Origin of the sequence: Amycolatopsis thailandensis (assembly GCF_042723255.1) — a bacterium.
GTDB lineage: Bacteria > Actinomycetota > Actinomycetes > Mycobacteriales > Pseudonocardiaceae > Amycolatopsis > Amycolatopsis thailandensis.
This window is the reverse complement of the sequence record NZ_JBHXJK010000048.1, coordinates 1-55,379: the sequence shown is the minus strand read 5'-3', so window position 1 is coordinate 55,379 and position 55,379 is coordinate 1. Positions and strand designations below refer to the sequence as shown.

At 68.9% G+C, this 55,379-nt stretch carries 54 protein-coding genes and 2 tRNA genes (1 of these 56 running past the window's edge); 31 read left to right on the top strand and 25 right to left on the bottom strand.

All coding sequences use genetic code 11. The annotated features are described in order from the left end of the window. Positions 1 to 485 carry the start of a sensor histidine kinase gene (locus ACFWMR_RS20670; RefSeq protein ID WP_378379510.1) on the bottom strand. It extends 988 nt beyond the left edge of the window, so the window shows 485 of its 1,473 coding nt (coding positions 1–485); it begins with the start codon at positions 483 to 485; the stop codon falls past the left edge of the window. Continuing rightward, positions 463 to 1,212 (bottom strand): response regulator transcription factor, encoded by a 750-nt coding sequence (locus ACFWMR_RS20665; protein ID WP_093938114.1) that lies wholly within the window; start codon positions 1,210 to 1,212, stop codon positions 463 to 465. Before ACFWMR_RS20665 ends, ACFWMR_RS20670 begins: the two co-directional genes overlap by 23 nt. 169 nt (positions 1,213 to 1,381) lie before the next feature. On the opposite strand from ACFWMR_RS20665, the gene ACFWMR_RS20660 reads away from it, so the two are divergent. Beyond that, positions 1,382 to 2,032, top strand: a complete 651-nt coding sequence (locus ACFWMR_RS20660; RefSeq protein ID WP_378379509.1) for a hypothetical protein — start codon at positions 1,382 to 1,384, stop codon at positions 2,030 to 2,032. A gap of 7 nt (positions 2,033 to 2,039) precedes the next feature. Here ACFWMR_RS20660 and ACFWMR_RS20655 read toward each other — a convergent pair whose 3' ends face one another. Next, the gene (locus tag ACFWMR_RS20655; RefSeq protein ID WP_378379508.1) at positions 2,040 to 3,113 is read right to left on the bottom strand and encodes an AAA family ATPase; all 1,074 of its coding nucleotides are present in this window, start codon (positions 3,111 to 3,113) and stop codon (positions 2,040 to 2,042) included. Between the two features lie 52 nt (positions 3,114 to 3,165). Here ACFWMR_RS20655 and ACFWMR_RS20650 point away from each other — a divergent pair, with 52 nt between their 5' ends. The 3 genes from ACFWMR_RS20650 to ACFWMR_RS20640 all read left to right on the top strand — a co-directional run bounded on the left by ACFWMR_RS20650 (position 3,166) and on the right by ACFWMR_RS20640 (position 5,268). Beyond that, entirely contained in the window at positions 3,166 to 4,341 is a 1,176-nt protein-coding gene (locus tag ACFWMR_RS20650) for a sensor histidine kinase (protein WP_378379507.1), read from the top strand. Further along, complete coding sequence (locus ACFWMR_RS20645; protein WP_378379506.1) at positions 4,338 to 4,994, top strand: response regulator; 657 nt, start codon at positions 4,338 to 4,340, stop codon at positions 4,992 to 4,994. The genes ACFWMR_RS20650 and ACFWMR_RS20645 overlap by 4 nt, the downstream gene beginning before the upstream one ends. A gap of 67 nt (positions 4,995 to 5,061) precedes the next feature. Further along, positions 5,062 to 5,268 carry a hypothetical protein gene (locus ACFWMR_RS20640; RefSeq protein ID WP_093938119.1) on the top strand — a complete coding sequence of 69 codons (207 nt, stop codon included), beginning with the start codon at positions 5,062 to 5,064 and terminating at the stop codon, positions 5,266 to 5,268. A gap of 236 nt (positions 5,269 to 5,504) precedes the next feature. Here the strand turns inward: ACFWMR_RS20640 and ACFWMR_RS20635 are convergent, their stop codons facing one another. Continuing rightward, positions 5,505 to 5,975: a nitroreductase family deazaflavin-dependent oxidoreductase gene (locus ACFWMR_RS20635; RefSeq protein ID WP_378379505.1), complete on the bottom strand. Its 471-nt coding sequence runs from the start codon at positions 5,973 to 5,975 to the stop codon at positions 5,505 to 5,507. Positions 5,976 to 6,092: 117 nt separating this feature from the next. Between ACFWMR_RS20635 and ACFWMR_RS20630 the strand changes: the two genes are divergently transcribed. Then, entirely contained in the window at positions 6,093 to 6,782 is a 690-nt protein-coding gene (locus ACFWMR_RS20630; RefSeq protein ID WP_378379504.1) for a TetR/AcrR family transcriptional regulator, read from the top strand. Here ACFWMR_RS20630 and ACFWMR_RS20625 read toward each other — a convergent pair. Beyond that, positions 6,766 to 7,389 (bottom strand): TetR/AcrR family transcriptional regulator, encoded by a 624-nt coding sequence (locus tag ACFWMR_RS20625; RefSeq protein WP_378379503.1) that lies wholly within the window; start codon positions 7,387 to 7,389, stop codon positions 6,766 to 6,768. The genes ACFWMR_RS20630 and ACFWMR_RS20625 overlap by 17 nt on opposite strands. A 9-nt stretch (positions 7,390 to 7,398) precedes the next feature. Next, positions 7,399 to 7,593: a hypothetical protein gene (locus ACFWMR_RS20620; protein ID WP_093938123.1), complete on the bottom strand. Its 195-nt coding sequence runs from the start codon at positions 7,591 to 7,593 to the stop codon at positions 7,399 to 7,401. 172 nt (positions 7,594 to 7,765) lie between these two features. On the opposite strand from ACFWMR_RS20620, the gene ACFWMR_RS20615 reads away from it, so the two are divergent. Beyond that, a complete protein-coding gene (locus tag ACFWMR_RS20615) occupies positions 7,766 to 9,289 on the top strand; it encodes a 3-hydroxyacyl-CoA dehydrogenase (protein ID WP_378379502.1) in 1,524 nt (507 codons plus the stop codon). Between the two features lie 390 nt (positions 9,290 to 9,679). Here the strand turns inward: ACFWMR_RS20615 and ACFWMR_RS20610 are convergent, their stop codons facing one another. The 5 genes from ACFWMR_RS20610 to ACFWMR_RS20590 form a co-directional block, all read right to left on the bottom strand. Continuing rightward, positions 9,680 to 12,499: a PQQ-dependent sugar dehydrogenase gene (locus ACFWMR_RS20610; protein WP_378379501.1), complete on the bottom strand. Its 2,820-nt coding sequence runs from the start codon at positions 12,497 to 12,499 to the stop codon at positions 9,680 to 9,682. Between the two features lie 86 nt (positions 12,500 to 12,585). Continuing rightward, positions 12,586 to 15,408, bottom strand: coding sequence for a PQQ-dependent sugar dehydrogenase (locus ACFWMR_RS20605; RefSeq protein ID WP_378379500.1), 2,823 nt, complete (start codon positions 15,406 to 15,408; stop codon positions 12,586 to 12,588). A 139-nt stretch (positions 15,409 to 15,547) separates the two neighbouring features. Then, positions 15,548 to 16,198: a L,D-transpeptidase gene (locus ACFWMR_RS20600; protein WP_378379499.1), complete on the bottom strand. Its 651-nt coding sequence runs from the start codon at positions 16,196 to 16,198 to the stop codon at positions 15,548 to 15,550. Positions 16,199 to 16,293: 95 nt separating this feature from the next. Continuing rightward, positions 16,294 to 17,178, bottom strand: coding sequence for a serine/threonine-protein kinase (locus tag ACFWMR_RS20595; protein ID WP_378276715.1), 885 nt, complete (start codon positions 17,176 to 17,178; stop codon positions 16,294 to 16,296). Further along, a complete protein-coding gene (locus tag ACFWMR_RS20590) occupies positions 17,178 to 18,836 on the bottom strand; it encodes an N-6 DNA methylase (RefSeq protein WP_378379498.1) in 1,659 nt (552 codons plus the stop codon). The genes ACFWMR_RS20595 and ACFWMR_RS20590 overlap by 1 nt, the downstream gene beginning before the upstream one ends. 77 nt (positions 18,837 to 18,913) lie before the next feature. Between ACFWMR_RS20590 and ACFWMR_RS20585 the strand changes: the two genes are divergently transcribed. From ACFWMR_RS20585 to ACFWMR_RS20560, 6 genes are all read left to right on the top strand, one after another. Continuing rightward, on the top strand, positions 18,914 to 19,660 hold the full coding sequence (locus ACFWMR_RS20585) for a PP2C family protein-serine/threonine phosphatase (protein ID WP_093938129.1): 747 nt from the start codon (positions 18,914 to 18,916) through the stop codon (positions 19,658 to 19,660). A 72-nt stretch (positions 19,661 to 19,732) separates the two neighbouring features. Next, positions 19,733 to 19,817: transfer RNA gene (locus ACFWMR_RS20580), tRNA-Ser, on the top strand. A gap of 140 nt (positions 19,818 to 19,957) precedes the next feature. Continuing rightward, positions 19,958 to 20,218 (top strand): hypothetical protein, encoded by a 261-nt coding sequence (locus ACFWMR_RS20575; protein WP_005167132.1) that lies wholly within the window; start codon positions 19,958 to 19,960, stop codon positions 20,216 to 20,218. 3 nt (positions 20,219 to 20,221) lie between these two features. After that, entirely contained in the window at positions 20,222 to 20,467 is a 246-nt protein-coding gene (locus ACFWMR_RS20570; RefSeq protein WP_016337967.1) for a hypothetical protein, read from the top strand. A gap of 15 nt (positions 20,468 to 20,482) precedes the next feature. Continuing rightward, positions 20,483 to 23,224, top strand: coding sequence for an FtsK/SpoIIIE domain-containing protein (locus ACFWMR_RS20565; protein WP_378379497.1), 2,742 nt, complete (start codon positions 20,483 to 20,485; stop codon positions 23,222 to 23,224). Next, positions 23,217 to 23,588: a hypothetical protein gene (locus ACFWMR_RS20560; RefSeq protein ID WP_378276719.1), complete on the top strand. Its 372-nt coding sequence runs from the start codon at positions 23,217 to 23,219 to the stop codon at positions 23,586 to 23,588. Before ACFWMR_RS20565 ends, ACFWMR_RS20560 begins: the two co-directional genes overlap by 8 nt. 74 nt (positions 23,589 to 23,662) lie before the next feature. Here the strand turns inward: ACFWMR_RS20560 and ACFWMR_RS20555 are convergent, their stop codons facing one another. After that, the gene (locus ACFWMR_RS20555; protein WP_378379496.1) at positions 23,663 to 26,098 is read right to left on the bottom strand and encodes an endonuclease/exonuclease/phosphatase family protein; all 2,436 of its coding nucleotides are present in this window, start codon (positions 26,096 to 26,098) and stop codon (positions 23,663 to 23,665) included. Between the two features lie 215 nt (positions 26,099 to 26,313). Between ACFWMR_RS20555 and ACFWMR_RS20550 the strand changes: the two genes are divergently transcribed. After that, entirely contained in the window at positions 26,314 to 27,642 is a 1,329-nt protein-coding gene (locus tag ACFWMR_RS20550; RefSeq protein ID WP_378379495.1) for a BNR-4 repeat-containing protein, read from the top strand. Between the two features lie 124 nt (positions 27,643 to 27,766). Next, the gene (locus ACFWMR_RS20545) at positions 27,767 to 27,937 is read left to right on the top strand and encodes a hypothetical protein (RefSeq protein ID WP_167406375.1); all 171 of its coding nucleotides are present in this window, start codon (positions 27,767 to 27,769) and stop codon (positions 27,935 to 27,937) included. A gap of 308 nt (positions 27,938 to 28,245) precedes the next feature. On the opposite strand, the gene ACFWMR_RS20540 is transcribed toward ACFWMR_RS20545, so the two are convergent. After that, on the bottom strand, positions 28,246 to 28,692 hold the full coding sequence (locus tag ACFWMR_RS20540) for a limonene-1,2-epoxide hydrolase family protein (protein ID WP_208636096.1): 447 nt from the start codon (positions 28,690 to 28,692) through the stop codon (positions 28,246 to 28,248). Positions 28,693 to 28,785: 93 nt separating this feature from the next. Here ACFWMR_RS20540 and ACFWMR_RS20535 point away from each other — a divergent pair, with 93 nt between their 5' ends. Then, positions 28,786 to 29,337, top strand: coding sequence for a DUF305 domain-containing protein (locus ACFWMR_RS20535; protein WP_378379494.1), 552 nt, complete (start codon positions 28,786 to 28,788; stop codon positions 29,335 to 29,337). 42 nt (positions 29,338 to 29,379) lie between these two features. Then, positions 29,380 to 29,467: transfer RNA gene (locus ACFWMR_RS20530), tRNA-Ser, on the top strand. A 49-nt stretch (positions 29,468 to 29,516) separates the two neighbouring features. Here the strand turns inward: ACFWMR_RS20530 and ACFWMR_RS20525 are convergent. The 3 genes from ACFWMR_RS20525 to ACFWMR_RS20515 form a co-directional block, all read right to left on the bottom strand. After that, entirely contained in the window at positions 29,517 to 29,723 is a 207-nt protein-coding gene (locus ACFWMR_RS20525) for a CsbD family protein (protein WP_093938135.1), read from the bottom strand. A gap of 85 nt (positions 29,724 to 29,808) precedes the next feature. Next, positions 29,809 to 30,261, bottom strand: a complete 453-nt coding sequence (locus tag ACFWMR_RS20520; protein ID WP_378379515.1) for a nucleoside deaminase — start codon at positions 30,259 to 30,261, stop codon at positions 29,809 to 29,811. Positions 30,262 to 30,284: 23 nt separating this feature from the next. After that, entirely contained in the window at positions 30,285 to 30,767 is a 483-nt protein-coding gene (locus ACFWMR_RS20515) for a tRNA adenosine deaminase-associated protein (RefSeq protein ID WP_005167143.1), read from the bottom strand. A 76-nt stretch (positions 30,768 to 30,843) separates the two neighbouring features. Here ACFWMR_RS20515 and ACFWMR_RS20510 point away from each other — a divergent pair, with 76 nt between their 5' ends. The 7 genes from ACFWMR_RS20510 (at position 30,844) to ACFWMR_RS20480 (ending at position 36,680) form a co-directional block, all read left to right on the top strand. Then, a complete protein-coding gene (locus tag ACFWMR_RS20510) occupies positions 30,844 to 32,073 on the top strand; it encodes a M20 metallopeptidase family protein (RefSeq protein WP_378379493.1) in 1,230 nt (409 codons plus the stop codon). 33 nt (positions 32,074 to 32,106) lie between these two features. Beyond that, a complete protein-coding gene (locus ACFWMR_RS20505; protein ID WP_378379492.1) occupies positions 32,107 to 32,577 on the top strand; it encodes a heme-degrading domain-containing protein in 471 nt (156 codons plus the stop codon). A gap of 585 nt (positions 32,578 to 33,162) precedes the next feature. Further along, positions 33,163 to 34,188, top strand: coding sequence for a fatty acid desaturase family protein (locus ACFWMR_RS20500; RefSeq protein WP_378379491.1), 1,026 nt, complete (start codon positions 33,163 to 33,165; stop codon positions 34,186 to 34,188). Next, complete coding sequence (locus ACFWMR_RS20495) at positions 34,185 to 34,364, top strand: RGCVC family protein (RefSeq protein WP_378379490.1); 180 nt, start codon at positions 34,185 to 34,187, stop codon at positions 34,362 to 34,364. The genes ACFWMR_RS20500 and ACFWMR_RS20495 overlap by 4 nt, the downstream gene beginning before the upstream one ends. Before the next feature lie 9 nt (positions 34,365 to 34,373). After that, positions 34,374 to 34,532: a DUF6307 family protein gene (locus ACFWMR_RS20490; RefSeq protein WP_378379489.1), complete on the top strand. Its 159-nt coding sequence runs from the start codon at positions 34,374 to 34,376 to the stop codon at positions 34,530 to 34,532. 141 nt (positions 34,533 to 34,673) lie between these two features. Beyond that, the gene (gene lysA, locus ACFWMR_RS20485; RefSeq protein WP_378379488.1) at positions 34,674 to 36,017 is read left to right on the top strand and encodes a diaminopimelate decarboxylase; all 1,344 of its coding nucleotides are present in this window, start codon (positions 34,674 to 34,676) and stop codon (positions 36,015 to 36,017) included. A 168-nt stretch (positions 36,018 to 36,185) separates the two neighbouring features. Next, a complete protein-coding gene (locus ACFWMR_RS20480; protein ID WP_005167158.1) occupies positions 36,186 to 36,680 on the top strand; it encodes an Lrp/AsnC family transcriptional regulator in 495 nt (164 codons plus the stop codon). Between the two features lie 79 nt (positions 36,681 to 36,759). Here the strand turns inward: ACFWMR_RS20480 and helR are convergent, their stop codons facing one another. Continuing rightward, positions 36,760 to 38,964 carry an RNA polymerase recycling motor ATPase HelR gene (gene helR, locus ACFWMR_RS20475; RefSeq protein ID WP_378379487.1) on the bottom strand — a complete coding sequence of 735 codons (2,205 nt, stop codon included), beginning with the start codon at positions 38,962 to 38,964 and terminating at the stop codon, positions 36,760 to 36,762. A 180-nt stretch (positions 38,965 to 39,144) separates the two neighbouring features. Beyond that, complete coding sequence (locus ACFWMR_RS20470) at positions 39,145 to 40,968, bottom strand: LamG-like jellyroll fold domain-containing protein (protein ID WP_378379486.1); 1,824 nt, start codon at positions 40,966 to 40,968, stop codon at positions 39,145 to 39,147. Positions 40,969 to 41,045: 77 nt separating this feature from the next. Between ACFWMR_RS20470 and ACFWMR_RS20465 the strand changes: the two genes are divergently transcribed. After that, complete coding sequence (locus ACFWMR_RS20465; RefSeq protein WP_378277444.1) at positions 41,046 to 41,582, top strand: hypothetical protein; 537 nt, start codon at positions 41,046 to 41,048, stop codon at positions 41,580 to 41,582. On the opposite strand, the gene ACFWMR_RS20460 is transcribed toward ACFWMR_RS20465, so the two are convergent. After that, a complete protein-coding gene (locus tag ACFWMR_RS20460) occupies positions 41,583 to 42,047 on the bottom strand; it encodes a DUF6328 family protein (RefSeq protein WP_378379485.1) in 465 nt (154 codons plus the stop codon). After that, on the bottom strand, positions 41,992 to 42,954 hold the full coding sequence (locus ACFWMR_RS20455) for a DMT family transporter (RefSeq protein ID WP_378379484.1): 963 nt from the start codon (positions 42,952 to 42,954) through the stop codon (positions 41,992 to 41,994). Before ACFWMR_RS20455 ends, ACFWMR_RS20460 begins: the two co-directional genes overlap by 56 nt. A gap of 84 nt (positions 42,955 to 43,038) precedes the next feature. Between ACFWMR_RS20455 and ACFWMR_RS20450 the strand changes: the two genes are divergently transcribed. Further along, positions 43,039 to 43,590 carry a superoxide dismutase gene (locus ACFWMR_RS20450; RefSeq protein WP_378379483.1) on the top strand — a complete coding sequence of 184 codons (552 nt, stop codon included), beginning with the start codon at positions 43,039 to 43,041 and terminating at the stop codon, positions 43,588 to 43,590. On the opposite strand, the gene ACFWMR_RS20445 is transcribed toward ACFWMR_RS20450, so the two are convergent. From ACFWMR_RS20445 to ACFWMR_RS20430, 4 genes are all read right to left on the bottom strand, one after another. Continuing rightward, on the bottom strand, positions 43,587 to 43,988 hold the full coding sequence (locus tag ACFWMR_RS20445) for a TIGR03667 family PPOX class F420-dependent oxidoreductase (RefSeq protein ID WP_378379482.1): 402 nt from the start codon (positions 43,986 to 43,988) through the stop codon (positions 43,587 to 43,589). The two genes, ACFWMR_RS20450 and ACFWMR_RS20445, sit on opposite strands and share 4 nt — an antisense overlap. A gap of 43 nt (positions 43,989 to 44,031) precedes the next feature. Next, positions 44,032 to 46,032 carry a DUF2339 domain-containing protein gene (locus ACFWMR_RS20440; RefSeq protein ID WP_378379481.1) on the bottom strand — a complete coding sequence of 667 codons (2,001 nt, stop codon included), beginning with the start codon at positions 46,030 to 46,032 and terminating at the stop codon, positions 44,032 to 44,034. 135 nt (positions 46,033 to 46,167) lie between these two features. Further along, positions 46,168 to 47,025 (bottom strand): hypothetical protein, encoded by an 858-nt coding sequence (locus tag ACFWMR_RS20435; protein ID WP_378379480.1) that lies wholly within the window; start codon positions 47,023 to 47,025, stop codon positions 46,168 to 46,170. 59 nt (positions 47,026 to 47,084) lie between these two features. Next, positions 47,085 to 48,221 (bottom strand): hypothetical protein, encoded by a 1,137-nt coding sequence (locus ACFWMR_RS20430; protein WP_378379479.1) that lies wholly within the window; start codon positions 48,219 to 48,221, stop codon positions 47,085 to 47,087. Between the two features lie 243 nt (positions 48,222 to 48,464). Between ACFWMR_RS20430 and dusB the strand changes: the two genes are divergently transcribed. Continuing rightward, positions 48,465 to 49,610 (top strand): tRNA dihydrouridine synthase DusB, encoded by a 1,146-nt coding sequence (dusB, locus tag ACFWMR_RS20425; RefSeq protein ID WP_378379478.1) that lies wholly within the window; start codon positions 48,465 to 48,467, stop codon positions 49,608 to 49,610. A 52-nt stretch (positions 49,611 to 49,662) separates the two neighbouring features. On the opposite strand, the gene ACFWMR_RS20420 is transcribed toward dusB, so the two are convergent. Then, positions 49,663 to 49,923: a hypothetical protein gene (locus ACFWMR_RS20420; protein WP_093938152.1), complete on the bottom strand. Its 261-nt coding sequence runs from the start codon at positions 49,921 to 49,923 to the stop codon at positions 49,663 to 49,665. A 123-nt stretch (positions 49,924 to 50,046) separates the two neighbouring features. Here ACFWMR_RS20420 and ACFWMR_RS20415 point away from each other — a divergent pair, with 123 nt between their 5' ends. From ACFWMR_RS20415 to phoU, 5 genes are all read left to right on the top strand, one after another. Beyond that, entirely contained in the window at positions 50,047 to 50,880 is an 834-nt protein-coding gene (locus ACFWMR_RS20415) for an alpha/beta fold hydrolase (protein ID WP_093938153.1), read from the top strand. 58 nt (positions 50,881 to 50,938) lie between these two features. Continuing rightward, positions 50,939 to 51,550, top strand: a complete 612-nt coding sequence (gene idi / locus ACFWMR_RS20410) for an isopentenyl-diphosphate Delta-isomerase (RefSeq protein WP_093938154.1) — start codon at positions 50,939 to 50,941, stop codon at positions 51,548 to 51,550. 65 nt (positions 51,551 to 51,615) lie between these two features. Then, positions 51,616 to 52,344, top strand: coding sequence for a GGDEF domain-containing protein (locus ACFWMR_RS20405; protein WP_378279075.1), 729 nt, complete (start codon positions 51,616 to 51,618; stop codon positions 52,342 to 52,344). 814 nt (positions 52,345 to 53,158) lie between these two features. After that, positions 53,159 to 54,562: an LCP family protein gene (locus tag ACFWMR_RS20400; RefSeq protein ID WP_378379514.1), complete on the top strand. Its 1,404-nt coding sequence runs from the start codon at positions 53,159 to 53,161 to the stop codon at positions 54,560 to 54,562. A gap of 80 nt (positions 54,563 to 54,642) precedes the next feature. Continuing rightward, entirely contained in the window at positions 54,643 to 55,305 is a 663-nt protein-coding gene (phoU, locus tag ACFWMR_RS20395) for a phosphate signaling complex protein PhoU (protein ID WP_378279077.1), read from the top strand. Positions 55,306 to 55,379: the final 74 nt, after the last annotated feature.

Sequence of the window (55,379 nt, the reverse complement as noted above, 5' to 3'; positions counted from 1 at the left end):
GAGATCGAGACAGCACCGTTGGAAGTCTGTTTCGCGACCACGCGATACTCCCCGAGCGAGCCGAGGTCGACGTCGGCGGGCTCGGCACCCGTCGTCGATCGCAGCAGGGTGGCGATCTGGGGGCGGCTGATCTCGTCGTGGGGGAACGGGTCGGTGACCTTCGCGTCGTAGCTGGATCGCAGCACCGCGGCGAGCACACGTCCGTCCGGGAACACGGTCACGAACAGCGAACCGGTGCTCTGGCCGTACGCGCGCAGGCCCTCGGGAACCCTTTCCCCGCCGGGACGGCCCGGTGGCGGCGGACGGCTGGCGCGTTCGCTGGTCTCGTGGAGCCGGGCGTCGAGCTGGTCGATCAGGAAGTTCCGCAACGCCAGTTCCGTCACCACGCCCACCACCAGGCAGACGAGCGCGAGCAGCCCCGCGACCTGCGCGATCAGCCGCCGCCGCAGGGACCAAGGCCGCTTAACCCGCGGGCTTGAGGACATACCCGGCGCCGCGCATCGTGTGGATCATCGGCTCCCTGTCGGCGTCGATCTTCTTGCGGAGGTAGGAGATGTACAGCTCGACGATGTTGGCCTGGCCGCCGAAGTCGTAGCTCCACACCCGGTCCAGGATCTGCGCCTTCGACAGCACGCGCTTCGGATTGCGCATGAGGTACCGCAGCAGTTCGAACTCGGTCGCGGTCAACGGCACCGGATCGCCGCCGCGGTGCACCTCGCGGCTGTCCTCGTCCAGGGTCAGGTCGCCGACGACCAGCGTCGAACCGCTCGGCCCGGCGACCCCGCCCGCGCGGCGCAGCAGCGCGCGCAACCGCAGCGCGACTTCCTCCAGGCTGAACGGTTTGGTGACGTAGTCGTCGCCGCCCGCGGTGAGCCCGGCGATCCGGTCCTCCACCGCGTCCTTCGCGGTCAGGAACAGCACCGGCAGGTTGGGTACCTCGGAACGCAGGCGGCGCAGGACGTCCAGGCCGCTCATGTCCGGCAGCATGACGTCGAGGACCACCGCGTCCGGCCGGAATTCCCTGGCCACGCGGACCGCCTCGGTGCCGTCGCCCGCGGTGCGGATGTCCCAGCCCTCCATGCGCAGGGCCATCGACACGAGCTCGGACAAGGTCGCTTCGTCGTCGACGACCAGCACCCGCACGGGGCTGCCGTCGGCACGGCGCAGGCCTGCCTTCGCGGAACCGGACGACGGGACGTTCACACTGGTCATGGTGCCATCCTGCGCGGCGCCGATGAGCCCTCTCTGTGTCCCCGCTGTGCGTTTCCTGTGAACGATCACCCGGCCGGGGCGGAATCACAGCGGGGGCCCACCGCCGGCACAGCTTCCGCACAGCGACGGCGCCGAGCATGGCCGCAACCGAGTACACGGAGGCGACCAGATGACCGAACCGACCGAACCCGCCAAGCCCCCGGCGGGTGAGACCGCCGCCTGGGGCGCGCCCGCCCCGGCGGGTGAACCGAAGAAGGCCTGGTCGGGCCGCAAGACCGCGATCGCGGCCGGGGTGGCGGTGGTGATCGCCGCCGGTGGCGGGGCCGCGATCTGGGCTGGAACCGCCGCGAACGGCTCCGAACAGGGCCGGATGATGGGCGGTCCCGGCGGCGGCCGGATGCTCTTCGGGCCCGGCGGGGGCATGCCGCGTGACGCGCTGCACGGCGACTTCGTCGTCTCCGACGGCAAGGGCGGCTACAGCACCGAACGGATGCAGACCGGCGAGATCACCGAGATCAGCGCGACGTCCGTCAGCCTGACCAGCAAGGACGGCTACAAGCAGGTCTACACGATCGACGCGTCGACCAAGAAGACCGGCGACCCCAAGACCGGCCAGACGGTGACGGTGAACGCCAAGGTCACCGGCGACACCGCGACGGCGACGAGTATCGGCGATCCAGGGCAGCAGACCCAGCGCGGACAGAACGGCGGCCAGCGGGGTCAGGGGCAGCAGGGTCAGCCGGGCCAGGGGCAACAGGGACAGCCAGGTCAGGGTCAGCCGGGCCAGGACGGACCGGGCGGACCGCCGCCCGGTAACTGACGCACGGCTACCGGTGTAAGAGGGCCAGCAGCGCGGCGGCCGTCTCGGCGGCTTCCTGACCGGAGGTGTCGAGGACGACGCGGTCGCCGCCGGAGGCACGTGCCCGGGCCGCCTCGGCGATCGCGCGGGCGGCCACCCGGTCCCGCACACCGGGTGGCGCGCCGCGGAGTTCGTCACCGGCCAGCAGCGCGGATTCGCCCTCGGCCCGGCGCCGGACGCGTTCGGTGAGCGCCGGGTCTTCCGCGTCGAGGTGCACGACGGTGACCTCCTTGAAGACCTGCCGGTGCTCGGGAAGGAATTCCCTGGCCACCACGATCAGCCGCCGCGCTCCGGCTTCGCGGTAGCCGCGCCAGACGGCCGCCAGGTTCGCCGCCTCCACCGCCGGATCCGGGCCGGGATTCACGAACCCGAATTGCGCGAGATCAGCGTAGGCGACGGGCATCTCGCGTGCCCAAAGGTCCCGCAGCGCGCTGTACGCGGCCGTCGATTTGCCGACCGCCGTCGGACCGGTCACCACGGTCACCGGTCCGGGCTGCGGCTCGACGGCGTCCGGCGGCGAAACTTCCCCTTTTTCGACCAAGCAGCGTCGGAACAGCGCGTCGACGGTCTCCTCGGGCCGCTGTCCGGTCGTGTCCATCGCCTCGCCGAAACCGGTGCGCTCATAGGCCTCCACGATCTCGAAAAGGTCGGGAAGAGCGCCGGCGGGCGAACCCCGGCCGAGGAAACGGCTCCGGAGTTCGTCGTGATCGCACGTCAGCCGGACGAGCGTGAGGTCGAAGTCGCCGCCTTCCAAGTCCCGCTCGACGCCGTTCTCGGGATCGACCACCCCGGAAACGACGAGCTGCCTGGCACCCCGGTCACGCAGGATCTTCAGTACCCGCAGCAGATTGGCCGCCTTGATGGCGTGCGAGGCTTCGCCGCCGCCCGGAGGCGGGCCGATCAGCCCGAGCTGGTCGATGTCGACGTACGCGACGCTGCCGCCCGCTTCGAGGACGCGGCGGTACAAACCCCAGGCGGTGGTCGACTTTCCCGACCCGGGTGCGCCGGTCGTCCAGAGCACGGGTGTCTTCTCGGTCCCCATGGCTTCCCAGCTTAGGAACCCCTGTCCACCGAAATAGGGCAGAGTTGGGCGCGTGCGGGACATCAGCGGCTCGTTGGCGAGGCAGGCGTGCGCGGTCGCGGCCGTCTGCCTGGTCGCCGACGCCGGGCTGTTCCTCATCGTCGGGCCACCGCTCTCGCTGGGCTGGCAGGCGTGGGTGGTGCTGATCGGCGGGATCCTCGCCAACGTCGCGCTCGCCGGGCCTTCGCGCTATTCCGGCTGGGTCTCGGCCGCGCACGGCGCGCTGCTCGTCGCCGCGCCGCTCCTGCTGTACCCGTTCGACCACTACCTGCAGGCCACCAACGCGGGCGTGCTCATCGCGGGATACCGCGCGGGCGCCTGGCTTTCGACCAAACCGGCGCTGGCGGCGCTGGCGGCGATGCTCACCGGGCTCTTCGCGTGCACCCTCATCCCTGCCGACCGGGGCAACCGGGACTGGCGGCTGGTGCTCATCGACATCGGCATCAGCGGGCTACTGCCGTGGCTGGTCGGCCGCTACACGACCGCACGGCGCGCGTACATCGCCGACCTCCAGCGCGCGGAGGAACAACGGCAGCAGCACGAAGCCGAAGCGGTGCGCCGCGCCGTCGCCGAGGAACGCACGACGATCGCCCGCGACCTGCACGACGTGATCTCCCACCACGTCAGCGCGATCGGTGTGCACGCCGGCGCCGCGCGGCTCGGGCTGCCGGCGGGGGAACCGGCCGCGCGGCGTTCGCTCTCGGCCGTCGAATCGTCGAGCCGGGCCGCGATGGCCGATCTGCGGCGCCTGCTGGATCTGTTGCACGGCAAGGAGAACGGCGACGCGCAACGGCAGCCGGGGCTGGACAATCTCGACGAGCTGCTCGACAACCTGCGCATCGCCGGGCTGCCCGCGCGGCTGACCAGTCACGGCGGTCCGCGGGAACTCCCGGGTTCGGTGGACATCGCGTTGTACCGCATCGCGCAGGAAGCGCTGACGAACGCGCTCCGGCACGGCTCCGGCGGGACGGTCGAGATCGACCTCGCCTACCGGCAGACGGAGATCGTCCTCGCGATCACGAACGAGATCGGCCGCCCGAACCGGGGTTCTCCGGCCGAATCGACGAAACGCGGCCTCGCCGGGATCAGGCAGCGGGTCGCGTTGTTCGGCGGGCAGGCGGAATGCGGGCCGCTCGACGACGGGCGGCATTGGCGGGTTCGAGTCGGATTTCCTTTGGAGGCGGAGTGATCCGGGTTCTGCTGGCGGACGATCACGCGATGTTCCGGTCCGGGATGCGCGCGGTGCTGGACACCCAGGCGGATTTCGAATGCGTCGGCGAGGCCTCGGACGGACGCGAAGCCGTCACTCAGGCGGCCGCGCTGCGCCCGGACGTCGCCGTGCTCGACGTCCGGATGCCCAAATTAGACGGCCTTGCCGCGACCGAGGCGATCATGTCGGCGCCCGGCAACGACACCCGCGTCCTCGTGCTGACGACCTACGACTCCGACGAGTACGTCTACCGCGCGCTGCGGGCCGGGGCGAGCGGGTTCCTGTTGAAAAGCCTCGCTCCCGAGGAGCTCGTCTCGGCCATGCGGGTGGCCGCGCGCGGTGACGCGCTGATCGATCCGACGGTGACGCGGCGGCTCGTGTCGACCTTCGCCACCAGCATCGAACCCGTGGCCGCCGAACCGGCGGAGCTGGAACGCCTCACCTCACGCGAGCGCGAAGTGCTCATGCTGGTCGCCGACGCGTCCAGCAACGCGGAGATCGCCAGGTTGCTGCATGTGGGCGAGGAGACGGTGAAGACCCACGTTTCCCGGATCCTGGCGAAGCTCGGGTTGCGGGACAGGGTGCACGCCGTCGTCTACGCCTACCGCAACGGGCTCGTCGGCGGCCGGTGATCGGTTCGCCGGACCGGGCTTCTCCTGCCAGAATCGCCGCAGGGCACGTCGAGGCGGGGAGCTGGGAATGAAGCGCTGGGTCACGCTCACGATCGGGCTGGTGTTCCTGCTGGTCGGCGGCGTCTGGGTGCTCCAGGGCGCCGGCGTGCTGACCGGCAGCTTCATGACCGGGCAGAAACTGTGGTTCCTGATCGGCCTGGTCGCGTTCCTGGTCGGGGTGGTGCTGGTGGCGGCCACCGCCCGCCGCACCCGGCGGGCCCCCACCGACGACTAACCGCGCGCTCCCCACCCGATCACGCGTGTCGTCCACCCGATCACGCGTGTCGTCCGCCTGATCGCGCATGTCGTCCGCCTGATCACGCGTGTCGTCCGCCCGGTCACACGAGTTCGGCCTTCAGACACGCGAGTTCCGTCTCTGATCACGCGAGTCCCGCCTCCAAACACAGGTGATCCGTCTCTGATCACGAGTGATCGGGATCAGATCGCACGTGTCCGGTCTCCGATCACGCGTCACGCGATCTTGAAGATCGGGTAGCCGGGCGCGATCTCCAGCAGCTTCTCGTCGGACGCCTTCGCGTCGACGCCGTCGAAGAACACGCCGACCTCGAACTTCCAGCGCTTGAGGTAGGCACGCAGGATCTCGGGCTTCTCCGCGTCGGCGAGTTCGGTGTAGGTGAACGTCTCGGTGCGGCGCCCGACGCGGAGCTGCCCCTCGCCGGCGACCCGCAGGTTGCGCACCCACTGCGTGACACCGCGCGGCGCGACGAGGTAGCGCTCGCCGTCCAGCTTCAGCAAGTTGACCGGGACCGAGCGCAGTTCGCCGCTCTTGCGGCCGCGGACCGAAAGCACCCGGCTGCCCAGCACGCTGACACCGAGCTTCGTCAGCTTGAGGACGAACTCGTTGAACGCGTTGGTCGCCTTGGCGGGCTTGAGGTAGCGGGTGGCGGTGTAGTCGGCGGCGGTACCGGTGGCGGTGGTCATCTCGTCTCCTCCAAGTCTTCGAGAGCAGTGCTCTCTGTTAAGAGCAGTGAACACCAGAGCGGTGCATCGTGTCAAGAGCACTGCTCTCATTTAGGTGCGATGCTCTATGCTGAGAGCATGGCTGCCACCCAGACCGCGCGTGAACGCGCCCGTGCCGAGCTCACCCGCGAGATCAAGGACGAAGCCCGCCGTCAGCTCGCCGAAGTCGGCGCGCTCGGGCTTTCGCTCCGCGCCGTCGCGCGAGAGCTGGGCATGGTCTCGTCGGCGCTCTACCGGTACTTCTCCAGCCGCGAGGAGCTGCTGACAGCCCTGATCATCGACGCCTACGACGCGGTCGGCGAAGCCGCGGAAGCCGCCGACGACCCCAAAAAGGCTTCCTTGGAACGATGGGAATCGATCTGGTTCGCGGTGCGCGCCTGGGCGAAGGCGCACCCGCACGAGTACGCGCTGATCTACGGCTCGCCGATCCCCGGCTATCAGGCCCCGCAGGACACCGTCACACCCGCGGGACGGGTGGCGTTCGCGCTGGTCGCGGTTTTGCGCGACGCGAATCTCCGGGTCGAGACCGAGGTCGGCGAGATGCCGGACGAACTCCGGCACCAGCTCGGCGCCGTCGCCGAAATCCTCAAGATCACCCTGGCCCCCGAGACGGCCTCACGGCTGATCATGGCGTGGACCCAGCTGTTCGGGATGATCAATTTCGAGCTGTTCGGCCAGTACGTCGGTTCCGTGGATCCGTCGGACGCCTTCTTCGCGCACGGGACCCGTCAGATGGCCGAGTTCACCGGGATCAGGATGACCGGCTGAGCGCGGTCCAGGACCGCATCAGCAGCTGGACGGCGTCCACGACGTCTTCGTCACCGGTCCCCTCGGGACTCAGGAAGCGCTGCAACAGGAGACCGTCTTCGAGCGCGTGCAGGATCAACGCGAGGAAGGCCGGGTCGGCGGGCGGTTCCGCGCCCCGCGCGGCGAGTTCGGTCCGGACCGAGGTCTCCAGCAATGCCCTTGTCGACTTCTCGCCTTCTCCGACGAGCGGGCGCGCTTCAGGATTCCGGAGCGCGTAAAGGGCCAGCTCGGTACGCAGGGTCAGCCAGCCGGCGAGGTGTTCGGCGCGCTCGACGTTCCACGCGCGCAGCCGGTCCATCATCTCGGCGAAGGAACCGACACCCTGGCCCAACGCGGTGACCTCCTCGGCCTCTCGCCGGGTCCGGCGGCGCAGCAGCTCGACGACCAGCTCGTGCTTGCCGTCGAAGTTGCCGTAGAAGGCGCCGCGCGTGAAGCCGGCCCGTTCGGCGATCTGCTCGACGGACGTGCCGTTGACCCCTCGTTCGGAGAACAGGTCGGCGGCCGCCTCGAGCAGGCGCTGCCTGGTCTGCTCGCGGCTTTCCTCCCGCGTCAAGCGTCTCGCCGTCACACGGCGATCCTAGAGTTCGCGATTTCCCTTGCGCCCGGTCATCCACACCCCGCCCGCGAGGACTGCGACGGCGACCACGACGGCCAGCGCGGTGAGCGGCCACAGCGCCTGGCTCGCGAAGAACGCGGCGACGGCGCCGAAGAGGACGGCGACGAGGAGCAACGGCGTGGTCCGGACGGCTGCGGCGGCGGGGACGGTGACCATGGGAGGTTTCCCTTCGGGGGTGGTGCGCGGAACACTCGGTTTTCGCGGAAGGGACCTCGCCGGTTCGGTGGCCTTACGCCGGACGCGGCGGGGATCACCCTTCCGGGCGAGGTACCGGCGTGGCGGCTAGCGTCACGCTGCGGAGACAGCATCGAGGGAAAGGCGGCTCGCGGTGGAGAAGTGGGCGGAGCAGGTCGGCAGGATCCGGGTCATCGGAACCGGGGTGATGGGCCGGGGCATCGTCCAGCTCGCCGTGACGGCGGGGCTCGAGGTCGAACTCGCCGACGCGCGGCCCGAAGCGGTCGGCGAGGCCATCGACCACGTCGGCGCGATGCTCGGCAAGCTCGCCTCGAAAGGCAAGATCACCCAGGAGGCCGCCGCGTCCGCGAAAGGCAGGCTGATCGCGGCCGACGGTCCGCTGGCGCCCGCCGACGGCGTCGATCTCGTCGTCGAAGCGGTCCGCGAGGACCTGGAGATCAAACGCGCGCTGTTCGCCGAACTGGAACGCGTCTGCGGGCCGGACACCGTGTTCGCCACCAACACCAGTTCGCTTTCGGTCACCGAGATCGGCGCCGCGCTGACCGAGCCCGGCAGGCTGCTGGGTCTCCACTTCTTCAACCCGGTCCCGCTGATGCGGCTGGTCGAGGTCGTGCCCGGCGCGCGGACCGCCGCGTGGCTGCCGCCCGCCGTGACCGAACTCGTCCGCGGCTGGGGACACGAACCCGTCCTCGCCCGGGACGCCCCGGGTTTCCTGGTCAACCACGCCGGACGCGGGCTGGGCACCGAGGCGCTGCAGATCCTCGCCGAGGGGATCGCGAGCCCGGCCGACGTGGACCGCGTCGCGCGGGACGTGCTCGGCCTGAAACTCGGCCCGTTCGAGCTGCTCGACCTGACCGGCCTGGACGTCTCGCACGCCGTACTGGAAAGCATCTGGAGCGGTTTCCACGGCGAACCGCGGCTGCGGCCGTCGTGGCTGACGCGTCCCCGCGTCGCCGCCGGGCTGTTCGGGCGCAAGAACGGCGAGGGTTTCTACGGCTACGTCGACGGGCGGCAGCGGGCGGAGCCGGAACCGGCCGCGCCGGAAGCCCCGGCCACTCCCGTGTGGGTCGACGACGAACGCCTCGGCACGCTGCTCTCGTCGGCGGGGATCCAGGTCGTGCACTCCGCCTACCCGGACACGGTGCTGATCGTCAGCCCGGTCGGTTCGTCCACTGTGGACACCGCCCTCGCCGCGGGGTTCCCGGCGGAACGGGTCGTCGGGGTCGACCCTCTCGGCGGCTACGCGAACCGCCTGACGCTTTCGGTCCACCCCGCGCTCGATCCGGCCGCCGGCCGCACCGCCTGGGGCGCGCTCGCCGCGACCGGGCTGCCGGTGACCGTGGTCCGCGACGGTCCCGCGCCGATCGCGCAGCGGCTGCTGGCGTCGATCGTCAACACCGCCTGTTTCATCGCCGGGCAGCGGCTCGCGACCCCGGAGGACATCGACACCGCCGTCCGGCTCGGCCTCGGCTACCCGCGCGGGCCGCTGACGTGGGGCGAGGAAGCGGGTGCGGACTTCGTGCTGCGAGTCCTGCGGGGACTCGTCGCCGGCACCGGGGACCAGCGCTACCGGCCGAGCGGCTGGCTCACCGAACGGGTCGCGCTCGGCTTGCCGCTGACGTCGGCGGGCACCTCGCCCGCCGACCTGCTGCGCTGAATCTCGGCGGGGGTTTCGGCAGGGGTTCCCAATGTCGTATTTGTGTCGCTGAGCGTCTCGAATGCGACATTGGGACCAAGGACCGGGAACAGGCGGCCGCCCTCGCGCCGCCCTTCGGTTTCGGGGCTCGCGGAACGGCGTGAAGGCCTCGTTTCCTTGGCTGAGCCGCGTGAAGGGGGCCTTCACGCGGCGCGGCCGTGACACCTGCGGCCAGTGGGGCACCTGTGACGATCGCAGCGTTCCTGGGCCGGCCCACCGAGATCCGGCCTTGACTGTCCACAAGGGACATAAGTTCCAGCTGGGTACTTTCCACTCACTCGAAGAGGGAAAGACCCCTTCGACCTTGCTCCTCGTCGCCAAGCAAGTCCGAACCAGCGGCGCGGCCACCGGCTACCAGCGGCGGTCCGTCACCGCCCCGCTGGAGGCGTTCCAGAACACGTACCCGCCCTCGAAGTTGTTCTGCCGTCCGCCGCTGACGGAGAACTCGTCGCTCGTCGGGTACCGCAGGTACGACCGCTCCCAGCCGAGCTCCTCCCAACGCCGCCGGATGGCGCCGTAAACGGCGTGCGCGTCGGTCTGCATCGACCAATAGATCGACCCGGACTTCGTGAAGTGGTTGAACCGGCCGACCCCGTCCGAGGTGGACGTCTCATCCGTCGTCGGATAGCCGAGCGGCCCCTTCTCCCAGTCCAGCGCTTCCCACCGGACGCGGATACGGCCCCAGATCGCGTGCGCGTCCGTCTGCGTCGTCCAGTAGATCGACGCGTTCTTGCTGAAGTGGTTGAACCGGCCGATCCCGTCCGGCGTCGGGAGTTCGTCCGTCGCCGGGTAGCCGAGTTCACCGGCTTCCGCGCCCAGGGCCTTCCACTTCACCCGGATCCGGCCGAACACCGGATGCGCGCCCGTGTTCACCGTGTAGTAGATCGACGATTGCATCTTGCCGGGCCACAACGGGAAGTCGTTGTAGCGGCCGGTGGTGTCCGGCGTGGTCAGCTCGTCGGTCGCGGGCGGGCCGAACTCCTTGTGGCCGCCCAGGGCGAGGTACTTCTTGAGGATCTCACCCTCGATCTGCTTGACGCCCGTCTCCTTCGACCAGTACAGCCGCCCGCGCTCGTAGGTGCGGAAGCGGACCGTGCCGTCGACGGCCTCGGGCGCGGTCGGCGCGCCGAGTCGTTGTGCCAGCGCGGGTTCGTCGCGGTAGCGCTTGTCGATCGGGGTGAGGTAGGTCGCCGAGATCGTCTGGTCGGCCGTGCCCATGGTGATCTCGGTCAGCCGTGTGGTGGCTCCGTTGGACCAGCCGGTGAAGGTCGACGAACCGTCCGAAGCGACGTCCGCCGCCTGGATCTCCACCTTCGCGCCCTCGACCACCATCGCCGAAGCGGCCCCGCCTTCCGGCGTGATGCCGAGTGCGGCGGCGACATTGCTGGTCAGCGTCAGCCGGTGTTCCTTCGGCTTCGCGACGTACGTCTTCGAGACCGTGACACCGGCGCTGTCGGTCGCCGACGCGGTGAATTCCAGCTTGGAGTCCGTGTGGTCGGTGAACGGCATCGCGAACTCGGGGCCGCTGCCCCCGTGATCCGGATGCGCGTGGCAGACCGCGTTCTCCGGGCAGTGCCGGACCAGGGTGGACCAGGTGACCGGCAGCGCACCGTCCTCGGCGTCGGTGACGGTCGCGCCGAGGACCACCTGCTCACCGACCGCGAACAGCCGGCCGCCGGGGTCGGTCATGGTCAGCTTCGGCGAGTGGTTCCCGGGCGCCACGGCGATTTCCGTGGTCCCGGAAGCCTGCAAGCCGTCCGTCACCGTCAGCTTGGCGGTGAACTTCCCGGTGCCCGCCGCGTAGGTGTGGCCGGCCCTCGCCCCGGTGCCGGTGGTGCCGTCGCCGAAGTCCCACCGGTAGGTCAGCGGGTCGTTGTCGAAATCGTAGGAACCGCTGCCGTCGAAGGAGACCGTGCGGGTTTCGGGGTCCGTCTCGGACGTGGCCACCGCGACCGGCGCCTTGTTCCCGGTGGTGTAGCTGAGCCTGCGCAGCAGACCGCTGTAGATGTCGGCGTAGACGATGTCGCCGTTGGCCGCGGCCAGGAACTTGACCGGACCGCCGATCCCGGTGAACACCGGCGGTGTCTCCGGCAGGCGGACGACCCGGCCCTGCGCGTCGTACTTGGCCGTCCACAGTTTTTGAGTGGCGTAGTCGCCGAAGAAGTACGCTCCCCGGTATTCCTCCGGGTAAGACCCTCCATTGTAGACGATCCCGGCGGTGACGCTGTTGCCGTTGTCCGGGCCCTGGCCGTGGCGGATCGCCAGCATCGGCGGGGTGTTCACGGCCGAAGCGCATTGCGGCATCGCGGAGTAACCGTCGGTGGGCTGGTCGCCCTCGAAACACGGCCAGCCGTGGTTCGCGCCCTTCTGGACGAAGTCGATCTCTTCCCAGGTGCCCCAGCCGACGTCGCCTGCCACGGGGAGACCGGTACCGGGGTCGAGACCGAACCGGAACGGGCTGCGGAAGCCGCTCGCGAACACCTTGGAGCGCACGGAGTTCGGGTTTCCCGCGACGTAGTAGGGATTGTCCGGCACGCCGGCGCCGTCGGCGGTGACGTGGAAGATCTTGCCGTAGATCTTGTCGAGGTCGTACGCGTTGAGCGCGAACGGGTCCGCCGCGCCCTGGAAGCGCGCGCTGTCGCCGATCGAGACCCACACCGTGCCGTCGGGGGCGGCCACGACGCCGGTGATGCCGTGGACGTCGGTGTTCGCGGGCCCTTCGACGAGCACCTTCTCCCCGGTCAGCCCGGTCGGCTCGGCGGCGCCGGACACCGTCCAGCGCGAGGCGCGCAGCGAGACGCCGCCGGGGACGTCGAGCGCGCGAGCGGTGTAGATCGCGCGGGAGGTGGCGTAGTCGGGCGCGATCGCGATCCCGACCAGTCCCAGGTCAGCGGCATTGTGGACGGCCAGGCTCGCGATCTTCCGCGACTGGCCGGTGGTGGACACCCAGGTGACGTTGCCCTGCTTCCCGGTGGTCAGCATCGAGCCGTCGGGCAGGTAGGCGAAGTCGGTCAGGTCGTACGGCGCCTGCCCGCTCGGCTGGTCTCGCAGGACGAAGCCGGGCGGCAGGACGGGTGCCGCGGCCGCCGCCGTGGCCGTCAGCGGGACCAGCGAGGTCACCACCAGCAGCGTCACGAGGGCGTGACAGAGCGCGCGAAATCTCGAAGACATGCAGGAGCCCCTTCCCCGGTCGAACATCCCATCGACGGGCTCCACGTGGACATTTCACACCTTCGGGTGGCTTTATGGAACTGTTATCACCACCGCCGGTCGATCACCTGCCCGGTGTTCCGGTTCCAGGTGACGTAGCCGTTCTGGAAGCTGTTCTGCCGCCCGATGGCGATGGTGAACTCGTCCGTCGTCGGATACCGCAGGTACGACCGCTCCCAGCCGAGCGCGGCCCAGCGCTGCCGGATCGCCCCGTAGATCGCGTGCGAGTCGGTGGCCGGTGTCCAGTAGATCGAGCTCGCCTTCGTGAAATGGTTGTAGCGGCCGACGCCGTCCGGGGTGGCTGTCTCGTCCGTCGTGGGGTAGCCGAGCGGGCCCTTCTCCCAGTCCAGCGCCTCCCACCGGACACGGATCCGGCCCCAGATCGCGTGCGCGTCGGTCTGCACCGTGTAGTAGATCGACGAAGCCTTGCTGAAGTGGTTGAACAGGCCGATCCCGTCGGGCGTCGGGAGTTCGTCCGTCGTCGGATAGCCGAGCGGACCCTTCTCCCAGTCCAGCGCCTCCCACTTGACCCGGATCCGACCCTGCACCGGATGCGCGCCGGTCGACGGCGTCCAGTAGATCGAGGACCGCTGGGTGCCCGGCCAGTCCGGGAAGTGGTTGAACCGGCCGACGCGGTCCGGGGTGGCGGTCTCGTCCGTCGCCGGTGGGCCGAACTTCCGGTGCCCGCCCAGCGCGAGGTACTTCTTGAGGATCTCGCCTTCCATCTGCTTCACACCGGTCTCGGCGCTCCAGTAGAGCCTGCCGCCCGCATACGGCCGGTAGCGCACGGTCCCGTCGGTGACCTCCGGCCCGGCCGGCGCGCCGAGTCGTTGCCGTAGCGCGGGTTCCGCCTGGTAGCGCCGGTCGATCGGGGTGAGGTAGGTCGCGGTCATGGTCAGGTCACGCGCCGGGACGGTGACGGGCACCGTGCGCGAGGTCCGCCCGTCGGACCAGCTCACGAACGTCGAAACGCCATCGGCGGCGACCTGCTCCGCGACGATCTCGAACGTCGCGCCTTCGGTCACCATCGCGGTGTTGACCCCGCCTTCCGCCGGGATGCTCAGCGCGGCGGGCACGGTGGAGGTCAACGTCAGCCGGTGCTCACGCGGCAGAGCGACATAGGTCCTGCTCGACGTCACCCCGGCGCTGTCGGTCACCGAAGCGGTGATCTCGACCCGCGAGTCCTGATGATCGGTGAAGGGCAAGGAAAAGACCGGGCCGCCGCCCGGCGAACCGGGATGCGCGTGACAGGTCGCTTCTTCCGGGCAATGCCGGATCAGCGTGGTCCACCCGACCGGTAACACCCCGTCCTCGGTGTCGATCGCCGTCGCGCCGACGACGACCGGCTCCCCGACCGCGAAGGTCCGCGCGCCGGGATCCGTCATGATCAAGTCCGGCGAACGGTTTCCCGGCACCACAACCACTTCGGTGCCGTCAGTGGCGCCGAGCCGGTCCGTGACGGTCAGCCGCGCCGTCGCCCTCGTGACCCCGGCACCGTAGGCGTGGGTCACCCGGACGCCGTCCTGACTCGTGCCGTCGCCGAAATCCCAGTGATAGGTCAAGGGGTCGCCGTCGAAGTCGTAGGAACCGGAGCCGTCGAAGGTCACCGTCCTCGTCGAGGGATCGGTGCTCGACGTCGCCACCGCGACCGGTTCCGCGTTCGTCCCCGGATAGCTGAGCCGCCGCAGGTTCCCGGAGATGATGTCGGCGTAGACGATGTCACCATTGGCCGCGGCCGCGAATTCGACCGGCCCCCCGATCCCGGTGAACTTCGGCGGTCGTTGCGGCGCCTGGACGAGCCTGCCTTGACTGTCGTACGTCATCGTCCAGATCTTCTGCGTGGCGTAGTCGCCGAAGAAGAACGCGCCGTGATATTCGTCCGGATAGGACGATCCACTGTAGACGATCCCGGCGGTGACGCTGTTTCCTTCGTCCACACCGGAGCCGTGGTGGTAGGTGGTGACCGGCGGGGTGTTGACGACGCCCGCGCAGCCGGCGAGGCCGGAATACCCCGGAGTGGGGACGTTTCCTTCCCAGCAAGGCCAGGCGTGGTTCGCGCCCGGCCGCACGACGTTCACCTCTTCCCAGGTGTTCCAGCCGACGTCGCCGACCACCGGCAGGCCGAGCCGCGGGTCGAGGGAGAACCGGAACGGGCTGCGATAGCCACTGGCGAAGACCTTGGAGCGGTTCGAATCCGGGGCCGAGGCGGAATAATAGGGATTGCCGGGGACTCCGGCGCCGTCCGGGGTGACGCGCAGGATCTTGCCGTAGAGCTGATCGAGGTCGAGCGCGCGCAACGCGCCCGGATCCATCCTGGTGAAGTCGGCGGCGTCGCCGATGGAGATCCACAACGTCCCGTCGGGCCCCGCGACGAGTCCGGTGATGCCGTGGACGTCGTAGAACCCGGGAAGGTCGACAAGCACGCGTTCGTTCGCGAGACCGGTGGGGACGTCCGTGCCGGTCACCGTCCAGCGCGCCACCCGCATGGTGAACGCGCCGCCGCTCGTGTCGAACGACCGCGCGAGGTAGATCTGGCGCGAGGTGGCGAAATCCGGGGCGACGGCGAGGCCGATCAGGCCGAGGTCCCCGCTGCCGTGGACGGGAAGGGTCGCGAGCGTCCGCGCCTGGCCGGTGCCGGGCACCCAGGCGACCTTGCCGCTCTTCCCGATGCTGAGCACCGAACCGTCCGGCAGGTAAGCGAAATCGGTCAGGTCGAACGCGGCCTGACCGCTCGGCTGGTCACGAAGGACGAAGCCGGACGGCAGAGTGGGCGCCCCGGTCGCTTCCGGAGCGCCCACCCATCCCGGGAGAAGCAGGATCGAGACCGACAGTGCGACGAAGAGACGAGTGAGTGCCCGGCTTCCGGTCATCGGCGCTTCCCCATTTCCGGCGTGTCCTTGGCACGTCGCCGGGACCGGGGAAGTCATTGCCGCCGGAAGCTTTCATTTATCTCAAAGCAACCGAACCGCAATCATTCTCACGCTGCGCAGCCGAGCGGATACCTGCAGGTCAGGCCACGACCTGGACCACGTCGCCGCTCTGCAACGTCGTGAAGTACTTCTGCGAAGCCGCCGCCGACAGGTGGATGCAGCCGTGCGAGTACACCGAAAGGCTGCCGGTGTGGAAGGCGATCCCCGGCAGGAAGAACACCGAGTTCGGCATCGGCGCGTCGAAGGCCTTCGAGTGGTAGTTCTTGACCTTGTTCGAAACGTGGAAGACACCGGTCGGCGTCGCGTGCCCCTTTTTGCCGGGCAGCTGCTTGACCGGGCCGTAGATGACCTTGCCGTCTTGCAGCAGCCACGTCTTCAGCGCGGAGAGGTCGACGCAGGCGCTCACGCCCGGCGAGGCCAGCGCGGCCTTGCACGGCACGTCGGCGGCGTTCGCGGCGGGCTTGACCTCGGGTTTCGGGGTGGGCTTGGGCTTCGGTTTCGAAGACGTCGGCTTCGGGGTGGAGCTGCTGCTGCTCGGCGGCCGGGACGACGTGGTCGGAGCCGCGGAGGACGTTGTCGGCACGGGCGCGGACGTGGTCGTGGCCCCGCCCGCCGGGTCGCCCTGCGCGACGGCTCCGCCACCAGGCGTGCTTCCGCCGGAGTTGCCCGAACACGCTGTCAGCACCAGCGCCGTGGTCAGTGCCGTCACCACCACCGAGAACTTCTTCACAACCCTTACCCCCGATTCGTCCGTGATCCGTCCGACATGGGTAAAGACGGAGGTCACGGGTCCGGGGTTGTTGATCGGAAGGTCACGATCACGTCTCAGGGCACGCGGCCGACGACCCGCGCGTACATCCGGCCCGGATTGGCGCCTTCGTCCAGATATCCGGGCAGCGGCGGCAGATCACGCGCGAACACGGCCAGCCGCCCGAACAGTTCGTCCGCGTCGGCGGGACGCCGGTCCGGATCCTTCTCCAGCAGATCCGCGAGGAGCACGTTCAGTCCGTCCGGGACACCGTCCACTTCGGCCGGACTGTCCTTGACCTGCTTCTCGAACACCGCGTACGCCGTCGGACCGGTGAACAGCTGCCTGCCGGTGAGCATCTCGTGCAGGACACAGCCCAGCGCGTACAGATCGCTGCGCGGCCCGGCGATCCCGCGCTGGATCTGCTCGGGCGCCATGTACGCGGGGGTGCCCAGGATCTGCCCGGCGCGGGTGAACTGGGCGACGTCGGTCTCGCGCAGCATCGCGAGCCCGAAGTCGAGCACCTTCACGCTGCCGTCGGGACACAGCATCAGGTTGGTGGGCTTGAGATCGCGGTGGCAGATGGACAGCGCGTGCGCGGCGGACAGCACCGCGCAGGCCTGCGCCGCGATCGCGGCCGCCCACGGCACCGGCAGCGGCCCGTGTTCGGCGGCGAGATCGGCGACGGTCACGCCCTCGATGAATTGCATGACCTGGTACAACCGCTCGTCGTAGGTGCCGAAGTCGTACAACGTCGGCGCGCCCGCGTGTTCCAGGGTGGCGAGGATCCGCGCCTCGCGGATGAACCGCTGTTCGAGTTCGGTGTCCGGACCGCCGGGAAGCCCGAGGAACTTCACCGCGACGCGGCGGCCGAGATGCCGGTCGTGGCCCGCGTAGACCGCGCCCATCCCACCCCGGCCGAGCGGCAGCTCGTCGAGTTCGTAGCGATCCGCGATCAGCACTAGTTCTCCGGGATGAGCTGTCCTTCAGTGAGCCCTGTCAAGCCTAGCCTCACCAGCTCCAGGCCCGATTCCGCCGCCTCGCGGAGGGCGTCCTCGAAGGCCGCGAGGCGAGTGAGCGCCTCCCCGTGGGCACGCTGCGCTTCGATCGGCAGCCGCGGGATCCGGGTGCGCTTGAGATCGATCCTGGTCGAGGTGGTCGGCGCGAGCTGCCCGGCCGCGCGCAGGCAGCCGGCGAGGAACGCGGCGTCCAGCCGTTCGGGATCGGTGCGGTACTTCGACATCGTCGGCTCCGCCGCGAACGGTGCTCCATTGTGGACATACGCGGGCACGGCGGGCGACGCGAGGACGTCCCCCGCTTCCACCGAGTCCGGCACCGTGAGGACACCGGACTTCAGCAGCTCGCCGATCGTGGTGAACGAAGGCTTCTCGCCGGACACCGCCAGCGGCGGCAGTTCCGGCCGGATCTTCTCGAACCGCCGCCGGACTTCGAGAAAGGCCTCGCCCGCGTGCTCGTCCCGCGCCTGATACCGGGCGGGGGAAAGGTCGATCTCCTCGTCGAGCAGGTCGATGATCCGGACCGCGCCCGGCACCTCGGCGCCACGCAGATGGTCCCGCCACTGTTCCTCCACAGTGGACGGATCGGCCAGCAGGAGCAACCGGGACGGCGGCCGCTCCCCGGGTTCCGGCCGCCGCAGCAACCAGAGATCCGCGCCGCCGACCGTCACCACCGCGCGCAAAGCCCCGGCCCGCAACAGGTTCCCGCGGATCCGCCGCCCGGTCCGGCGGCCGGCGGCGGCGGGCGGCATGCGGATCGCGACCAGTCCGCCGGGTTTCACGTGCGCGAGACAGTGCTGCACCCAGGCCAGTTCCGGTTCGCCGCGCGGCGGCTGGCCGTACTCCCAGCGCGGGTCGCCGACGAGCTCGTCGTAACCCCATTCCCGTTCGTTGAACGGCGGATCGCAGACGACGGCGTCCGCGAGAAGCCCTTCGTAGGAGTCCATCGACAGGGCGTGTGCGCCGTACATCTCCATGTCCGCCCCGGCGAGCAGCAGCCGGTGCGCGGCGATGCACGAGGTCGCCGGGTCGTCGACCTGGCCGAGCAGCCGGGTGCCGCCGGAGGCGAGCAGCAGCGTCCCGAGCCCGCACGCGGGATCGAGGACGACACCGGGATCGGGACCGATGAGCCGGGACATCAGCGCGGCCACCGGTTCCGCGGTGACGGAAAGCTGACGGGAGTGCGCCTCGACGTAGCGATCGCAGAGGAACTCCAGAGCCTCGCGCGCGCCCTGTTCCCCGGCGAAGCGGTCCAGCAGTTCGAGCAGCTCGGCGTCGTCGTACCGGGGCGAGAACGTCCACTCCTGGACGCCTCGCCGCGAAAGGAAGGCGGCCACCCGGCCGACCCGGTCGGCCAGCGACAGGTCGTCGCCGAGGTTCCGCAGCCGCTGCCAGACCCGGTCCCCGAGCGATATTTCGACCGGTTTCCCGCGCTCACGCAGCCAGTTTTCGACGGCGACCAGGGAAAAGAGGGGGCTCGACGCCGTCCCGCCGACGGGTGGCGGAAAATCTCCGTACCGTCGACGCCAGTTGCTCACGGCGGCGCGGCCGACGCGGGCGAACCGCGCGATGTCCGCCGCGCCGACGGTGGCTTGCTCCTCCATCACGGCATCGTAACCGACAGCCGACCATTCCAGCCCTGTGTTTGTGAACTCAGTACACAACTGCTTTACTGGGATCCATGAGGTACACCCTTCGGTACGCCGCCGGCTCGGACATCGGGCAGCGTCGCCAGGTCAACCAGGACTCGGTCTACGCCAGCGCGAGGATGCTGGCGGTCGCCGACGGCATCGGCGGCCAGCCGCACGGCGAGGTCGCCAGCGCCGAGGCGGTGGGCGTCCTGTCCCGGCTCGACTCGGATCTCGGCGGGTTCGACCTCGCGGACGTCGACCTGTTCGAGGTGCTGAACGGTGGCCTGCGCGCCATCGACGACCGACTGGCCGCGACGGCCGAGGAGCAGCCCGAGACGCGGGGCATGGGCACCACCCTGACAGCCCTGCTGTTCGACGGCGCGCAGTTCACGGCCGTCCACATCGGCGACTCCAAGGGGTACCTCCTGCGCGACGGGACGCTTCAGCGCTTCACCCGTGACCACACCCTCGCTCAGGCCCTCGCCGACGACGGGCGCATCGACCCGTCGGAGGTCGAGGGACACCCCCGCGGCTCCCTGTTGATGAAGGCGCTGCTGAGCACCGGAAGCGGCGAAGCGGACATCTGGACCTTCGAGGCGGCCCCCGGGGACCGTCTTCTCCTGTGCTCGGACGGGTTAACGGCAACGGTTGTCGAAACCGTTATCAAGGACGTCCTCGGCGCCTTCCAAGATCCCGCCGAGACCGTCCCGAGGCTGATCGATCTGGCCAACGAGGGCGGCGGACCGGACAACATCACCTGCGTCGTCGCCGACGTCCTGCCTCCCGCGCGCGCCTGACGGCTTGCAGCCGGAAAGCCAGGTCAGACCCGCCTTCGAAGGGGCGAAAGGGCATCCGGTAAAGTTCCCCACGGAGGATTGGCCGAGCGGCCTAAGGCGCACGCTTGGAAAGCGTGTTGGGTTCACGCCCTCGCAGGTTCGAATCCTGTATCCTCCGCCCTCGGCAAGGCCCCGGACGTTCCGACGTCCGGGGCCTTGTTGATTACTTCGCAGGACCTTCACTTAACAGAGTCAGATGATCACGCTAAGTTTAGGTGTGGTCGTTCCAGCCCCCGACGTCCCAAGGAGTCCGCCAAAATGGCCGGAGTCGAAGAGATCCGCGCTGGTATCGCGCTCGCGAACGAGAAGGCATCCGCGAGCATCGCCGCTCTTCAGCAGGCAGCGCAGTCTCTCGAAGAAGCCCAGCTTTCCCTGTCGCAGGCCACTCAGGGCAGCACCCAGCACGAGGTGAGCCAGGCACACGGGCTTCTCGCCGAAGCCCTCCAGGGCATCACCGGGATGCAGAGCACCATCCAGGCCGGCATCTCGTCGGCCGAGTCGTACTCGACCCGCCTCTAGAACATGTACCTCGAAGAACTGCACCAGCTGCTGACGGCCGTCCAGACCGGGCTCGCCGACGGACGCGCCCACGCCGAGCGGGCCAGAAGCCTGCTCGAAGAGTCCCGGCGCGCCATCGTGGAACCGCAGGCCCAAGCCGTGCCCTGGGTGCCGCCGCAGCTGGCACAGGCCGACGAGGGAATGGAAAACCTCCTGACGCGCCTCTCCGCCGCTGACGACCTGGTCAGCGGCTACCAATCCCGCCTCTGAGATCGGCGAGCCGGTATGGGCAGCAAAGCGAGTGAACAGCGCAATCGCGTCGCCACGGCGCTGGAGCGGGTCCGCCACCAGATCGGGCTCGTCCTCGGCGCCGCCGCCGGCGCCCGCCAAGCCGCCGAAGCGGAACTGGCCAAACTGGAACTCGAACAGCGCATAGTCCGGGTGGGGATGAACAACTCCACCTCGGAGCAGTACGCCGAATGGTCGCGGCATCCCGCCGCGAACGAGGTGTTCGGCCAGCTCCGCAGCACCCGCGGCCAGTTCTATTCGGACTGGGAAGCGGGCCCGAACGCGCTGCGCGAGCTCGTCGCGCGCAACGCTCCGGGTCCCGCCGGCCAGCAGCCGGGCAACTGGCTCGGCCGGGTCGGCGGCGACCCCGGCATCACCGCGCCGGGGCTGTGGCGCATCGGGTCGGCGACAGTGCCGGGCCAGGACGTCCAGCGCACGTTCGACGTCGCGACGCCCCTGCTCGACGAGTCGCATCTGTCCATCAAGTCGGCGCCGAAGACGCGGGCGACCGTCGACGGCATCGTGCAGAACCTGCTGATGCGGATCCTGAGCACGTTCGAGCCCGGCGCGGTGCGCGTCCATCTGTGGGACGTCGGGCAGCTGACCGCGATCCTGCCCGACCTCTATCCGCTGAGCCGCACGAGCGCGCTCACCCTGTACGACCCGGGGCGGCTCGAAGACCTCCTCGACGAACTGGCCGGGCACATCCGCCGCATCCACGCGACCGGGATGCAGGCGGGGCACACGTCGCTGAGGGAGATCCGGCAGGCGACCGGTCAGCGCGTCGAACCGTTCCGCGTCGCGGTGCTCTACGGCAACGGGGAGACCCTCGAACCGGAACGGGCCCGCGAGCTGAAACGGGTCGCCACCGGCGCGCTGGCGGCCGGGATCTGCCTGATCCTGATCGACGTGCCCACCATGCTGTCGACGTCGGTCGAATCGCTGAGCCTGCACGACGACAGGCACGCCGTCAGCAGCATGACCGGTCCGGACCTGATCGTCGACCTCGATCCGCCGATGCCGTCCGGACAGGTCACCCGGGCCGCCGGGCGGATCGCCGAGGCGCTGATCGCCAAACAGGGCGGGCCCCGCGCGTTCGCCGACCTCCTGCCCACCGAACTGGGCAAGGAGAGCTCGGCGCGGGAGCTGCGGGCGCCGGTCGGGTTCTTCGAGGGCGAGGCGGTGGAGGTCGTCATCGGCGACGCCAGCCCGCACGTGCTCATCGGCGGGCCGAGCGGTTCGGGCAAGACGAACTTCCTGTACTCGCTGCTCGGCAGCTTCGCGGCGCGGTACTCGCCGGACGAGCTCGCGCTGTACCTGCTGGACTTCAAGGAAGGCGTGTCGTTCGCGGGCCTCGCGCCGGGGCGCCGGGACTCCAGCTGGCTGCCGCACGCCAAGCTCATCGGGGTCAACGTCAACACCGACCGCGAGTTCGGCCTGGCGCTGCTGCGGTACCTCGCCGACGAGCTGCGGCGCCGGTCCGCCGCGGCGAAACTGCACGAGGTCACCAACCTCGCGGACCTGCGCGAACAGGATCCCGGCGGGCACTGGCCGCGGATCGTCGCGGTGATCGACGAATTCCAGTACCTGTTCGCCGGGCGCGACGGCGTCACGTCGACGGCGACGCAGCTGCTGGAGGACATCGCGCGGCGAGGCCGGTCTCAGGGCATCCACCTGGTGCTGGCGAGCCAGGACGTCGCCGGGATCGAGGCGTTCTGGGGCAAGCCCGCGGTGTTCGAGCAGTGCACGTTGCGGATCGCGATGCCGAAGGCGCGGCGCGTGCTGTCCGAGACCAACAACGCGGCCGTCTCGGCACCGAAGTGGCACGCGGTGATCAACCACGATTCCGGGGTGGCGCACGGGAACCAGCTGGCCCATGTGCCGGACGCGAGCAGCAAGGACGTCTTCAACAAGCTGCAGCACCGATTGTGGGAGCGGTACTCGGAGTCGTTCAAGCGGCCACGGCTGTTCGACGGCGCGCATTCCCCGGTGCTGGAACAGTTCCCGGCGTTCACCGACCTGAAGCTGACGAGTAAGCCTCGCGCGCTGCTCGGTCAGTCCATCGACGTCGACGAGGCCGCCTGCGGGGTCGACCTGCCGAAGGCGCCGGGCCGGAACATCGCCGTGCTCGGCGCGGCCACGGCGGAGGCACTGTCCATCATGGACTCGGCCGCGCGGTCTCTGGCGAAACAGCACGCTGAAGGGGCCGTGGAGTTCGTGCTGTCGTGCCCCATCGAGGCGTCGATCCCGGCGGTGCAGGAACTGGCCGAGCGACTGCGGGCGGAGGGACACCACGCGGAACTGGTCGACGATTTGCCGGGCCGGGTAATCGATATCGCGGAGAAGCTGTCCTCTTTGGACAGAGCGCATGTGCTGCTGCTGTACGGCGTCGACGCTTCGATCCCCGCGCTGGAGGCCAAGGCGCCCGGACAACTCAAGAGCGGTTTGGATCAGCTGCGCGTGCTGCTGAAGCAGGGGCCGGCGCACGGCGTCCACACCGTCGGCTGGTGGCGCAGCATCGCGCGACTGAAGGACACGCTCGGTTTCGCGGGCACCGACGACATCGGGAGCTGGGCGGCCTTGGACGTCCAGGGCAACGAACTTTCGCCGTTCGCCGCCGGGCAGGTCGTGCACTGGTCACCGCGGCCTGGCCGCGCGCTGTTCTTCGACCGCACGACCCACGGCGCCCCCGAGGTGATCATCCCGTTCCAGCGTCCGGAAGGGCTTCTCGATGGATGACGGCATCACCGCGGCCATGCGGTACAAGGAGATCGTCGGCCTCGCGCGCGCCTCGGCGGAAAACCTGCGGAGCTGGGAGGTCGCGCGCGCGGACGAACTGGAGGCCCGGCTCGCCGAGGCGCACCAGTCCGTCGCGGACGCGGCCGAGCGTGAGCAGCGCGCCGTCGACAGGGCTTCCCGCTGGTGGAAGATGGCTCAGCACAACGTCGAAGGCCTCACCTGGCTGCCGGAGGACGAAGAACCGCAGCCGGTGCCGACAGCGCGGGCCGGGTACCTGGAGAAGTACCTGGAAGAGGTCAAGCCGAGCTACCAGGAGCTCGTGCAGGCCGTCCTCGCCCTGGGATGGCGCGCGAAACGCTCCTAACCCTGATGCATTTCGTCCTCTGGATGCGGTACTTGCGCGTGCAACTACCGCATCCAGAGGACTAATCGCGGGGGTTACGGCTTCGGCAGGTACGGGCCGAGCACCTTCTCCAGGTAGTCCGCCAGGTCGTAGAACGCGTCCTGGACCGGGTTGCCCGCGCTCGGCCGGAACCGCAGCAGCTGCGGGTCGTGGTCACTCGCCTGCTTCGCGAACTCGGCGTTCAGGTGGACGACGTCGTAGTCGACCCCGCGCGGCGCCTTCGACGCCAGGATGTGGTCCAGCACCTGCGACTGGCCCTCGAAAACGTAGCTGTACCGCTCGTTCTCGGGCAGCGACGCGATGAGGTCCTTCAGCGCGCCACCGGCGGTCAGCGTCTTCACGGCGGGCGAGAACGGGTAGTCGTTCAGGTCACCGGCGACGACGATGTTCGCGTTCTTGTCCGACGCGAGCAGCTTGTCGATGAAGCCGCGCAGCACGGTCGCCTGCTTGGCCCGCTGCACCTCGGAACTCCGGACCGGCGGCTGGTTGCGGCCGTGGGTCGGCTGGTCGCCGCCCTTGGAGTTGAAGTGGTTCGCGACGACGAACACGGTGCGGCCCTGGAAGACGAACTCGCCGACCAGCGGCTTCCGGCTGGCCTCCCACGCCTCGTTCAGCGGGTCGACCCGGCCGGGTGAGACGGTCAGGTGGGTCTTGCCGCGTTCCTTGACCACGTCGACCGGAGTGGTCGCGTCGCCGCCCTTGCGGTCCACAAAGGATACTCGGGCCGGGTTGAACAGGAAGCCGACGCGGATGTTGCCGCCCGGCTGGCCGCCGTCCTTGCCGTTCTCCGGGTCGATCTGACGCCACTCGTAGCGCGGGCCACCGGCGGCGACGATCGCGTCGGTGAACTTCCGCAGCGTCTGGTCCGCGGCGACGGTGCCGTCGTTCGTCGGGCCGTTGTTGTCCTGGATCTCTTCCAGGTTAAGGATGTCCGGCTTCGCCAGGTTGGTGGCGATGGCCTTCGCCAGCTCGCCGAACTTCTCGTCACTGTCCAAAGCGGACAGGTTCTCGACGTTGTAGGTGGCGACGGAAAGCTCACCGCTGCGCTGCGCGCGGGTGCTCTCGCGCTGCAGGCCGTTGTCCTTGGCGGCGCCCAGCTTCGTCGCGAACAGCGTGTAGCCGCCGAAGTTGCTGTACTCGACCGGGCCGGAGGTCTCGCCGGTGAGCACGTCGCCGGTGTTGACCTTCGGGAACGGCTGCTCGGCGAACGGGATCAGCGACGCGACCTTGAGCACGCCGGTGTTGAGCCGGTCGTAGTCCAGGTACACCGCGCCGCCGCGGACACTCGGGTTCTGCTTCGGCTTGGTGGTCACATAGAGCTCGTTGAACGACGACGTCGGGCCGACGACGCGCGCGTCGGAGACGCTGACCAGCTCGCTTTCGTGCGACTCCCAGAAGTCCAGCGAGTACTTCGCGGGCTCCAGCGGCAGCGGCTCGATGCTGCCGCCCGGCGCGGGGGCGACGGCGTCCGGGACCGAGTCCGGCGTGACGACGGTCGCGGCGGGCAGCGCGTTCCCGCTCGAATCGACCGTCCACTGCGCACTCGTCAGCTCGGTGAGCGACTGGTACGGCGAGGTCGCGGGCGCGTCCGGGTAGAACTCGCGGACGGTGCCGGTGGCGGTCACCGCGTCGCCGACGGCCACGGCGGGCGTGGTCGAGCCGGTGAAGACGAACAGGCCCTCGCTGGTGCGCGGGTCGGCGTCGGGAGCGGTGTCGGTGATCCAGAACCCGCGGGCCGAGCCGAAGCTCCGGATCGCGGTCACGACGCCGGTGACCCCGGCGACCTTCCGGTCCTTGAACGGCGAGATCCGGGTGGTGCCCTGGATGTCGTGGATCTTGGCGTTCACCGCGGGCGGGCCGGTCTCGCCCGGCGTCTCGCCCTTGCCGTTCGTCGGCGTGGGCGCGCCGGAGGTGAAGTCGGCGGCGTTGTCGTCGGTGTCCGCGAGCGCCGTCCCCCTGGCGACGGACGCGGTGTTGGACGGCGCGGGCGCCGCGCTCCCCTCCCGGATGACGGCGGCCGGGCCGAAGCCGACCAGGTCCTTGATCCGGGTGTCGGCGGCGCAGTCGGCGGCGGTCTTGCAGTTCAGCGCCGTGGTGCCCTGGACGAGCGCGATGGTGCCGGCGGTCGCGGACAGGGCCAGCGAACCGGTGGCGTCCGGTGCCGGGAGCGCGACGGTGCCACCCGCGCCCTTCGCCTGCGCGATGAGGTACCGCGCGCCCGGCGCGACACTGCCGGTCAGCGGCGTGACCTGCCAGCTGTTCCCCGACGCGGGCGCGTACTGGACGCTGAAGCCGTCGAGGCTCACGGCGGCCGCCCCGCGGTTGGCGAGTTCGACGAAGTCGTTGGTCAGCGTCGCGCCCGAGTTCCCGCCACCGCCGTAGACCTCGGCGATCACGGCGTCGGCGCTGGGCGCGGCGAGCGCGGCCGGAGCGGCCGTGCCGCTCACGACCAGCCCGGAGGCGACGGCCACGGTCAGGGCCCTTCTCCGGGCAGCACGTCGGGATGTGGTCACGCTGAGTCCCCTCTTCGCAAGATCGGTCGAGGAATACTCCCCCGAACAAGTGAAATGAGGAAGACGACAAGACAACGATTCGTCACCGCTAGCCCGTTCGGCCGCTGGTTCCGCCGTGTTCTCCCGTGAGACGATCAAGATCCGCCGCCTGCGAAGCACCAGGAGGCGTCTTCATGCGCGGACTTCTTTGCGCGCTCGTCATGGCAGGTCTCGTGATCCCGGTTCCCCAGGCGGCCGCCAAGCCGCCCGAAAAGGCCGCTTTCGAGGTGATGACCCCGGCGAGCGCGGTCGCGTCCCGTACCGACCGGCGGCCGAACGCGGGCGGGATCTTCGACCCGGTGGCGCGCAAGACCTTCATCTCGTGGTCCGGCAAGGCCGCGGACACCTACGTCCAGGCCTACGACCACCGGACCGGCGCCTGGACAGCGCCGAAGAAGATCGCCGGCGGCGAGTCCGATCCGCACAACTACCCGACGATGCTGCTGGCGGGAGACGGTCACCTGCTGATCTTCCGCGGCATGCACAACACGCGGACCGTGATCAGCCGCGCGCCGCTGGCCCATTCCCTCGACGGCACCTGGACCGACACCGAGGTCCCCGAAGGCGACTCGGCGAGCTACCCGATGCCGGTCAAGACCGCCGACGGCACGCTGTTCATGTTCTACCGCGAGACCACGAACGAACTCGATCCTTCAGCCGCGCCCGACTTCCGTCCGATGAAGTACATCGTCTCCCGCGACAACGGGAGGACGTGGAAGAACTCCGTGCAGCTGACCGGGAAGCGGTGGGCGTTCGGCTCGCTGGGCCGGGCCGACCACATGGACGAGATCTACGTCGGGCAGCTGCGCTACCTGCCGTCGTCAGGGCGGATCCAGTTCGTCTACACGCTCGCGGGCGGCGGACCGGAGCAGCACAAGCACGACGTCTACCACCGCAACGTCTACTACCTGTCGTTCGACGTCCGCACGCTGCGCTTCTTCTCCGCCGCCGGGCGCGACCTCGGCACGCAGGTCGACGACGCCGAGCAGGAGCGGTACCTCAAGGTCGTCGAAACCCCGCTCGAACTCCCCGGCGGGCTCAAGTCGCCGGACTACATCCTGCAGACCGGCACCCAGCGCGACGGCAAGCCGTTCGTCACCTGGTTCCAGTTCGACGCCGCCGGCTCGCCGCGCGATTTCGCGGGCGCGTGGAACGGCCGGAACTGGGAAGTGCGCGAAGTCGCGAACGGGCTCCGAATGCGCGAGATCGAACAACTCAATGGCGGCACTTGGCGCGTTTACGGAACGCGGGACGGACAGCCGGGCATCGAGACGTTCCTGCTCGAGAACGGGCGCGTCTGGAAGCCGGAAACCTTGATCACCACACCGAAACCGGTCCAGCGCGTCGAAGTGATCGCCGGTTTCCGGGACCCCGCCCGGATTCTGGCGACCGGCGCGTCCAGTGCGCGTGACGTCTCCGTGGCCGACGGTGACATTTATGTCGCGGGAGCGCCACGCAAATAGCCCATTGGTGTTCCCCTGCCTTAAATGAACCTCAAGTCCGGGTTCAACCAGGCATTTCCGGAGTTACCTTTGGCGACGTGAGCGAGGACACAATCCTCCCTCACGTCGCCGGAGGAGGTGTCCGATGGGCTGGCTCATCGCTGGTACGGCACTGGTTCTGCTGCTGGGTATCGCGCTGGCCGTCGACCTGCGCGATCGCGGGCGCGGCAGGCGTCCGGTGGCCCACTTCGGCGGCGCGCGGCTCGACGCCGTGCTGCGGGAAGCCGATCTGCGCGAACGGCATCTGACTTCCTGACGCTCACCGGGGAGGGTGAGCGGGGGGAACTGGGGGCGCACCGCCGGTGCACGGGACCCGTCGGGGGAGGACGGAGCCCGTACACCGGCGGTGTGTCATTTCCGCCCGGCCCCACTCGCGTGATCAGACCCGGAACTCGCGTGCTTGAAGCCGTAACTCACGTGATCAGAGCCGTAACTCGCGTGTTTGGAGCCGTAACTCACGAGATCCGTCTCCAAGCACGCGAGTCACGTGCCCAAGCACGCGAGTCACGGCTCCGAGCACGTGAGTCACGTGTCCGAACACGCGAGGCCCGCGCCACCGCCGCGTCAGCGCTCCAGTTCCTGCCGTGACTTGACCTTCCCGATGAGCGACTTCGCCCCGGCGACCGCCGCCTTGCCCGCGCCCTTCGCGCTCGCGGCCAGGAACGTCGTCCAGTCGAAGTAGTCGCGCCACAGCACGATCCGGCCGTCGCGCACTTCGAAAGTGCCGCACACCCAGAACTCCGCCTCCCACGCACCACGGCGGAGGACGTCGGTGCGCTCGGTGAGCACGATCGGGCCGTCGGCGGCGATGTGGTGGGTGCGCGCCTCGAACCCGCTGCCGTAGCGGGCCATCGTGCGCAACTGCTTCTCCACCGCCGAAAGGCCGCGGGCCGCGGGAAGCGGGACGTTCTGATAGACGATGTCGATCGCCACGAAGCTCAGCGCGCTGTCGATGTCGAGCTCTTCGAGGGCCTGAAGGAAACCGGTCACCACTGTCTTCGGATCCGTCATGCCGACCAAGGCTAATCCGGTTTTGAACCGCCGGAAGGTCACAGCCGTATCACAGAACGGAGGGGCCGGTTTCCCCTGACTACGGAGGTATCGATGCGACGGCGACTGCCGATGGCACTGTTCGCGCTGGTCGTCTGGGTGCTCGCGGGCTGCTCGACGGCCACGGGCGCGGCACCGGCGGCGAGCACTCCCGGCGCCAACCAGGCCGACGTGACCTTCTCCCAGCAGATGGTCCCGCACCACCAGCAGTCGATCCAGGTGGCGAACCTGGCTTCGGAACGGTCGGCTTCCGAATACGTGAAAGCCACCGCGGCCAAGATCGTCAAGGCCGAGTCGGCCGAGGTCCAGACGATGACCGGCTGGCTGCAAGCGTGGAACGCCGCCGTGCTCCCCGCGGCGGGGCACGCGGGCCACGCGATGCCGGGGATGATCACCGAGGGACAGGTCGCCTCGCTGCAGAACCTGACCGGCGCGGAGTTCGACAAGACGTGGCTCCCGCTGATGGCCGAACACCTGCGCAACGGCGTCACGATGGCCAAGACCGTGCTGTCTTCGGGCGAGCACGCCGAGACCAAGGCGCTGGCACAGGAGATCGTGGAGAACCAGACGGCGGCGATCGACGAGATCACCGCGCAGCTTCCTTGACCCCCTGAAGGCCCCGAAAGGCCGTCCGCTATTGTTCTCGGCGGTGGCGTGTCCGAGCGGCCGAAGGAGCACGACTCGAAATCGTGTGACGGCTAATAACCGTCCGTGGGTTCAAATCCCACCGCCACCGCAAGCGAAGGGCCCGGTCTCCACGGAGACCGGGCCCTTCCGCGTGAGGGCTACTTGTTGAACTTGTCCTTGAGGTCCTGCACGCCGCCTTCCGCACGGTCGCGCAGGTCGTGCCCGGTCTCCTTGACCTGACCTTCGGTCTGGTCCGCCCGGCCGGAGTTCGCGAGGTCCTGATTGCCGGTCTTCTCGCCGAGCTTCTCCTTGGCGGCGCCGATGGCCTGCTCGGCCTTGTCCTTCGCCTTGTCGAAAACGCTCATGGCGGGTGTTCCTCCTTCGACCGCGGCCACCGTTTGCGGCCGCTTGTCCAGAGGGTTACCCGGGAAACCGGGGCCGACACATCTGTCACCCGGTGCGGTTACCCCGCTGCCCGTGGAAGAAGTCTTCGAGCAGGGCCGCGCATTCGGGCTCGAGCACGCCGCCGACGACTTCCGCGCGATGACCGATCCGCCGGTCGCGGACGACGTCCCACAGCGATCCCACGGCCCCCGTCTTGGGCTCCCAGGCGCCGAAGACGAGCTTCGCGACCCGGGCCATCACGAGCGCGCCGGCGCACATCGTGCACGGCTCCAGCGTGACGGCGAGCGTGCAGCCTTCGAGCCGCCAGCCGTCACCGTAGATCTCGGACGCGGCGCGCAGCGCGAGGATCTCCGCGTGCGCCGTCGGGTCGCCGAGTTCTTCGCGGGCGTTGCGCGCGGAGGCCAGCGGGGTCCCGTCGGGTGACAGGACGACGGCCCCGATCGGCACGTCGTCGCCCGCACCTCGCGCCGCGGCGATCGCCGCCCGGACGGCGGCGATGTCGGCGGCGGAGGCGGCGGGGCTCAGATCTCGTCCAGGATCTTGGCGAACTCGGCGGCGAACCCGCACCGCTGCGCGACCATCTGGAGTTGTTCGTCCGGGTACAGCTCGACCTCGCCGACGATCACCTGGAGTTCGGCCCCCGGCAGTCCGAGATCGGACAGGATCTCCAGATCGCCTTCCGGCCAGACCGCGTCGTCGTCCTCGTCCGGAGGGTCGACTCTCAGCACGTCGAGCACGTCGGCGGCGATGTCGTAGTCGAGCGCCGCCGCGGCGTCGGACAGCAGCAGCGACGGCCCTCTGGGACTCGGCCGGACGATCACGAAGAACTCGTCGTCGATCGCCAGCAGGCCGAACGCGGCACCGGTCGAACGCAGTTTTCCCAGCTCGGTGATCGCAGCGTCGAGCTCGGCGAGTGCCCCTTGATCCAGGGAACTGCACCGCCACCGACCGTCCTCCCGCACCACGGCCACCGCGAACCCCGTGATCGGCTCTTGCACCGCCATGCGCACACCGTATTCCGCCCGCATTCGGAACGCACGCACGGTGCGCCTGAAGCGCCGCATGCGCCACTATCGAGACATGACCGGACCGACCGACCTGCCCACACTCCCCGATGCGCGCTTCGCCGGATTGCTGGACGAGGCCCGCGCTCTTCAAACGAAAACCGTGGAACTCCGCCGGGAGATCCACCGGAATCCGGAGATCGGCCTCCACTTGCCGAAGACCCAGGCCTCGATCAAAGCGGCCATCGACGACCTGCCGCTGGAGATCGTCGAGGGCAAATCGACCACTTCGCTGACGGCCGTCCTGCGCGGCGGGAAGCCCGGCCCGGCGATCCTGCTCCGGGGCGACATGGACGCGTTGCCGCTGCACGAGGACACCGGTCTCGACTTCACCTCCGAAGACGACGACGCGATGCACGCCTGCGGGCACGACACCCACGTCGCCATGCTGGCGTCGGCCGCGCGGCTGCTCAGCGAGCACGTCGACGAGCTGGCCGGGTCGGTGGTGTTCATGTTCCAGCCCGGCGAGGAAGGCGAGCACGGCGCTCGTCACATGATCCACGAAGGCGTGCTCGACGCCGCGGGGGAACGCGTCGAGAAAGCGTTCGGCCTGCACATCTTCACCTCGGCCGCGTCCGGCGTCGTGCAGACGCGACCGGGCCCGATCATGGCGTCGGCGAACAGCTTCCACGTCACCGTCACCGGCCGGGGCGGGCACGGCTCGGCGCCACATCAGGCGATCGACCCGGTGCCGGCGGCCGCCGCGATGGTGAGCGCCCTGCAGACGATGGTGACCCGCAAGGTGAGCGTGTTCGAGCCCGCGGTGGTCTCGGTCACCCGCATCGAGACCGGGACCACGACGAACATCATCCCGGAGACGGCGTTCCTGGAGGGCACGATCCGCACGCTCTCCGAGCGGACACAGGCGTTCGTACGCGAGGAGCTGCCGAGAGTGTGCGAGGCGGTCGGCGCGGCGCACGGCGTCCGCGTGAGCGCCGAAGTCCTCCCCGGTTACCCGGTCACGGTGAACGATCCGAAGGTGGCGGGGCGGGTGCTGGAGCTGGCGGCGGAGGTCCTCGGCGCGGGCAACTCCGAGCTCATGGAGAACCCGGTGATGGGCGCGGAGGACTTTTCCTATGTCCTGCAACGCGTTCCGGGCGCCTTCGCCTTCCTCGGCGCCTGCCCGCCCGACGCGGACCCGGCCACGGTCGAGGCGAACCACTCGAACCGCGTGATCTTCGAGGAGGACGCCATGGCCAACGGCGTCGCGATGTACGCCGCCTTCGCCCTGGACGCGCTGCGGTAGCTATTACACAACACTGTTGATTTAATGGGTGTCATGAGCGATGACACCCTGGCCGTCCTGGCCGCGCAGGAGGAGCGCCTGGTCTTCCACCGGTTCGACAACGAGACCGCGCTGGAACTGGGCGCCCACCTGCTCGCGGCGGCGCGGGACCGCGCCCTTCCGGTGACGGTCTCCGTGCGCCGCGGCGGCCAGCGGCTGTTCCACGCGGCGTTGCCGGGCACCTCGGCCGACAACGACGCGTGGATCGACCGCAAGAGCCGCGTCGTCGACCGCTACGGGCACAGCTCGTTCCTCGTCGGCGAACGGTTCCGCGCGAAGGGCACGACGTTCGAGGACGGCTCACGCCTCGATCCGGACCTGTACGCCGCGCACGGCGGCGTGTTCCCGGTGATCGTCGACGGCGTGGGTCCGGTCGGCACCGTCGGCGTCTCGGGACTGCCCCAGGCCGACGATCACGCGTTCGTCGTCGAGCAGCTGGAAATCTTCCTCGCCACACTGTCCTAAGTAGACTATCCACGGAGTTGTCCACAGGTTGTTCACGTGTGGACAACTCCGTGCGCGAGTCACGTCGTACTTCGGCTGAGGCGCGGGGAACGCGGGAAAGTCGCCGGGGATCCTCGGAAACCGGCGTCTGCCCTGGAAAAGACTTCTGACCGTGTGCACGCCCGCCGGGAACGGGCGTACACACGGCGACAGGTCAGAGGTCGTGGCCATCGATGATCGCGGCTTGGCCCGGATGGGCGCCTCGGGGCGCGCCGTGCGGCGCGGCGGGCGGCTGCTCACCGGCGAGGCCGGCGGGACCATGAACGCGAAGGGATCGATGTCTGGCCGGTGCTCCTGTCTCCGGTCGAACCTCGCGACCGGACGGAACCGGGGGAAATTTCCCTCGATGACTTCGACTGTACGCCGGATCGTGCCGCTTCGGTGAATTGCTTCCGCCCCGCCGACGTGGGACGCTGGAAGCAGACCACGGAGCGTCCGTGGCGTGTTGTGGTACCAGTGCCCTTCTCGGCCGGACCGGACTTCTTCGGTGTTCTGAAACCGTTACTGGATTGCCCACTTTCACGAACCAGAACGGTGTGATCTCCCATGGCCTCCACCCAGACGAGGCAGGGCAGCGACTTCGCCGAACTGTCCCATTTGGTCAAAGACGCCGGCCTGCTCGAACGGCGGCGCGTGTACTACGCGGTGAAGATCTCCTTGAACCTGCTCGCTTTCGCGGGTGGCTGGGTCGCTTTCGCGCACCTCGGCGACTCTTGGTGGCAGCTGTTCCTCGCCGCCTTCTTCGCGATGATGTTCACACAGCTGTCCTTCATCGGCCACGACGCGGGACACAAGCAGATCTTCCGTGGCCGCAAGGCGAACGACGTCACCGGTTTCGTCCACGGTGGGCTGACCGGCCTCAGCTACGGTTGGTGGATCGGCACGCACAACCGGCATCACGCGAACCCCAACCACGAGGACGAGGATCCGGACGTCAATCTCGCCGCCCTGATCTTCACCAAGGCCCAGGGCACCGAACGCCGCGGTTTCCTGCGCTGGATGGCGAAGTACCAGGCGTTCCTGTTCTTCCCGTTGCTCCTGCTGGAAGGGCTGAACCTGCACGTGTCGAGCGCGACGGCGATCTTCCAGCGCGGCTTCAAACGGCGGAAACTCGAATCGGCGCTGATGCTCGCCCACCTCGCGGCGTACCTGACGGCGGTATTCGTGGTCCTTTCCCCCGGCGTCGGCTTCGTCTTCATCGCCGTGCACCAGTGCCTGTGGGGCGTGTACATGGGCTGCTCGTTCGCCCCGAACCACAAGGGCATGCCGACGCTGTCGGCCGGGCACAAGCTCGACTTCCTGCGCAAGCAGGTCCTCACCTCGCGCAACGTGCGCGGCGGCCCGGTCGTGGACTTCGCGCTCGGCGGCCTCAACTACCAGATCGAGCACCATCTGTTCCCGAACATGGCGCGGCCGAACCTCAAGCACGCGCAGGTGATCGTCCGCGAGTTCTGCGCGAAGCACGGCATCGACTACGCGCAGTGCGGCTGGGCGGCGTCCTACGGCTACGTGCTCCGGCATCTGCACGAAGTCGGAGCGCCGTTGCGTGGTCAACCCGTGGCGGCACGATGACCACCATCCGCTCCCTCCGCGACGTGGCCGAGCCCGTCGAAGGCGACCGATGCCCGAGCTGCCCGCATCCCCTGTCCTTGCACGACGCGATCGCCCGGCGCTTCTGCGTCGCGACCGCGGCAGGCGGGTTCAGCCGCGGCTGCACCTGCGCCGAGGAAACCGAAACAACCGAATAGAGGATCACCATGAACGCCGACACCGTCCCCGTCTCCCGGTACGAGATCCGGGTCGACACCGTGAAGAAGATCGTCACCGAGCACACCGACCTCGGCAACGAGGCGGCGTTCGCCTTGGCCGTGCGCATGGTGCGGGCGCTCGACACCGTCCCGGAGCACGTCCGCTGACAGTGTGGCCGGGGTTACTCGCGCGTTAACAAGGCGTCAGCGACGTCGCGGAACGCGTCAGGGAGGCGTTGGCGAAGCGGCCGGGCCGGGGCGATCGGAGTTGTGCTGGGCGAGCACTGACCGATCGACGCGGAGGTAACCGTGACGCTCAGCGAGCTCCTGCCCAGCCTCGGTTGCGAGGCCGCCGACCACCTCGAACCCGGGGTCTGGCCGCGGAGCACCCGGCTCGGGCCCGGCGGGGAACTGCTGTTCGCCGGCGCGCCGGTCTCGCACCTCGCCGCGAGGTTCGGGACACCGGCGTACCTGCTCGACGAGGACGAGGTCCGGCAGAACGCCCGCGCGTACCGCCGGGCACTTCCGGACGCCGAGGTGGCGTACGCGAGCAAGGCGCTGTGCACCCGCGCGGTCCTGCGCTGGGTCGCCGAGGAAGGGCTTTCCCTCGACACTTGTTCGGCGGGCGAGATCGCGGTGGCGCGGTCGGTCGGCTTCCCCGCCGAGCGGATCCTGCTGCACGGCAACGCGAAGACCCCCGAAGACCTCAAGGCCGCGCTGTCCTATGGCGTCCGACGGATCGTGGTGGACTCGCTCGACGAGATCGAACAGCTCGGCGCGCTGGCCACCGGCGCGCAACAGGTGCTGATCCGCGTGACCCCGGACGTCTCGGCAGGCACGCACGCGGCGATCACCACCGGCACCGAAGGGCAGAAGTTCGGGTTCTCACTGCGCGAGGAGGTCCGCGACAACCTCGCCCGGGCCGTCTCGGCCGTACTCGCGCAGCCGGGGCTCCGCCTGGCCGGGCTGCACTGCCACATCGGCTCGCAGGTGTCCCGTGTGGACTTCTACGAACTGGCCGCCCGCAAGATGATCGGGGTGCTCGTCGCACTCCGCGAGAGTCACGGTGTCACGTTGCGGGAACTCGACCTCGGCGGCGGGCACGCCGTCCGCTACCTGCCCGGCGACCCGGGTTTCGACATCGACGGTTATGTCCGACGCCTGCGGGTCGCGCTCGCCTACGAATGCGCGTCGCACGGCTTCCCACAGCCGAAGCTGACGATCGAACCCGGCCGCGCGATCGTCGGCCCGGCGGGGATCACCGTGTACCGGGTCTGCGCGGTGAAACGCGGTTCGCGCACGTTCGTCGCCGTCGACGGCGGGATGAGCGACAACGCGCGGCCCGCGCTCTACGGGGCGGCCTACACCGCGCGCCTGATCGGCAGGCGCAGCCGCGCCGCCCGGCGGCCGATGACGGTGGTCGGACGGCACTGCGAATCGGGCGACGTCCTCGCCGACGGACTCGCGCTCCCCGACGACGTCCACCCCGGCGATCTGCTCGCCGTCCCGTGCACCGGGGCATACCACCACTCGCTCGCGTCGAATTACAACCTCGTCGGCAGGCCGCCGGTCGTCGGTGTTTCCCGGGGCACCGCGACGCTGCTCGTCCGCCGCGAAACCGAGGAAGACCTGCTGAAACGCGATCTCGGCTGACCCCTCTTCCGAAAAGCTCGGCACTCTCCCTGTCGAACGACCGATTCCTTCGCGCGACGGCGCCGGGAAAGAGAATCGCGACAAACAACTTAACGGCGGTAGCATTCTGGACATTGATCGATACGCTGCGCGACAAGAATCGCATGCCGAAACAAAGGGAGGGACGGCATGGGTGACGAACCACGCGCGCAGATGGAGCAGCGCACACCTAGAGGTTTGGACAATACCGATCGCACTCTGATCGCTCTACTGCAAGTCGACGGGCGGGCCTCGTTCACGGCACTGGCCAAGGCCGTCGGCTTGTCGGAGGGTGCGGTGCGGCAGCGCGTCCAGCGGCTGCTGCGGGACGAGACGATGCAGATCGTCGCGGTCACGGATCCGGCGAACGTCGGACTCGGTCGTCAGGCGATGGTCGGGATCAGAGTCCAAGGCGATCCGCGAGCGGTCTCCGACCAGCTCTCCGGATTGCCGGACGTCCATTACGTCGTGCTCACTGCGGGAGGCTACGACCTGCTCGCCGAGGTGGCCTGCCGGGACGACGAGCACCTCTTGAGTGTGCTGAACGACGACATCCGGCCCATCCCGGGAGTCGTCAGCACCGAAACGCTCGTCTACTTGAAACTCGCAAAACAGACATACGCCTGGGGCAATCTGACCCGATGACATCCAGTCCCGTGCCATGAAAGGTCCCTTCCTTGCGAATTTCGCAAGGAAGGGACCTTTCATGGCGTTCGCGGGAGGGTCAGACGCACCGCAGATACACGTCGGGAGTCCGCCGCCCGGAATCAAGACCGCGGAGGACTTTCGGCAGCCGCCCGCTGTAGAGGACCCCGAGCCGCTGCGTCGCCCTCGTCAGCGCGACGTACAGCTCCGCCTCACCGCTCGGACCGTCGGCGAGGATCCGCTCCGGCTCCACCACCAGCACGGCGTCGTACTCCAGCCCCTTGGCCGCGGACGGCGCGATCGCGCCCGGCACCCCGGGCGGCCCGATGACGACCGACGTGCCCTCACGCCCCGATTCCGCACGGACGAATTCCGCGACGGCGTCTTCCATGTCCACTTCGGACAGTCGGCGGGCCCACGGCCGCACGCCGCACGCCCGCACCGATTCCGGCGGTACGACGTCCGGGGCGAAACTCGCCAGCACCGAAGCCGCCACCGCCATGATCTCCGACGGTGTCCGGTAGTTGACGGTCAGCTTCCGGTACACCCAGCGATCGGCGACGTACCGGGAAAGCATCGCGTCCCAAGACCGCGCACCCGAGGGTGACCGGCGCTGCGCGAGATCCCCGACCACGGTGAAGGACCGGCCGGGGCAGCGCCGCATCAGCACCCGCCAGTCCATTTCGGACAGTTCCTGCGCCTCGTCGACCACCACGTGGCCGTAGGTCCATTCCCGGTCGGCGGCGGCGCGTTCGGCCAGATCCCGTTCGTCGCGTTCGGCGAACCGGTCCGCCAGTTCCTCGGCCATCAGCACGTCCGTCGGCCGCAGCGCGAACTCGTAGTCGTCGTGGTCGTCCTCCACCTCGACGATTTCCAGCACCCGCTCGGCGTACTCCTTCCTGGCCAGCCGCCGCCGCTCCGCCTCCCGGCGCTCGGCGGTGCGGTCGTGTCCGAGCAGTTCGACGGCTTCGTCCAGCAACGGCACGTCGGACACCGTCCACGCGTCCGCGTCGGCGCGGAACAGCGCGGGATCGGCTCCTGCCGCCCGCAACCGCTCCGGTGAGGCGTAGAGGTCGGCCAGCAGCCGCTGAGGCGTCAGCGTCGGCCAGAGGCGTTCCAGCACCGCACTGAGCTCCTCGCTGGCCTCCAGGTCCCGCCGGGCGTTCTTGAGCATCTCCGGGCGGGTGTGCTCATCGTCCTTCGGCAGCCAGCCCGCGCCGATCCGGTCGACGGCGCGTTCGGCGAGCGCGGCGATCACCTCGCGCCCGAAGACGGCCTTCGCCTCGTTGTGCAGCAGGCCGCTGTCCCTGGCCACCTCGCGCGCGGCCGCCGCGACCTCGGCGTCCAGCGGCACGGTGACGTCGTCGAGCTCGATCGGCTCCGGCGCGGCGGGCAGTTCCTGCCGATCCGTCACCGCGGCCGCGAGCACGTCCAGGATCGCCAGCGAGCCCTTGAGCCGCTGCACCCGGGGCGCGTCCTCGCGTTCGGTGCTCAGCCCGGCGACGAGGCCGCCGGGCGTCGCGAAGACGGCGCTGGTCTCGCCGAGCGACGGCAGGACACGGCCGATGTGGTCGAGGAAGCCACTGCTCGGCCCGATCACGAGCACGCCGCGGCGTTCCATCCGCTCCCGTTTCGTGTACAGCAGGTACGCCACCCGGTGCAGCGCCACCGCCGTCTTGCCGGTGCCCGGGCCGCCCTCCACGACGAGGACCCCCGCGTGGTCAAGGCGGATGATCTCGTCCTGCTCGGCCTGGATCGTCGCGACGATGTCCCGCATCCCCTCGCCGCGCGGCGCGTTGACCGCGGCCAGCAGCGCGGCGTCGCCCCGTTCCCCCGCCGATTCCGGACGGCCGAAGACCTCGTCGGTGAAGTCGAGGACGTCACGGCCGAGAGTACGGAATTGACGGCGCCGGGACATTCCTTCCGGTGACGCCCCCGTCGCGCAGTAGAACGCGCGCGACGCCGGCGCCCGCCAATCCAGCACCAAAGGTTCGTAGTCGTTCTCCTCGTCGAAAAGGCCGATCCGCCCGACGTAGGACCGGTCGCCCGAAAGGGCGTCCAAACGACCGAAACAAAGGCCTTCGTCGGCGATCTTCAGCCGCGCCATCTCGCGGGCTTTCGTGCCGGCGGAGACCTCGCGGTCGGAAAGCGCGAAGCCTTCTCCCCGCAGCGCACCGGCGTACGCTTCGCTCACCCGCACGCGTTCCGTGTCCAGCCGCCCGTAGAGCGACGCGACGTACTGCCGTTCGGACCGCAATTCCTCGTCGTACCCCTGATTTGACAAGTTCCCCTCACAGCGGTTAGACTGACAACACATTCGGCGTTCTGATCTTCTCTTTCCGATCAGGCGCCGATTTTCTATTGTCCACCACTTGTCAAGAGGGACCCCGCATTCCCCGGGAAACGATCGTGCGCGATAATGGGGACGGAAATCCACCATTACCGCGCACGATCCGCGACGCCCTCAGCCGAGCATGAACTCGCGCGGCTCCAGCGCCCGCCCCACCACTCGGACGTCACCGAGCCAGCCGTGGAACGCCTGCTCGACGATCGAGTCGTAGGCGTAGGCGCCGATCAGCCAGGAGCCGCCGGGGTTCGCGATCCCCGCCGCGGCCGTCTTCGGATTCCGCAGCACCGGGCAGCCGTCGACGTAGAGCGTCGTCCGCCTGCCGTCGTTGACGGCGGCGACGTGGATCCATTCCTTCAACGCCAGTTCGTGTCCCCACGCGGTCGAGATCCCGTTCTGGTTCACCGGGAACACCGCCCACTGGAACGCCGCGCCGTCCGAAAGGGACAGCGTGGCCGACGGTTCGCCGGGATCGTCACCGGTCTTGCCGGCCTTGGCGCCGGAACCCTGCCTGCCGAAGATCGCGGCCCAGGAATGCTTGCCGTCCTTGAAATCCTCGGGCAGCTTCACGAACGCTTCGACGGTGTAACCGCGCGCGAACGTCTCCGCGTTCATCGGCGCGGAGTCCGCCGTGCGCAGATAAGCGCCGCGGGCCGGTTTCTTGCCGCCGTCGAACCGGAGGCTCGACCTCGACGGCTGCCGCCCGGAGAACTCGCCGGAGTACCGCAGCGTTTCGGCCGCGCTGCCGGGCAACGTGACCCGCACCAGGTCGTTGCCCCGGCCGGAAAGGTCGCGAACCCCGTCGGTAGCGCTGACAGGCGTGCCGTCCCGGCCTTCGAACCGCCAGTACGCCACGGTCCCGCGGATCAGCTGCCGTTCGGCGGGCCGCGCGGGCGGGACCGGGACCGGCGCGAAGCCGGCGAACCGCGAGTCGAAGTCGATCTCCACGCTGAAGTAGTCCGACGGGCCGGTGCGCTCGATCTCCTGGCGCTGCAACTCGTTCAGCCGCGGCGACTGGTCGGCCAGCCACGGCGAGAACGTGCGGACGTCGATCACGTTCCGCGCGAGGTCGAACCGGTAGAGCCGGATCATCGCGCTGCCGCCGTAGTAGCGGTCCTGGTAGTTGGTGATGTGCAGATGGACGTCGTGGCCCGCGTTGTTCCGCTTCACCGTGCGGCCAGGCGGCCAGTAGTGCCCGTTGAGCGTCAGGAAGATCTGGTCGTTCCCGGCGATCAGCTCGTCCCACACCTTCTGCCCGAACTCCGAGAACTGGGCCTGACCGGCCTCGTCGGCCCATACCAATTCATGGATGGTCAGGATCGCCGGAAGACGCGGATTCCGCGCGAGCACCGACCGCGCCCACTCCAGCCCGCCCGCCGACGGCCGCCAGTCGAGCGCGAGCAGCAGCCACTCACGCCCGCCGGCGCGGAAGACGTGGTGGCTGTTGTAGCCGTCCGGGCTCGCGCCGCGGAACGTCTTCGACCCCCGCTGGCGCTGCGGGCCGAACGCGTCGAGGTACGGCGTGCGGCCGCGCTGGTCGTCGGTCGAGGATTTGATGTCGTGGTTGCCGGCGAGGGTGCTGTACGGGAACCGGCGCCGGTCGAGGTGCTGGAACGAGCGGCTGATCTGGTCGAACTCGCCCGGCTGCCCGTTCTCGGTGAGGTCGCCGAGATGTGCCAGGAAGACGATGTTCTCGTCGCCGCCGGTGACGTACCGCAGCGTGGCGTCCAGTGGTGCGGGGTCGCCGCGGTCGGCGTCGAACAGGTACTGGGTGTCGGGCAGGACCGCGAGGGTGAAGCACGCGTCTTCGGCGTCCGGGCCGTGGTGGCCGAAGGTCGCCGAAGCTGCGGGGGCGCCGAGCGTGGGCAACGCGGACACCGCCGCACCGGCGCCGAGCAGGCCCGCGCCGCGCAGGAAGGTCCGTCTGGAGGAGTCGTTCACGGCCGCAACCTACGTTCGGCCGGGCAACGCGTCCCGAACCGCGGATGAACACTTGCCCCGCTCGGTAGCTTCGTCCCATGGGGAACGTCAAACGCTGGCCCGTGCTCGCCGGGGTCGGTGTGGTGGTGGCCGCGGCAGGCTGGTGGATCGTGGACGAAATGCCGTCGGTGGACGAAGCCGTCGCGCGGGAGGCGCTGCCTGGAATCGACGGGCATCTGCGCGCGTGGCTGGGAACGTCCGCCCGCTCCGGCGCGGACGTCCGCTGGGTGTGCACGCAGAAGGTGATCGAGACCCGGCCGGACGGCGAGCGCGTCAAGATCGGCCTGGTCGCGAACTGCGACGAGGTCGCGAAGGACGGCGACGGGCTGGTCACGCGCGGCGGATTCCGCCGTCAGCCGATGGTCTACCTCGTCGAGCGCACACCCTCCGGGTATCGCGTGCTCGACCGGAAGTTCGCGGAGGACGGTGCGGGCTATTCGCCTTCGGTCAAGGCGATGTTCTCGTGGATCGGTGCCCGCCGGGTACTCGACGGCACCGGCCCGGACGACCCGCGGAGCCTGTCGCCCGCCGCGTTCGGCCTGCCGGAGAACACGCCCGTCCGAGCCTGGCGCTGATCAGCGGCCGTTGTGGTCGATCATCCTCGGCACGACGAACCACATCCCGACGAACAACACGGCCGACACCACGCCGAGGATCGCCATCGCGACCGGGCCGAAGACGACCTTGGCGATGAGCGCGACGGTCGTGGTGATCGCGGCCGCGAGGCAGCCGAGCCCGATCAGGACGGAACGGTTGCCGTAGGTGAGGATCCGCTCACGGTTGCCGGTGCGGAACAGCAGCCGGTGCCACGCGGCGGGCGCCGTCAGCAGGACCGTCGAGGTGACCGTGAGCAGGACCGCCGTCAGGTGAACGGATTTCTCGAACCCGCTCGCCTCGTGGAACTCGTCGGTGAACACCACCGTGAGCAGGAAACCGAAGAGGATCTGGACACCGGCCTGCGCGACCCGGAGTTCCTGCAGGAGCTCACTGACGTTGCGGGTCAGGCGTTCGTTCTTCGTCTCCCCGGTGTGCTCGACCATGCGGCGGCTCCAAGACCATCGGTTGGCGCGTGACCTTCTCGTGCCAGCCGAGCGAGGTCACCGCGACGACCACGACGGCGAGGCCCAGCCATTGCGTACCGGACAAATGCGCGTTCAGGAACGATACGCCGATGACGGCAGCCGTGACGGGGAACGCCAGCTCCGCCAGCGTCGCCCTCGCGGCCGGTGTCGACCGAAGGCCCAGGTAGTACAGGCTCAGCGCCAGCAGGCCGGGGACCAGCGCGAGCAGACCGAGCCCGAGCGCGTTGTCCCAGCCGACCGCGAACCCGCCGCCCTGGTAAGCCACGATGCCCGCCGCGACCGGCAGCCCCACGGTGAAGCGCAGGGTGGTGACCTCCTTCGGCGCCAGCTCGGTGGAGAGCAGCCTGCCGAGGACCGTGCCCGCCGCCCACAACGCGGCCGCGCCGATCGCCAGCAGCGCAGCCTTCGCCGCCGCGAGCTGGATGTTCAGCGGATCCTTGAACGCCAGCAGCCAGGCGCCCAGCAGCGCCGGGATCGCGAAGAACGCGTACCCCGGGCGGACTCGCTCACGGAGCACGAAATATGCCGCCAGCACGGCGAACACCGGCTGGAGCTTTTGCAGCACCAACGGCGTCACGGGGTCGCCCAGTTTGAAGGCGGCGGTGAACATCGCCGTCGCGAGCGCGGAAGAACCGCCACCGATGGCGAGCACGGCCAGCCATTCCCGCGGCCCGCACCGGCGCAGCGCGCGGAAAGCGCCGGGAATCAAGGGACTCAGCACGAGCACCACGAGCAGGTGCTCCCAGAAGACGACCGTGGCCGCCGGGAGCGCCTCGGCGAGCGGGAGCCGCAAAAGCCCGTCGGTGCCCCAGAGAGCGGCGGCGACCGCGACCAGCCAAGTACGATCCGGAGGGTTGCTACTCACTTGTCCTGCCCATAGTTTGAGAATGATCGCCCGACCGAGTGACCTGTCTGGCGTGTCCGATTCGTGCGGACTAGGCAAGGTGGCATGCGCCCCGTCCCCGTACTCGCCTTGGCCCTGTCCGCCGCCGCGTTGGCGCTCACCTCCGGCGCCGCGCCCGCCACCGCCACCCCCGGTTCCCGGGTCCACGTCATCACCGCCAAGAGCGGTCTCACGATCTACAAGCCGGACCTGGTCCCGGCCGGCTCACGCGCCCACGTCTTCGGGTTGACCTCGAAGGCTTTCGGCACCTCGACCGCGGTCCTGGTGACCGGCCTGCTGCCCAACCGCGAATACGGCGCCCACGCGCACACGAAGCCGTGTGGCGCCACCGGTGATCTCGCCGGACCGCACTACCAGAACGTCGAAGACCCGGTGAAACCGTCGGTGGATCCCGCCTACGCCAACCCCCGGAACGAGATCTGGCTCGACCTCACCACCGACGCCACCGGCCGCGGCGCCGCCGTGTCCAAAGTGGACTGGACGTTCGCCGATCGGCGGGCGAATTCGATCGTGATCCACGAGACGCATACGCACACCGACCCCGGCCATGCCGGGACCGCGGGGGCCCGGCTGGCCTGCGTGACGGTCGGTTTCTAGAAGCCCCAGGTGCGTTCGGGCCGGATCCTGATCCGGACGCGGTACTCCCGGTCGAACTTCGGGACGTCGTAGTCGATCGCCGGGTAGTGCTTCTCGTACTTGTCGAGGAAGCCCGGCTGCTCCGACGCGAGACCGTCCGGCAGGATCTCGGCCTTGCCGCCGACCACCAGGATCGAGCCGCCGTGCTCGTCGCTGTTGAAGTGGAGGCTGACCTCGGGGTTGGCTTCGATGTGCCGCGTCTTCGCCGTGTCCGGCTGACTGAAGACGACGAAATCCTCGCCGTCGAGCACGAACCACACCGGGCGGGGCGAAGGGCGGCCCTTCGGGCTGATCGTGGTCAGCCAGGCGACGTTCTCCTTCGCCCGGTCGGCGAGCCGCGGGTCGGGTTGGTAGGTCATGAACCGACCAACCACGACCCGGCGGCTTTTCTTCCGCGTCCGCTCAGCGAGACGCGACGAGCTTCGCGTAGCGCGTCCCCGCGCCGAGCAGGACCAGCCCGGCGATGAGGAAGGCCGCGACCCTGGCCAGGCCGTCGAGCGCGGAGAGGTCGAACAGGACCAGCTTCAGCACCGCCGCGCCGACCAGCACGAACCCGATCACCCGCAGGCCGACCACCGAGATGCCGCGGATGAGCAGCACCAGCGCGGCGACCGTCCAGGACACCGTGATCACCACGTGGCCGAGCAGGAAGCCCGAGCGGCCGGGGACGGCCAGCAGCGCGCCGCACAGCACCAGCCCGCCGGCGCCGTAGAGCGCGACGACCCCGGCGAACAGCCACGGCACGACGTTCTCCGTGGCGGCCTTGAACAGCCCGAGCCGGTGCGCGACCCACGGGAGCGTGATCGCGACGGCCAGGATCGCGACGGCCACCAGCAGCGCGGCGGCGAGGTCGGCGTCCGGCCGGTTCCGGACCAGGAAGAAGAGCGTCGGCGGGACGTCGAAGGCCAGCGCGATCAGACCGCCGATGACGGCGAACACCAGCCCACCGGCGAGCGCCACGTGCTTCTTCGTCCACAGCGCGACCAAGGCGAGCAGGACACCTTCGCCGATCAGGATCGCCGAACGGGCGCTGCCGTCGAAGAGCGTCATCGTCGTCTGAAGGGCCGCGAGGAGACCGGCGGCGCCCGCGAGGTCGCCCGTCCAGCCGTTGAGCCACTGCCCGGCCGCCCACACCCCGAGCAGCACCAGCGCGACCGACGCGGTGACGAGCACGGCCGGGGTCTTCGGCAGGAACAGCGCGGCGAGCAACGACGGTGCCGGGGCAACGGCGAGCAAGGCGAGCGCGGCGGCGTCGCCAGGACGCTTGGTGGTGACGATCAGGGCGAGCGCGAGTCCGACCGCGCCCACGGCCAGCGCGGCGGCGGTGTTGGCCGTGCTGCCGCCGAAACCGGTGAACGCGGTACTGAAGACCGACGCGACCAACGGCGGGATCCCGGCCGCGACCGCGACCGACGGCCACGACTGGCGCAGCTGCACCGGCGTCGAAGCGAGAAGGATCACCAGCAGGAACGCGACCAGTTCCGGTTTGAACCCCTGCGTGATGATCGGCGCGCAGACCACACAGCCGAGCACGACGGCCGCCGCGAGCAGCGAAGACTTCCACCGCACGGCCAGCAGCAACCCGCCGACCGCGATCACGAGACCGAGCGCGAGACCGGCGTAGGCCGGGAGGTAGTCGTACATCGTCGTCGCGGCGATGGCGTCGAGGTACAGGGCCCCGATCCCGGTCGCGGCGAGCGCGAACGCGCCCGTGCGGCCGGCCGGGTTGCGGTGCAGCCTCAGGCCGATCCCGACCAGTACCGCCCCGAGCACGGCGCCGCCGAGCACCCGCGGCAGCGGGCCGAACCAGCCGCGCTGGATCGCGAGCACCAGGAACAGCACGACGCCGAGCAAGGTGACCGCGCCGCCGATCCAGGCCAGCAGCCTGCTGCCGGCGCCTTCCTTGCCCAGCTTCTCGGCGAGGCTGACCTTCGGGGCGGGCTGGTACGGGCGGTACGGCTGCTGCTGGTACTGCTGGCGGTAGTGCTGCTGCCACTGCGCGTACTGGGCCTGCTGGTGCTGGGCCTGATACTGCGGGTGCTGGGGGTGGGTGAAGTACCGCGGCGGGTGCTGCGGGTGTTGCTGGTGCTGGGCCTGCTGGTGCGGCGGCTGAGGGATCGGCTGGGGCTGAGGGGCCTGCTGGGGCTGGGGCGGCATCGTCGGCGTGGGCTGCTGCTGCGGTATCTGCTGCTCGGCGGCCTGCTCCGGCTGCGCGAGTGGCTGCGCCTGCGCGGGCTGTTCGGGCTGCTGCGCCTGCTCAGGCGCCTCTTCGCGCTCCGGTTCCGCTTCGGACTGGACGGTCCGCAGCTCCGTACCGACCCGCGCGAGGCGGGCCCCAAGGTCGTCGATCTCCCCGGCGAGCCTGAGGAGCACATCCCCATCGGTGGTCATGTCGAACAGCATGAATCCTTGAAGCCGCCGCGGGATCCGTAGCACTACTCAATCGAGGTGACGATGTGGTCGCGACCTGCGAGATCATCGCGATCGAGCTCCTCTTCGAACAGAGCGTCCGTGTGCACAACTCGAAGTTCAGCGGTCTCAAGAGAGGCGGTCGACGTAGGCGGGCATGACCGCACGGATCCGCGCCTCATCGACGTCGCCTGCCAGAGCTTCGACCGCCATACGAACACCGGGCGTGTCCGCACCGCCGAAATGGTCTCTCAAGTACTCAAGTCCTTTCACCGCGACGTCGCCCACTCGCTCATTGACGAGCAGCTCGGCAAAGGATGCAGCTACCTCGGCAGGCCGGGTTGTGATCATGATGCGATAGACGTCTCCGGCATCCTTGTTGCTGAGACGGTCCGGCCGGTCGTCCTGCTGTTTCAGCCGGTCGTTGATCTTGTAGGCCTTTGCCACCAACAAGGCAACCGGCCCGGCGACGTTCACCATGATCTTTCGCGAGTCACCGACTTCGAACGCGGTGATCAGCAGCGGCGACCGGTCGACCGCCGCGACCTCGAGTCCGGGCACTTTCTTCGCTGTCTTCGGATCATGAGGAGGCATACGAGCACCGCGCGTCCCCTTTTTGGGCGCCAAGGTTTCGCCAACGAGGAGATCAAGCTCGACAGGCACCGGATCGTCCATCCCGGGAATCAGTTCATCGCGCGACCACAGCCCGGGTTGGCTCGGGTTCATCAGTTCGAAGCCGGCATCGCGAAGTGCTTGCTCGATCAGCGGCACATCTTCGACAAGTTGCGGATCAAAACTCAAGTCTCCGTCGGAAGTGAATCCTGAAGTAGCCAACGGCGCGTCCGGAGTGCGCAGGTAGACCGCTTGAGCCCCTACCACGGTGACAGCCCGCAGTTGCCCCTTCAAAGCGAACAAGCCGTCGAGCAGCACTCTGCGTGCCGCGACACTGAGTTGCTCGTCGTCAACACCTGGAGGCTTTTTCGACACTTTTTCTCCCTCGTCACTATCGAGATCGGAGAGAATATCGTGTCGATGTCACCTCACATTCAGAACTCCGGACGACGACGCCAACTCTCATCATCGCTTAGTCCTTTAAGGATCGCTTCGCCTTCGGCAGGCATCCGACCGTTGCCTGCCAGGCAATCGAGGACCAGTTGGCTGTAGCCGACGTGCGTGACTTCGTCGACCAAGCGGGTGCGGTCGAAAACCGACTGATCCGGAGCCCTGATCAGGAGAACATCCGCTCCCTCACTAGCTCGAAGCAGTCCCAGCCGATCCTCCCACTCATCGACCACGCGGGGCGTGTGATCGACATAGAGCATCAGTTGCCCGCCTACCGTGTGAGGCGCCACCGCCCGCGCGGCATAGGGACCCGTCACGGCGATGTTCGCCCCGCCCTCGATCGCCGACCGATCTTCCCGCAGTTGCCGAAGCACCTGTCCCGCTCCCCCGGGTGAGATCATCGCCTCGTGGTTTCCTGGCCGCAGCAATCTGTAGGTGGATGCCCGCGCCCGAAGCAGTTCAGCCCAGCGAACGTCGACGATGTCACGCCCAGCTCGCCGGATCAGCAGTTGATCTTCCAACTGGCCGAGGAGCCGCGACACCCAAGGCGCGCTCACGGCCGCCTGATCGGCGATCTGACTCGCTCGATATGGCGGAATGAAGTCGGCCAGGAAGCGGACGATACGACCAGCGCGCGGACCCGCCAGCGTGACACTTCGCGTTGACACGGCACTCGGCTTTGGATCGCGAGAAGCACCCTGGCGGTAAAAACTGATCGCCGGATAGGTCACCCGCAGTGAGACATTTCCGGTCAGATCGATGTAGGCGATGTCGTGTTCGCGCAAGACCTCTTGAGTCCGAGGACTGATCCATGGCGCGACGACGAGCGGAACGGCACGCACTTGCGCCTGGCGCAACAAGTTGATCATCGGCACCGTCTTGTCGAGGACATCTCGAGGGCTGATGCGTTTGCCTCTTACGTCGACGAGCAGTTCGGTGTAGGGGCTGCTGTCCGGTGGCACGACTTGCACTCGCGCGTCGAACACCCCGTCACCCGAGCTTCGGGCACCCTCATCGATCTGTGTCACGCGCCAGTCTTGCCCCAAGAGTTCAGCAAGACTGGCCAGCGCCGCCGCCAGCAGCTCGCGATCATTCTGACCTGCAGTTTCTTCGCCTGACACCCAGCGATCGTGTCACATCGGCAGTAACACTGACAAATCAAAGTTGCGCACAGAAGCAAGTTGCGCAACACAGGCAACTTTGCCTTTGGGGCAACTTTCATCATCTGAGTACTTTGCCTGGAACGCGCAAGTCACACTCCTGCGCAACTTTAACCCGCAAGGCCTTTTCGACCGTTTGCGGCAAGATCGTCATCCCGGAACGGAGACCGGCCCACCTGCGAGTGACAGACACCACAGGCGACAATGGAGGACGTGACTGCCACCCTGAGCAAGCCCAGCCTGAAGATCGGCCCCTACGAGGTCGATCCCCCGGTCGTGCTCGCTCCGATGGCGGGCATCACCAACGTCGCCTTCCGGCAGCTGTGCCAGGAGTACGGCGCCGGCATCTACGTCTGCGAGATGATCACCGCCCGCGCGGTGGTCGAGCGCCACCCCGGCACGATGCACATGATGACCTTCGGCGAGAACGAAAAGCCCAGGTCCATGCAGCTTTACGGGGTCGACCCCAAGACGATGGCCGAGGCCGTCCGCATCATCACCGGCGAGGGCCTCGCCGACCACATCGACAGCAACTTCGGCTGCCCGGTGGCGAAGGTGACGCGCAAGGGCGGCGGCGCGGCGTTGCCGTTCAAGCGCAAGCTGTTCGCCGACATCGTGCGCGAGTCGGCGAAGGCCGCGGCCGAGGCGGGCGTGCCGTTCACGGTCAAGTTCCGGGTCGGCATCGACGACGATCACCTGACCTACCTCGACGCCGGGCGCATCGCGGAGGCCGAGGGCGCGGCGGCGGTCAGCCTGCACGCGCGCACGGCCGCGCAGCGCTACTCCGGTCAGGCCGACTGGACGAAGATCGCGGCCCTCAAGGAAGCCGTCACCAGTATCCCGGTGCTCGGCAACGGCGACATCTTCTCCGCCGAGGACGCGCTGCGCATGGTCGACGAGACCGGCTGCGACGGGGTCGTGGTCGGACGCGGCTGCCTGGGCAGGCCGTGGCTGTTCGGCGAGCTGGAAGCCGCCTTCGCCGGGCGCCCCCAGCCCACCCCGCCGAACCTCGGCGGAGTGGCGAAGGTGCTGCGCCGCCACACCGAACTGCTCGTCGAGCACGACGGCCACGACAAGGCCATGCGCGACATCCGCAAGCACATGGCCTGGTACTTCATGGGTTTCCCGGTCGGGTCCGAACTTCGACGCGGTTTCGCGATGCTGTCCAGCATGGACCAGCTCGACGACCTCATCGCCAAGCTCGACCACGACGCGCCCTTCCCCAGCGCCGCCACCGGACCGCGCGGGCGGCAGGGTTCACCCGGCAAGGTCACGCTGCCGCACGGCTGGCTCGACGACCCGGACGACGACTGCGTCCCCGAGGCAGAGGACATGCATTCGGGGGGCTGAAACGAAAAACGCTCCCGCCGGACGGACCGGCGGGAGCGTTTTCGTTCACGACTCAGGTGCCCCTGGTCTTGTAGGCGAACTTCCACTGGTTGGTGTCGACCTCGAAGCACCGCATGGTGATCGTGTAGTACCGGGCCATGTTGCTCTGTTCGATCTGACAACTGCTCAGGCTGGAATACGGCCCGAGCTGGCAGCCCGGGTTGCCGTCGCAGACCCCGGCCGCCGCGACATTCGCCGTCGTGACGGCGATTCCGCCCGCGAGCGCGACGGAAGCGGCGCCGGCGGCCAGCCGGCGCTTCCAACTATTCGACATGTGTTACCCCAGTTTCCCCAGTGCGGCCGAAGATCGGCCGCGGTGATCATTAGATGCGAATCGGACACCGGCAGTCAATCCCTTGCCGCCCGCCCGAAACCGGCGGCCCGTAGAGTCGGCGTCGTGATCGAGCAGCTCAGCATCCCCACCGCGGCCGGTTCCTTCGACGCCATCGCCGCGGGTCCCGAAGACGGCCGTCCCGTCCTCTTGCTGCACGGGTTTCCCGAGGCCGCGGTGGAATGGGAGCACCAGGTCGCGACGCTCGGCGTACTCGGATATCGCGCGGTGGCACCGGATCAGCGCGGCTACTCGCCCGGCGTCCGGCCGGAGCAGGCGTCCGAATACGGGATCGACGACCTCGTCGGTGACGTCCTCGCGATCGCGGATCGTTTGGGGTGGAACGAATTCGATCTCGTCGGACACGACTGGGGCGGCGCGGTCGCGTGGTGGACGGCCGACGCGCATCCCGCCAGGCTCCGCAGCCTCGCCGTCGTTTCGACGCCGCATCCGGCGGCACTCGCGGAGGCCATGAAGACCGACGAGGACCAGCATCTCCGCTCGGCGTACATGACCGAATGGCGCCAGACCCGCGTCACCGAACGGCGGATGCTCGAGAACGGCGCCGACGCGCTGCGCCGCATCTTCGACTGGAAGGTGCCGCCCAGCAAGATCGACGAGTACGTCCAGCGCCTGTCCGAACCGGGCGCGCTCACCGCCGCGCTCAACTGGTACCGCGCGGGCCGTCCCGGCGGGAAGATCGGACCGATCGAGGTCCCGACGCTCTACATCTGGAGCACCGAGGACGCCGCCTTCGGGTCGACGGCCGCGCTCGACACCGCGAACCGGGTCACCGGCCCGTACCGCTTCGAGATGATCGAGGACGTCTCCCACTGGGTGGTGGAAGAGGCGCCCGAGGCCGTCACTTCTTTGCTCGTGGAGCACCTTTCGTCCCACTAACAGGGGTAACTCTGGTCGCGGTACCGGTTACAGACAGCCTGCTGGTTCAGTGGGTCCGATGAACGACACGACCGCACTCGACACCGAACGCATCGTCTACGTCACCGAAGACGGCGAGCCGACCGGCGAAACCGCGCCCAAACTGGCCGCGCACCACGAGAACACCCGGCTGCACCTGGCGTTCTCCTGCTATCTGTTGCGCTCCAGCGACCAGGCCCTGCTGATCACCAGCCGTGCCGCGTCGAAGAAGGTGTGGCCCCGGGTCTGGACCAACAGTGTCTGCGGGCACCCCGCACCGGGTGAACCGATCGAGGAGGCCGTCCGGCGCAGGGCCGCCTTCGAGCTCGGACTGCCCCGGCTGGACGGGCTCCGCTGCGTCCTTCCGGCGTACCGGTACAGCACACCGCCGTTCGAAGGCATCATCGAGAACGAGTTCTGCCCGGTCTTCGTCGCCTGGGTCGACGAAGATCCGGCCCCGCATCCCGACGAGGTCGGCGATTGGCGGTGGGTGAGCTGGAATGATTACGCACTGTTGCTAAATGACGATGTGACTGACGTGAGTTACTGGGCGAAGGATCAGTTTTCGCAGCTCAAAGACTTCGAGCCGTTTTCGTCCTTACAGAACGGCGCTTCGGTGCGTGACAATGGGGCGGATCCGTCGTCCTCTTGAGCGATATTCACTTTGCCCCGTACTCACACCTCAAGAGATCCCTCCTATACGACGAAAACCAATTCGTGGCGGAGGTGAGCGTGGCAGCCGACGACGAGGCCGCGCTCCCACCGAGCGCGCCGGCCACCGATCTGCTCAGCCTGCACGAGTCGATCGCCGGGGTGCTCGCCACCCAGGGCGACTGGCGGCGCGCCTACCACCACCTCAAGTCCGCCTTCGACCTCGCCCGCGCCGGCAGCCTGCGGGACACGCTGACGTCCAGCTACAACCGCCGCTATCTCGACCAGTGGCTGCACGGCCCGGCCGTCGACCATCGCGGCCCGCCGGGGATCGCGATCGCGCTGGTCGACCTCGACCTGTTCAAGGACGTCAACGACACTTTCGGGCATCTGGTCGGCGATCGGGTGCTGCGCGAAGTGGCCGACCTGCTGCAACAGGGACTTCCGCCGGAAGCGTTCTGCGCCCGCTACGGCGGCGAGGAGTTCGCGCTGGTCATCCCGGACGTCGACGCGGCCCGCGCGGTGCGGATCGCCGACACCGCCCGCATCCGGGTGGCCCGTCATCCGTGGCGCCGGATCCGGCCCGGTCTTTCGGTGACGATCAGCGTCGGGCTCGCGCACGAAGGCAGGACGGAACCGGATCGCCCGGTCGAACCGGAACGGCAGTTGCGCCACGCCGACGCTTTGTTGTATATGGCGAAACGGGCGGGCAGGAACAAAGTGGCTTATCAGGATAAGGAATCGTCGCGGATGATTCCTCAGTCGATGAACGCCGCCGAGTCTGCCGGCGCGTAGCCACTCACTCGATCTTCTGTCACACTCTGCGTGACGGTTTCGCACCTTTTAACGCAGCTTTAACCAGGACCGCTCACCCGATCGCATGGACCGTTCGGCGCTTATCGGTACCTTGGGTGAAGAAAATTCCGGGATGGTTGTCGTCACGAACCTGAGGTGTCCGTACGATAACGAAAGAGCTTCGAAGCCCGTTGTGAAAGGAGACCGAGTGCCCGACGAGCACCACACCCCGGGGACCGGTCGCCACAGCCACACCGACAGGAATGCCGGTGAGCGCGGCCGCCGGAACCGTCGCCGCTCGATGGAAACCCACGGCGGTATCAGCGTTTCCGACGTCGTCGCACGTCATACGGGTGAACGCCCGGTCTTCGACCCCGCCGCCGAGGCCCCCGCTCCCCGCCGCCTCCGGCCGAGTGAGCCGGCGCCCGAGCCTCCGAGACCCGGCCCGCGCGCGAACCAGGCGGAGCCGCCGTCACCTCGGCGTCCCCGTCCGGCCACCCCCGCCGACACCCCTCCGCCCGCGCCTCGCGCGGCCAAGCCCGCCACGCCGCAGGCTCCGGTCACGCCGCCCGCCGAGACCCCGCGTCCGCCTCGTGCGCGCCAGCCGCGCCGCGCCGTTCAGGCCGCGCCCAGTCCCGAGGCACCGACGCAGCGCCGCCCGCCCGTGGTGAACCCGGGCGCGCAGCAGCAGCCCGCGGTCCCGGCCCCGCCTCGCCGTCCCCGCCGTCCCGCTCAGCGACCGGTACAGCAGGCACCCGCCGCGCAGCCGCCGTCGGCGCCGTCCCTGTCACCCGGTGTCCCGCCGCGGTCCGAGATGGACCGGCTGACGATGACCGACGAGCTCGAAGCGATCGACGACGCGACGATCACCAAGCGCAAGATCGACCACACGCTCGCCCGGTTCTCCGCGGCGCACGACGAGCTCGAAGCCGAAGAGGCCAAGAAGCGCGAGCGCCGTGAGCGGCTCGCCTCCCGTCCCGCCGCGCTGCTGGAGCAGACCCGCACGGCGTTGCAGCGGGTGGTCACCACCACCGACGCGGAGCCCGCGGAAGCCGCCGAGGAGGCGTCACCGCAGACCCGCCTGCAGGAGAAGAAGGAACGCAAGACCAGGCAGACGGCGAAGGCGGGCCGGATCACGGCCGCCGTGGTCGCCGCGCTCGTGTTCCTCTCCATCGGTTCGGCGTGGGGCGCCCAGACCTGGTTCGACGCGAAGTTCAACACCGTCGCCTCGCTCGACGAGGACTCGGCCGACATCCAGGACGCCGCCGGCCAGACCGGTGACGAGAACTTCCTCATGGTCGGCTCCGACACCCGCGACGGCGCGGCCGCCGAAGACGGCGTCGGCGACGCGGAAGGCACCCCGGGCGCCCGCTCGGACACGGTCATGATCGCGCACGTCCCCGCCGACCGGCAGCGCGTCGTCATGGTGTCCTTCCCGCGCGACCTCGAGATCAACCGCCCCGACTGCAAGCGGTGGGACCCGGCGACGTCGTCGTACTCGGACCAAGTCTCGCCGGCGCAGAAGATCGCGAAGCTGAACACCGCCTACGCGGTCGGCGGCCCGCAGTGCGTCACGAAGGTCATCCAGCAGATCACCGGCATGAAGATCAACCACTTCGTCGGGATCGACTTCAACGGCTTCAAAGCCATGGTCGACGCCGTGCAGGGCGTCACCGTGTACAACGAGAAGCCGATCGACGACACCACGCTCGGCATGGTCATCCCGCAGGCGGGCGAGGTGCGGATCTCCGGCGACCAGGCGCTGAATTACGTCCGGGCGCGGCACGTCAAGGGCGACCCGACGTCGGACTACGGCCGGATCAAACGACAGCAGGCCTTCCTCGGCGCGCTGCTGAAGACGGTGATGTCCAAGGACGTCATCCTCGACACCGGCAAGCTCAGCGGCTTCATCGACGCGTTCGCCAAGGCCACCTTCGGCGAGAACCTCGGCATCAAGCAGATGATGACGCTGGCGAAGTCGATGAACGGGATGGGCTCGGACAAGGTCAAGTTCCTCACCGTGCCCACCACCGAAGAGGCGAACAAGCGCGGCAACGAGGTGCTGTTGCAGAGCAAGACGAAGACGCTCTTCCAGGCGCTGATCAACAACACGCCGCTGGAAGAGAAGACCCCGGTGCCTCCCGCGGGCGGGACCGAGACCGCTCCGACCAGCTCCGCCAAGTCCGGTGGCGCCAAGAAGAGCAGCAGCTCAGGCTGAGGATCATTCGTTAGTCCGGGTTCACGTCAGGTTCACTCTGGGATGCGGCTTTTGGCCCCTCTTGCCCGTAGGGTTGGGCCATGCGTGAGGCTTACCATGTCGAACTCGAACAGCTCGCCGAGAACCTAGCGAGCATGTCGCTCCAGGTCGCCGACGCGATGGAGCGGGCGACCCGGGCGTTGCTCGAGGTCGATCTCGGACTCGCCGAGCAGGTGATCAGCGACGACGCGAAGGTCGACGACGCGCGCGCCGAATGCGAGGAGCAGGCGTACGCCCTGCTGGCCCTGCAGGCACCCGTCGCGACCGACCTGCGGACCGTGCTCGCCGCGATCCACGCGGCGGAGAGCCTGGAGCGGATGGGCGATCTGGCGCTGCACGTGGCCAAGGCCGCGCGCCGCCGTCACCCGGACCCCGTGCTCCCCGAGGCGGTGCGGGGCGACTTCGCCAAGATGGGCGAGGTCGGCGTGAACCTGGCCCGCCAGGTCGAGCAGGTCATCAAGTCCAAGGACGTCGAGGCCGCCCGCACGATCGAGTCGGACGACGACGAGGTCGACGAGATCCACAAGCACCTGTTCACGGTCATCATGGACCGGGACTGGGACCACGGCGTCGCCGCGGCCGTGGACGTCACCCTGCTGGGCCGCTTCTACGAGCGCTTCGCCGACCACGCCGTCTCGGTCGCGCGCCGGATGATCTTCGTGGTGACGGGCAAGATGCCCGGCTACGGTCCCGACGAGCTGTAAGGGCTGAAGGGGACTTTCCCCGCATAGGACGTAGCGAAGGGGGCGTAGAACCCCACGAGGGGGGTGTAAGGGCC

Bases quoted from the DNA above. Each gene is read 5' to 3' on its own strand.
- ACFWMR_RS20510 (WP_378379493.1), top strand. From the start codon at position 30,844: ATGACCGGACCGACCGACCTGCCCACACTCCCCGATGCGCGCTTCGCC.
- ACFWMR_RS20620 (WP_093938123.1), bottom strand. From the start codon at position 7,593: ATGGTCACCGTCCCCGCCGCCGCAGCCGTCCGGACCACGCCGTTGCTC.
- ACFWMR_RS20490 (WP_378379489.1), top strand. From the start codon at position 34,374: ATGAACGCCGACACCGTCCCCGTCTCCCGGTACGAGATCCGGGTCGAC.
- ACFWMR_RS20545 (WP_167406375.1), top strand. From the start codon at position 27,767: ATGGGCTGGCTCATCGCTGGTACGGCACTGGTTCTGCTGCTGGGTATC.
- ACFWMR_RS20585 (WP_093938129.1), top strand. From the start codon at position 18,914: ATGAGGTACACCCTTCGGTACGCCGCCGGCTCGGACATCGGGCAGCGT.
- ACFWMR_RS20535 (WP_378379494.1), top strand. From the start codon at position 28,786: ATGCGACGGCGACTGCCGATGGCACTGTTCGCGCTGGTCGTCTGGGTG.
- ACFWMR_RS20575 (WP_005167132.1), top strand. From the start codon at position 19,958: ATGGCCGGAGTCGAAGAGATCCGCGCTGGTATCGCGCTCGCGAACGAG.
- ACFWMR_RS20480 (WP_005167158.1), top strand. From the start codon at position 36,186: ATGGGTGACGAACCACGCGCGCAGATGGAGCAGCGCACACCTAGAGGT.
- ACFWMR_RS20400 (WP_378379514.1), top strand. From the start codon at position 53,159: ATGGACCGGCTGACGATGACCGACGAGCTCGAAGCGATCGACGACGCG.
- ACFWMR_RS20540 (WP_208636096.1), bottom strand. From the start codon at position 28,692: ATGACGGATCCGAAGACAGTGGTGACCGGTTTCCTTCAGGCCCTCGAA.
- idi (WP_093938154.1), top strand. From the start codon at position 50,939: ATGAACGACACGACCGCACTCGACACCGAACGCATCGTCTACGTCACC.
- ACFWMR_RS20450 (WP_378379483.1), top strand. From the start codon at position 43,039: ATGCGCCCCGTCCCCGTACTCGCCTTGGCCCTGTCCGCCGCCGCGTTG.
- ACFWMR_RS20605 (WP_378379500.1), bottom strand. From the start codon at position 15,408: ATGACCGGAAGCCGGGCACTCACTCGTCTCTTCGTCGCACTGTCGGTC.
- ACFWMR_RS20640 (WP_093938119.1), top strand. From the start codon at position 5,062: ATGAAGCGCTGGGTCACGCTCACGATCGGGCTGGTGTTCCTGCTGGTC.
- ACFWMR_RS20660 (WP_378379509.1), top strand. From the start codon at position 1,382: ATGACCGAACCGACCGAACCCGCCAAGCCCCCGGCGGGTGAGACCGCC.
- ACFWMR_RS20440 (WP_378379481.1), bottom strand. From the start codon at position 46,032: ATGCTGTTCGACATGACCACCGATGGGGATGTGCTCCTCAGGCTCGCC.
- ACFWMR_RS20610 (WP_378379501.1), bottom strand. From the start codon at position 12,499: ATGTCTTCGAGATTTCGCGCGCTCTGTCACGCCCTCGTGACGCTGCTG.
- ACFWMR_RS20550 (WP_378379495.1), top strand. From the start codon at position 26,314: ATGCGCGGACTTCTTTGCGCGCTCGTCATGGCAGGTCTCGTGATCCCG.
- ACFWMR_RS20445 (WP_378379482.1), bottom strand. From the start codon at position 43,988: ATGACCTACCAACCCGACCCGCGGCTCGCCGACCGGGCGAAGGAGAAC.
- ACFWMR_RS20495 (WP_378379490.1), top strand. From the start codon at position 34,185: ATGACCACCATCCGCTCCCTCCGCGACGTGGCCGAGCCCGTCGAAGGC.
- ACFWMR_RS20505 (WP_378379492.1), top strand. From the start codon at position 32,107: ATGAGCGATGACACCCTGGCCGTCCTGGCCGCGCAGGAGGAGCGCCTG.
- ACFWMR_RS20525 (WP_093938135.1), bottom strand. From the start codon at position 29,723: ATGAGCGTTTTCGACAAGGCGAAGGACAAGGCCGAGCAGGCCATCGGC.
- ACFWMR_RS20590 (WP_378379498.1), bottom strand. From the start codon at position 18,836: ATGGAGGAGCAAGCCACCGTCGGCGCGGCGGACATCGCGCGGTTCGCC.
- ACFWMR_RS20635 (WP_378379505.1), bottom strand. From the start codon at position 5,975: ATGACCACCGCCACCGGTACCGCCGCCGACTACACCGCCACCCGCTAC.
- ACFWMR_RS20515 (WP_005167143.1), bottom strand. From the start codon at position 30,767: ATGGCGGTGCAAGAGCCGATCACGGGGTTCGCGGTGGCCGTGGTGCGG.
- ACFWMR_RS20500 (WP_378379491.1), top strand. From the start codon at position 33,163: ATGGCCTCCACCCAGACGAGGCAGGGCAGCGACTTCGCCGAACTGTCC.
- phoU (WP_378279077.1), top strand. From the start codon at position 54,643: ATGCGTGAGGCTTACCATGTCGAACTCGAACAGCTCGCCGAGAACCTA.
- dusB (WP_378379478.1), top strand. From the start codon at position 48,465: ATGGAGGACGTGACTGCCACCCTGAGCAAGCCCAGCCTGAAGATCGGC.
- ACFWMR_RS20655 (WP_378379508.1), bottom strand. From the start codon at position 3,113: ATGGGGACCGAGAAGACACCCGTGCTCTGGACGACCGGCGCACCCGGG.
- ACFWMR_RS20460 (WP_378379485.1), bottom strand. From the start codon at position 42,047: ATGGTCGAGCACACCGGGGAGACGAAGAACGAACGCCTGACCCGCAAC.
- ACFWMR_RS20465 (WP_378277444.1), top strand. From the start codon at position 41,046: ATGGGGAACGTCAAACGCTGGCCCGTGCTCGCCGGGGTCGGTGTGGTG.
- ACFWMR_RS20570 (WP_016337967.1), top strand. From the start codon at position 20,222: ATGTACCTCGAAGAACTGCACCAGCTGCTGACGGCCGTCCAGACCGGG.
- ACFWMR_RS20630 (WP_378379504.1), top strand. From the start codon at position 6,093: ATGGCTGCCACCCAGACCGCGCGTGAACGCGCCCGTGCCGAGCTCACC.
- ACFWMR_RS20560 (WP_378276719.1), top strand. From the start codon at position 23,217: ATGGATGACGGCATCACCGCGGCCATGCGGTACAAGGAGATCGTCGGC.
- ACFWMR_RS20665 (WP_093938114.1), bottom strand. From the start codon at position 1,212: ATGACCAGTGTGAACGTCCCGTCGTCCGGTTCCGCGAAGGCAGGCCTG.
- ACFWMR_RS20420 (WP_093938152.1), bottom strand. From the start codon at position 49,923: ATGTCGAATAGTTGGAAGCGCCGGCTGGCCGCCGGCGCCGCTTCCGTC.
- ACFWMR_RS20565 (WP_378379497.1), top strand. From the start codon at position 20,483: ATGGGCAGCAAAGCGAGTGAACAGCGCAATCGCGTCGCCACGGCGCTG.